General features: G+C 61.2%; 54 protein-coding genes and 1 pseudogene (2 of these 55 running past the window's edge). 23 read left to right on the plus strand and 32 right to left on the minus strand.

Going from position 1 to position 57671, the window contains the following annotated elements:
- On the plus strand, positions 1–734 hold the 3' portion of the coding sequence (locus HBJ59_RS19085; protein ID WP_167664431.1) for a DUF58 domain-containing protein. 598 nt of this gene lie to the left of the window's left edge; 734 of the gene's 1332 nt are visible here — the last part of the coding sequence; its start codon lies beyond the left edge, outside the window; it ends in the stop codon at positions 732–734.
- A gap of 17 nt (positions 735–751) precedes the next feature.
- Here the strand turns inward: HBJ59_RS19085 and HBJ59_RS19090 are convergent, their stop codons facing one another.
- Complete coding sequence (locus HBJ59_RS19090; protein ID WP_076017732.1) at positions 752–1111, minus strand: PilZ domain-containing protein; 360 nt, start codon at positions 1109–1111, stop codon at positions 752–754.
- Between the two features lie 225 nt (positions 1112–1336).
- Positions 1337–1711 carry a tol-pal system YbgF family protein gene (locus HBJ59_RS19095; RefSeq protein ID WP_076017447.1) on the minus strand — a complete coding sequence of 125 codons (375 nt, stop codon included), beginning with the start codon at positions 1709–1711 and terminating at the stop codon, positions 1337–1339.
- A gap of 175 nt (positions 1712–1886) precedes the next feature.
- On the opposite strand from HBJ59_RS19095, the gene pyk reads away from it, so the two are divergent.
- The gene (pyk, locus tag HBJ59_RS19100; protein WP_076017448.1) at positions 1887–3338 is read left to right on the plus strand and encodes a pyruvate kinase; all 1452 of its coding nucleotides are present in this window, start codon (positions 1887–1889) and stop codon (positions 3336–3338) included.
- A 196-nt stretch (positions 3339–3534) separates the two neighbouring features.
- On the opposite strand, the gene HBJ59_RS19105 is transcribed toward pyk, so the two are convergent.
- A complete protein-coding gene (locus HBJ59_RS19105) occupies positions 3535–4284 on the minus strand; it encodes an enoyl-CoA hydratase-related protein (RefSeq protein WP_167664432.1) in 750 nt (249 codons plus the stop codon).
- A gap of 30 nt (positions 4285–4314) precedes the next feature.
- Positions 4315–5247 (minus strand): iron-sulfur-binding ferredoxin reductase, encoded by a 933-nt coding sequence (locus tag HBJ59_RS19110; RefSeq protein ID WP_167664433.1) that lies wholly within the window; start codon positions 5245–5247, stop codon positions 4315–4317.
- Positions 5248–5546: 299 nt separating this feature from the next.
- Here HBJ59_RS19110 and HBJ59_RS19115 point away from each other — a divergent pair, with 299 nt between their 5' ends.
- The 4 genes from HBJ59_RS19115 (at position 5547) to HBJ59_RS19135 (ending at position 11967) form a co-directional block, all read left to right on the plus strand.
- A complete protein-coding gene (locus HBJ59_RS19115) occupies positions 5547–7070 on the plus strand; it encodes a fumarate hydratase (protein WP_167664434.1) in 1524 nt (507 codons plus the stop codon).
- A gap of 202 nt (positions 7071–7272) precedes the next feature.
- Positions 7273–9039: an ATP-binding protein gene (locus HBJ59_RS19120; RefSeq protein WP_076017452.1), complete on the plus strand. Its 1767-nt coding sequence runs from the start codon at positions 7273–7275 to the stop codon at positions 9037–9039.
- On the plus strand, positions 9033–10358 hold the full coding sequence (locus HBJ59_RS19125; protein ID WP_167664435.1) for a sigma-54 dependent transcriptional regulator: 1326 nt from the start codon (positions 9033–9035) through the stop codon (positions 10356–10358). The genes HBJ59_RS19120 and HBJ59_RS19125 overlap by 7 nt, the downstream gene beginning before the upstream one ends.
- Positions 10359–10647: 289 nt before the next feature.
- Entirely contained in the window at positions 10648–11967 is a 1320-nt protein-coding gene (locus HBJ59_RS19135) for an MFS transporter (protein ID WP_076017454.1), read from the plus strand.
- A 62-nt stretch (positions 11968–12029) separates the two neighbouring features.
- On the opposite strand, the gene HBJ59_RS19140 is transcribed toward HBJ59_RS19135, so the two are convergent.
- Positions 12030–12785 (minus strand): hypothetical protein, encoded by a 756-nt coding sequence (locus tag HBJ59_RS19140; protein ID WP_167664436.1) that lies wholly within the window; start codon positions 12783–12785, stop codon positions 12030–12032.
- A 193-nt stretch (positions 12786–12978) separates the two neighbouring features.
- Here HBJ59_RS19140 and HBJ59_RS19145 point away from each other — a divergent pair, with 193 nt between their 5' ends.
- On the plus strand, positions 12979–13611 hold the full coding sequence (locus tag HBJ59_RS19145; protein WP_167664437.1) for a flavin reductase family protein: 633 nt from the start codon (positions 12979–12981) through the stop codon (positions 13609–13611).
- A gap of 125 nt (positions 13612–13736) precedes the next feature.
- Here HBJ59_RS19145 and HBJ59_RS19150 read toward each other — a convergent pair whose 3' ends face one another.
- Together HBJ59_RS19150 and HBJ59_RS19155 are read right to left on the minus strand one after the other, a co-directional pair.
- Positions 13737–13985 (minus strand): hypothetical protein, encoded by a 249-nt coding sequence (locus HBJ59_RS19150; protein WP_167664438.1) that lies wholly within the window; start codon positions 13983–13985, stop codon positions 13737–13739.
- 43 nt (positions 13986–14028) lie between these two features.
- A complete protein-coding gene (locus HBJ59_RS19155; RefSeq protein WP_003214130.1) occupies positions 14029–14370 on the minus strand; it encodes an antibiotic biosynthesis monooxygenase family protein in 342 nt (113 codons plus the stop codon).
- Positions 14371–14697: 327 nt separating this feature from the next.
- Here HBJ59_RS19155 and HBJ59_RS19160 point away from each other — a divergent pair, with 327 nt between their 5' ends.
- On the plus strand, positions 14698–15627 hold the full coding sequence (locus HBJ59_RS19160; RefSeq protein WP_076017457.1) for an AraC family transcriptional regulator: 930 nt from the start codon (positions 14698–14700) through the stop codon (positions 15625–15627).
- A 152-nt stretch (positions 15628–15779) separates the two neighbouring features.
- Here the strand turns inward: HBJ59_RS19160 and HBJ59_RS19165 are convergent, their stop codons facing one another.
- The 4 genes from HBJ59_RS19165 to edd all read right to left on the minus strand — a co-directional run bounded on the left by HBJ59_RS19165 (position 15780) and on the right by edd (position 20905).
- The gene (locus tag HBJ59_RS19165) at positions 15780–17249 is read right to left on the minus strand and encodes an ATP-binding protein (protein WP_167664439.1); all 1470 of its coding nucleotides are present in this window, start codon (positions 17247–17249) and stop codon (positions 15780–15782) included.
- Entirely contained in the window at positions 17239–17970 is a 732-nt protein-coding gene (locus tag HBJ59_RS19170) for a response regulator (protein ID WP_003214124.1), read from the minus strand. The genes HBJ59_RS19165 and HBJ59_RS19170 overlap by 11 nt, the downstream gene beginning before the upstream one ends.
- Positions 17971–18125: 155 nt before the next feature.
- The gene (locus HBJ59_RS19175) at positions 18126–19082 is read right to left on the minus strand and encodes a glucokinase (protein WP_167664440.1); all 957 of its coding nucleotides are present in this window, start codon (positions 19080–19082) and stop codon (positions 18126–18128) included.
- A complete protein-coding gene (gene edd / locus HBJ59_RS19180) occupies positions 19079–20905 on the minus strand; it encodes a phosphogluconate dehydratase (RefSeq protein ID WP_167664441.1) in 1827 nt (608 codons plus the stop codon). The genes HBJ59_RS19175 and edd overlap by 4 nt, the downstream gene beginning before the upstream one ends.
- A gap of 221 nt (positions 20906–21126) precedes the next feature.
- On the opposite strand from edd, the gene gap reads away from it, so the two are divergent.
- The 8 genes and pseudogenes from gap (at position 21127) to HBJ59_RS32080 (ending at position 30147) form a co-directional block, all read left to right on the plus strand.
- Positions 21127–22128, plus strand: a complete 1002-nt coding sequence (gap, locus tag HBJ59_RS19185) for a type I glyceraldehyde-3-phosphate dehydrogenase (protein ID WP_003214117.1) — start codon at positions 21127–21129, stop codon at positions 22126–22128.
- Between the two features lie 184 nt (positions 22129–22312).
- Positions 22313–22831 carry a sigma-70 family RNA polymerase sigma factor gene (locus HBJ59_RS19190; protein WP_167664442.1) on the plus strand — a complete coding sequence of 173 codons (519 nt, stop codon included), beginning with the start codon at positions 22313–22315 and terminating at the stop codon, positions 22829–22831.
- A gap of 61 nt (positions 22832–22892) precedes the next feature.
- Entirely contained in the window at positions 22893–23861 is a 969-nt protein-coding gene (locus HBJ59_RS19195) for a FecR domain-containing protein (protein ID WP_167664443.1), read from the plus strand.
- 118 nt (positions 23862–23979) lie between these two features.
- A complete protein-coding gene (locus HBJ59_RS19200) occupies positions 23980–26559 on the plus strand; it encodes a TonB-dependent receptor (RefSeq protein ID WP_076017462.1) in 2580 nt (859 codons plus the stop codon).
- A gap of 131 nt (positions 26560–26690) precedes the next feature.
- On the plus strand, positions 26691–27299 hold the full coding sequence (locus HBJ59_RS19205; RefSeq protein WP_167664444.1) for a biliverdin-producing heme oxygenase: 609 nt from the start codon (positions 26691–26693) through the stop codon (positions 27297–27299).
- A 185-nt stretch (positions 27300–27484) separates the two neighbouring features.
- Complete coding sequence (locus HBJ59_RS19210) at positions 27485–27886, plus strand: YbaN family protein (protein ID WP_076017464.1); 402 nt, start codon at positions 27485–27487, stop codon at positions 27884–27886.
- 263 nt (positions 27887–28149) lie between these two features.
- Positions 28150–29289, plus strand: a pseudogene (locus HBJ59_RS32075) (HAMP domain-containing protein); the annotation flags it as partial.
- A gap of 102 nt (positions 29290–29391) precedes the next feature.
- Positions 29392–30147: a methyl-accepting chemotaxis protein gene (locus HBJ59_RS32080; protein ID WP_371132077.1), complete on the plus strand. Its 756-nt coding sequence runs from the start codon at positions 29392–29394 to the stop codon at positions 30145–30147.
- A 181-nt stretch (positions 30148–30328) separates the two neighbouring features.
- Here the strand turns inward: HBJ59_RS32080 and HBJ59_RS19220 are convergent, their stop codons facing one another.
- Positions 30329–30892: an NAD(P)H nitroreductase gene (locus HBJ59_RS19220; protein ID WP_076017466.1), complete on the minus strand. Its 564-nt coding sequence runs from the start codon at positions 30890–30892 to the stop codon at positions 30329–30331.
- Between the two features lie 139 nt (positions 30893–31031).
- On the opposite strand from HBJ59_RS19220, the gene HBJ59_RS19225 reads away from it, so the two are divergent.
- The 3 genes from HBJ59_RS19225 to HBJ59_RS19235 are packed head-to-tail and all read left to right on the plus strand — an operon-like array spanning position 31032 to position 34655.
- Positions 31032–32459: a di-heme oxidoredictase family protein gene (locus HBJ59_RS19225; RefSeq protein ID WP_076017467.1), complete on the plus strand. Its 1428-nt coding sequence runs from the start codon at positions 31032–31034 to the stop codon at positions 32457–32459.
- 31 nt (positions 32460–32490) lie between these two features.
- The gene (locus HBJ59_RS19230) at positions 32491–33555 is read left to right on the plus strand and encodes an imelysin family protein (RefSeq protein ID WP_076017468.1); all 1065 of its coding nucleotides are present in this window, start codon (positions 32491–32493) and stop codon (positions 33553–33555) included.
- 2 nt (positions 33556–33557) lie between these two features.
- A complete protein-coding gene (locus HBJ59_RS19235; RefSeq protein ID WP_167664467.1) occupies positions 33558–34655 on the plus strand; it encodes a DUF1513 domain-containing protein in 1098 nt (365 codons plus the stop codon).
- A gap of 51 nt (positions 34656–34706) precedes the next feature.
- Here HBJ59_RS19235 and HBJ59_RS19240 read toward each other — a convergent pair whose 3' ends face one another.
- Positions 34707–35489 (minus strand): class I SAM-dependent methyltransferase, encoded by a 783-nt coding sequence (locus HBJ59_RS19240; protein ID WP_167664446.1) that lies wholly within the window; start codon positions 35487–35489, stop codon positions 34707–34709.
- 96 nt (positions 35490–35585) lie between these two features.
- Here HBJ59_RS19240 and HBJ59_RS19245 point away from each other — a divergent pair, with 96 nt between their 5' ends.
- Positions 35586–36206 (plus strand): energy transducer TonB, encoded by a 621-nt coding sequence (locus tag HBJ59_RS19245; RefSeq protein WP_076017471.1) that lies wholly within the window; start codon positions 35586–35588, stop codon positions 36204–36206.
- Between the two features lie 3 nt (positions 36207–36209).
- Here the strand turns inward: HBJ59_RS19245 and HBJ59_RS19250 are convergent, their stop codons facing one another.
- The 7 genes from HBJ59_RS19250 to ppc all read right to left on the minus strand — a co-directional run bounded on the left by HBJ59_RS19250 (position 36210) and on the right by ppc (position 43439).
- Entirely contained in the window at positions 36210–36908 is a 699-nt protein-coding gene (locus HBJ59_RS19250; protein ID WP_167664447.1) for an extensin family protein, read from the minus strand.
- A 6-nt stretch (positions 36909–36914) separates the two neighbouring features.
- Positions 36915–37742 (minus strand): oxaloacetate decarboxylase, encoded by an 828-nt coding sequence (locus tag HBJ59_RS19255; protein ID WP_076017473.1) that lies wholly within the window; start codon positions 37740–37742, stop codon positions 36915–36917.
- A gap of 27 nt (positions 37743–37769) precedes the next feature.
- On the minus strand, positions 37770–38630 hold the full coding sequence (locus HBJ59_RS19260; RefSeq protein ID WP_167664448.1) for a DUF72 domain-containing protein: 861 nt from the start codon (positions 38628–38630) through the stop codon (positions 37770–37772).
- Positions 38630–38941, minus strand: a complete 312-nt coding sequence (locus tag HBJ59_RS19265) for a hypothetical protein (RefSeq protein ID WP_167664449.1) — start codon at positions 38939–38941, stop codon at positions 38630–38632. The genes HBJ59_RS19260 and HBJ59_RS19265 overlap by 1 nt, the downstream gene beginning before the upstream one ends.
- A gap of 160 nt (positions 38942–39101) precedes the next feature.
- Positions 39102–39788 (minus strand): tRNA (adenosine(37)-N6)-threonylcarbamoyltransferase complex dimerization subunit type 1 TsaB, encoded by a 687-nt coding sequence (tsaB, locus tag HBJ59_RS19270; RefSeq protein ID WP_076017476.1) that lies wholly within the window; start codon positions 39786–39788, stop codon positions 39102–39104.
- Positions 39789–39877: 89 nt separating this feature from the next.
- Positions 39878–40525, minus strand: a complete 648-nt coding sequence (gene adk / locus HBJ59_RS19275; RefSeq protein WP_076017477.1) for an adenylate kinase — start codon at positions 40523–40525, stop codon at positions 39878–39880.
- Positions 40526–40793: 268 nt separating this feature from the next.
- The gene (gene ppc / locus HBJ59_RS19280) at positions 40794–43439 is read right to left on the minus strand and encodes a phosphoenolpyruvate carboxylase (protein WP_167664450.1); all 2646 of its coding nucleotides are present in this window, start codon (positions 43437–43439) and stop codon (positions 40794–40796) included.
- Positions 43440–43626: 187 nt separating this feature from the next.
- Between ppc and HBJ59_RS19285 the strand changes: the two genes are divergently transcribed.
- From HBJ59_RS19285 to HBJ59_RS19295, 3 genes are all read left to right on the plus strand, one after another.
- On the plus strand, positions 43627–43971 hold the full coding sequence (locus HBJ59_RS19285) for a pilin assembly protein (RefSeq protein WP_167664451.1): 345 nt from the start codon (positions 43627–43629) through the stop codon (positions 43969–43971).
- A 301-nt stretch (positions 43972–44272) separates the two neighbouring features.
- A complete protein-coding gene (locus HBJ59_RS19290; protein WP_173860415.1) occupies positions 44273–44686 on the plus strand; it encodes a DUF4398 domain-containing protein in 414 nt (137 codons plus the stop codon).
- Positions 44687–44741: 55 nt separating this feature from the next.
- The gene (locus tag HBJ59_RS19295; protein WP_076017480.1) at positions 44742–45527 is read left to right on the plus strand and encodes an OmpA family protein; all 786 of its coding nucleotides are present in this window, start codon (positions 44742–44744) and stop codon (positions 45525–45527) included.
- A 29-nt stretch (positions 45528–45556) separates the two neighbouring features.
- On the opposite strand, the gene HBJ59_RS19300 is transcribed toward HBJ59_RS19295, so the two are convergent.
- The 12 genes from HBJ59_RS19300 to HBJ59_RS19355 form a co-directional block, all read right to left on the minus strand.
- Entirely contained in the window at positions 45557–45724 is a 168-nt protein-coding gene (locus tag HBJ59_RS19300; protein ID WP_167664205.1) for a hypothetical protein, read from the minus strand.
- A gap of 220 nt (positions 45725–45944) precedes the next feature.
- On the minus strand, positions 45945–46244 hold the full coding sequence (locus tag HBJ59_RS19305; protein WP_178124278.1) for a hypothetical protein: 300 nt from the start codon (positions 46242–46244) through the stop codon (positions 45945–45947).
- A gap of 112 nt (positions 46245–46356) precedes the next feature.
- Positions 46357–46683, minus strand: a complete 327-nt coding sequence (locus tag HBJ59_RS19310) for a hypothetical protein (protein WP_076017482.1) — start codon at positions 46681–46683, stop codon at positions 46357–46359.
- Positions 46680–47585 (minus strand): alpha/beta hydrolase, encoded by a 906-nt coding sequence (locus tag HBJ59_RS19315; RefSeq protein WP_076017483.1) that lies wholly within the window; start codon positions 47583–47585, stop codon positions 46680–46682. The genes HBJ59_RS19310 and HBJ59_RS19315 overlap by 4 nt, the downstream gene beginning before the upstream one ends.
- Before the next feature lie 160 nt (positions 47586–47745).
- Positions 47746–49023 carry a flavohemoglobin expression-modulating QEGLA motif protein gene (locus HBJ59_RS19320; protein WP_076017484.1) on the minus strand — a complete coding sequence of 426 codons (1278 nt, stop codon included), beginning with the start codon at positions 49021–49023 and terminating at the stop codon, positions 47746–47748.
- Positions 49024–49044: 21 nt separating this feature from the next.
- Positions 49045–49593: a hypothetical protein gene (locus tag HBJ59_RS19325; protein ID WP_167664452.1), complete on the minus strand. Its 549-nt coding sequence runs from the start codon at positions 49591–49593 to the stop codon at positions 49045–49047.
- A 16-nt stretch (positions 49594–49609) separates the two neighbouring features.
- On the minus strand, positions 49610–50326 hold the full coding sequence (locus HBJ59_RS19330; RefSeq protein ID WP_076017486.1) for a TetR/AcrR family transcriptional regulator: 717 nt from the start codon (positions 50324–50326) through the stop codon (positions 49610–49612).
- Positions 50327–50477: 151 nt separating this feature from the next.
- On the minus strand, positions 50478–51980 hold the full coding sequence (gene lysS / locus HBJ59_RS19335; protein WP_167664453.1) for a lysine--tRNA ligase: 1503 nt from the start codon (positions 51978–51980) through the stop codon (positions 50478–50480).
- Between the two features lie 79 nt (positions 51981–52059).
- A protein-coding gene (gene prfB / locus HBJ59_RS19340; RefSeq protein ID WP_141099662.1) for a peptide chain release factor 2 occupies positions 52060–53155 on the minus strand; the annotation gives its coding sequence in 2 pieces (ribosomal slippage) (positions 52060–53082 and positions 53084–53155; 1095 coding nt in all).
- Between the two features lie 309 nt (positions 53156–53464).
- The gene (locus tag HBJ59_RS19345) at positions 53465–54466 is read right to left on the minus strand and encodes a diguanylate cyclase domain-containing protein (protein ID WP_167664454.1); all 1002 of its coding nucleotides are present in this window, start codon (positions 54464–54466) and stop codon (positions 53465–53467) included.
- A 51-nt stretch (positions 54467–54517) separates the two neighbouring features.
- Positions 54518–55528 carry a chemotaxis response regulator protein-glutamate methylesterase gene (locus HBJ59_RS19350; protein ID WP_076017489.1) on the minus strand — a complete coding sequence of 337 codons (1011 nt, stop codon included), beginning with the start codon at positions 55526–55528 and terminating at the stop codon, positions 54518–54520.
- Positions 55525–57671, minus strand: partial view of a hybrid sensor histidine kinase/response regulator gene (locus HBJ59_RS19355; RefSeq protein ID WP_167664455.1) — the 3' portion only. The gene runs 151 nt beyond the window's last position; 2147 of the gene's 2298 nt are visible here — the last part of the coding sequence; its start codon lies beyond the right edge, outside the window — the gene reads right to left on this strand; its stop codon occupies positions 55525–55527. The genes HBJ59_RS19350 and HBJ59_RS19355 overlap by 4 nt, the downstream gene beginning before the upstream one ends.

A 57671-nucleotide genomic window follows, 5' to 3' on the forward strand; every position in this document is an offset into this window, starting at 1 on the left:
TGGAGTTTCATCAACTGCGTGAATTTCGCGAGGGCGACAGCCTGCGCCAGATCGACTGGAAAGCCACCGCTCGGCAACGCACGCCCATTGCCCGGGAGTACCAGGACGAGCGCGACCAGCAGATCATGTTCATGCTCGATTGTGGCCGGCGCATGCGCAGCCAGGACGCCGAACTGTCGCACTTCGACCACGCCCTCAATGCATGCCTGCTGCTCAGCTATGTCGCCCTGCGCCAAGGCGATGCCGTCGGGCTCTGCACGTTTGCCTGCGACCAGCCGCGCTACCTGGCGCCGGTCAAGGGCAGCGGCCAGCTCAACCTGCTGCTGAATGCGGTGTATGACCTGGACACTTCCCGGCGTACGGCCGATTACCAGGCAGCCGCCAGCCAACTGCTGGCCCAGCAGAAACGTCGTTCGCTGGTGATCGTAGTAACCAATTTGCGCGATGAGGATGATGAAGAGCTGCTGGGCGCCGTTAAACGCATCAGTCGCCAGCACCGGGTGCTGGTTGCCAGCCAGCGGGAGGAAGTCCTTGACCAGTTGCGCCAGGCCCCCGTGCAAACCCTGCCCGAAGCCCTGGCCTATTGCGGGAATGTCGACTATCTCAATACCCGGGACGAACTCCATGACCGCTTGAACGCCCACGGGCTTTCGGTACTGGACACGCTGCCTTCGGAAATGGGAGCCGCCCTGGTGACCCGCTACCTGGGCTGGAAAAAAGCCGGCGTACTATGAATGCTGGTGCACTGTCTCTAGGCAGAGGCCTGCAAGGGATCAAAGCTGAAGTAACTCAACAGTGCGTTGATCACCTCCCCATATTCGGCAGGCGCCTGGGAAATACGAAACCCGGAGTCGTAATGCTTGGGGTTTATATCCTCATGGCACCACAGGCAGGTAGCCGTGAGGTCCACCGCATGTACCTCGCCCTCAGGCCCCGGGATCTTCAAGCGCAACTCGAACTCCACGTCGACCATCATGGGTAATTGGCTGATCAACATCAGGCCCTGCTCGGAGAGATTGCCCAAATAGCCAATAGGTTTGTCTGTGAGGCGATTGAACACTTGAAGGAAGCAAGGTAACTGATGCCGCTTGATCCGTCGGGGAGTAAACATGATGAGGTCGCCATCCAATGGCCATGATTGTGGCCGCTCCAGTGATTCGAAACGAGCCCAAAGGCCCGCTCTCCCCGGATATCGGTGCGACAACGGCAAAAGCGTTGCCACTTTACGGCTGCCAAATCCGGGTATTCCATCCGTTCGAATAGAAACCTATACAAACTGACACTCAAAGATTAGCCCAAGACTGGCAACGAGCCAGCTATGGCATGACAAATATCATTACAACGACGCCGGACGCGGCCGGGCGGCACTCGCGCCGGGGTAATGCCCCAGTTGTTGCAGGGTATCCAGCCGCGCGCGTGCCCGGAAAGCATATTCGCTCGCCGGGTACTGGCTGATGATGAACTGATAAGTCTGCGCCGCATCGACAAACAATTTCTCGCGCTCCAGGCACTGCCCGCGCAACATCGAGACTTCCGGTTGCACGTAGCGCCGGGAACGGCTTTCACGGTCGACCTGGGACAACTCAAGGGTGACCCGCTGGCAATCGCCCACACCGTAGGCGCGGTACGCATTGTTCAAATGATGGTCCATCGACCAACGGGTGCAGCCGACAACACTGACGGCCAGGGCAGCAATGATCACGATTCGCATGGGGGTTCTCCTGTCTTGTGCAGTGTATCGACCCTTCATCGAAAATCTTCAAGGTTGTTCATCTGTTCATGCAGAGTGAAAACAAGCGAATCATCGATAAGTAGTGCAAACGAACAATGACTACAACTAAAGAGCATAGTAGCCTTCCTCAGCGCTTGAACTCAGGAGTCCGTGCATGTCCGTCCGTCGTACCAAAATCGTCGCCACCCTTGGCCCGGCCAGTAACTCGCCGGAAGTCCTCGAACAGCTGATTCTGGCTGGCCTGGACGTTGCCCGTCTGAACTTCTCCCACGGCACCCCGGACGAGCACAAGGCTCGCGCCAAGCTGGTGCGTGAACTGGCCGCCAAACATGGCCGCTTCGTTGCACTGTTGGGTGACCTGCAAGGCCCGAAAATCCGTATCGCCAAATTCACCAACAAGCGAATCGAGCTGAAGATCGGTGACCAGTTCACTTTCTCCACCAGCCATCCGCTGACCGAGGGCAACCAGCAAGTCGTGGGTATCGACTACCCGGACCTGGTGAAAGACTGCGGCGTCGGCGACGAGCTGCTGCTGGACGACGGTCGCGTGGTGATGCGCGTCGACACCGCAACCCCGACCGAACTGAACTGCACCGTGATCATCGGCGGCCCGCTGTCGGATCACAAAGGCATCAACCGTCGCGGCGGTGGCCTCACCGCTCCAGCCCTGACTGAAAAAGACAAGGCCGACATCAAGCTCGCCGCCGAAATGGAAGTGGACTACCTCGCGGTCTCCTTCCCGCGCGACGCCGCCGACATGGAATACGCCCGTAAACTGCGCGACGAAGCCGGCGGTACTGCCTGGCTGGTGGCGAAGATCGAACGCGCCGAAGCCGTGGCCGATGACGAAACCCTCGACGGCCTGATCAAGGCTTCCGACGCAGTGATGGTTGCCCGTGGCGACCTCGGCGTGGAAATCGGTGACGCCGAGCTGATCGGTATCCAGAAGAAAATCATCCTGCACGCACGTCGCCACAATAAAGCGGTGATCGTTGCGACCCAGATGATGGAGTCGATGATCCAGAACCCGATGCCGACCCGTGCCGAAGTGTCCGACGTGGCCAACGCCGTGCTCGACTACACCGACGCCGTGATGCTCTCGGCTGAAAGTGCGGCGGGCCCGTACCCGCTGGAAGCCGTGCAGGCCATGGCGCGCATCTGCGTCGGCGCTGAAAAGCACCCGACCAGCAAGACCTCCAGCCACCGTATCGGCAAGGTCTTCGAAAGCTGCGACCAGAGCATCGCGCTCGCCGCCATGTACACCGCCAACCACTTCCCGGGCGTGAAAGCGATCATCGCCTTGACCGAAAGTGGCTACACGCCGTTGATCATGTCGCGCATCCGTTCCTCGATCCCGATCTACGCGTTCTCCCCGCACCGCGAAACCCAGGCCCGCGCGGCCATGTTCCGTGGTGTCTACACCGTACCGTTCGACCCGGCATCGCTGCCGCCTGAGCAAGTCAGCCAGGCCGCGATCGACGAGTTGCTCAAGCGCGGTGTTGTGGAGAAAGGCGACTGGGTCATCCTGACCAAGGGCGACAGCTACCACACCATCGGCGGCACCAACGGCATGAAGATCCTGCACGTTGGCGACCCAATGGTCTGAGTGACACGCTGAAAAACAAAAGCCCCGCCATGTGAATGGCGTGGCTTTTTGCATTCCAGGTTGGCTTTTGTATTGGCTTCACTGGCCTCTTCGCGAGCAAGCCCGCTCCCACTTTCGACCGTATTTCTTCAGGATGTACTCGGTTAAATGTGGGAGCGGGCTTGCTCGCGAAGACGTCCGACCAGTCAACACACATTCATCGCCGAGTGATAAAAGCCGACAACGCCGCAATCGCTTCCGGCGACTTCAACCGCTGGGTAAACAACGCGCCCTCCTCCTCGATCACCCTGCGCAACTGCTCGCGATCGACGCTTTTCATCAGATGCTTGCTGACCTGCACCGCACCCGGCGCCAGGGTTTCAAAGCGTGCGGCGACTTCCCGCGCCTTGGCCAACGCCGATTCGCCGCTGCCCAATGCCTCAGTTGCAATGCCCCAAGCGGCAGCCTGCTCACCGGTAAAACCTTCACCCAACAGCAACAACTCCGCCGCCTTGGCATGCCCCAGCAAACGCGGCAGGATCAAGCTGGAGCCAAACTCCGGGCACAGCCCCAGGTTGACGAACGGCATGCGCAACCGCGCGTCCCGGCTGATATACACCAGGTCACAATGCAGCAGCAGCGTCGTACCAATCCCCACCGCCACGCCTGCCACCGCCGCAATCACCGGCTTGCGGCAATTGAGCAAGCTGCGCATGAAGTGAAACACCGGGCTGTCGAGATCAGCCGGCGGTTGTTCAAGGAAGTCGCCAATATCGTTACCGGCGGTGAAGCACTCACTGCTGCCCTGGATCAACACAGCGTTGACGCTGGTATCGGCATCCGCCTGCTCCAGTGCTTCGGCCAGTTGGCTGTACATGGCGCGGGTCAGGGCGTTTTTTTTGTCCGGGCGGTTGAGCTGCAGGATCAGCAACCCGCGCTCGCGTTGCTGCAGGATGGCATCGGTCATGGTAAATCTCGCGGCTGGAAAATTCAGCGCTCAACCACGGGGCAGGAACACATCGGCCAGCAGTTGATTGCGCGGCAGTCCGGCCAGGAACAGGCGCTTGGAAAAGGCCTCGACGCTGGCAGGGTGCCCGCAGAGTAAGGCCAGAGTTTGCCGGGAAACAAGCCGCAGTTGCGCCAAAGCGTCAGTCGACCCGGCCGCCGTCCATAACTCGACCGTCACGTTCGGATGCGCCGCAGCCAGCTGCGCCAACGGCTCGGCCAGATAATGACCGCCAGCGTCATGGGCCAGGTGAATGACCCGGATGGCGCCTTGATGATCCTGGCGCAAGGCCTCACGTAACACGCCCCACAGCGGGCCTAGTCCGGTGCCCGAGGCCAGCAGCCAGAGCGGCCGGGATTGCCAGTCGGGGTCGTACTGCAACGCCCCGCCCCGCAGTTCGCCCAGGCGCAGGCTGTCACCGGCCTTGAACTGGCGGGCGGCGTCGCTGAACTCGCCGGGCAGGCGGCAATCGATATGAAACTCGAGAAACGGATCTTCCTGGGGCAGGCTGGCCAGAGAGTAAGGCCGCGCAGTGCTGCCCGCCCACAGCACCAGATGCTGCCCCGCCCGGTAGCGCAAGCCGCGCTCGGGTTGCAGCCGCAGGCGTAGCACCGTCGGGTTCATCCAATCGACGCTCAGCACCGTCGCGGGCAGCCCGTCACGCAGCGGGTCAAACGCCTCGACTTGCAAATCACCTGTGACCTGGCACTGACAGGCCAGGCGCCAGCCGTCCTGGCGTTGCGCCGGGCTCAGGGCATCTGGTTGATTGTCCAGAAGGTCACCCTGGCAGCGCACCAGGCAGGCATGGCAACTGCCGGCGCGGCAGCTGTAAGGCACAGCCACACCCGCCTGGTTCAGGGCATCCAGCAGGTTGCTGCCGGCGGCTACCGACCAGTGGCGTTCGCCGACGTGAAGTTCAGGCATAAAACTCTTCAACTGTAGGAGCGAGCTTGCTCGCGAAGGTCGCTAACGATAACGCGGGGAGGCTGGCGAAACCCATCAGATTCACGTTTTTCGCGAGCAAGCTCGCTCCTACAGTGAATCGGGACCGGCACTCATGACCATAGTCGGGTGTATCAGCCACCGTGGCGGGTTATACTGCCGCGCCTTTTTAGCGTCGCGCCAGCACCATACGGCGTGCCTTGGAAAGGTGCCTTCAGCCGACCGATTCACCCTACTGAAGACACCTTTATTGAATGTTCCCTTATAGAGGAGCGCGACTCATGACCGTGATCAAGCAAGACGACCTGATTCAGAGCGTTGCCGACGCCCTGCAATTCATTTCCTACTACCATCCCGTTGACTTCATCCAGGCGATGCACGAAGCCTACCTGCGCGAAGAATCGCCAGCGGCCCGTGACTCCATGGCTCAGATCCTGATCAACTCGCGCATGTGTGCCACCGGCCACCGCCCGATCTGCCAGGACACCGGCATCGTCACCGTATTCGTACGTGTAGGCATGGACGTGCGCTGGGATGGCGCCACCATGAGCCTGGACGACATGATCAACCAAGGCGTGCGCCAGGCCTACAACCTGCCGGAAAACGTCCTGCGGGCTTCGATCCTCGCCGACCCGGCCGGTGCGCGTAAAAATACCAAGGACAACACCCCTGCCGTGATCCACTACTCCATCGTCCCGGGTAACACCGTGGAAGTGGACGTGGCCGCCAAGGGCGGTGGTTCCGAGAACAAGTCGAAAATGGCCATGCTCAACCCGTCCGACTCGATCGTCGACTGGGTACTGAAGACCGTTCCGACCATGGGCGCCGGCTGGTGCCCACCGGGCATGCTCGGCATCGGCATCGGCGGCACCGCCGAGAAGGCCGCCGTAATGGCCAAGGAAGTGTTGATGGAATCCATCGACATCCACGAGCTGAAGAAGCGCGGCCCGTCCAACCGTATCGAAGAGATGCGCCTGGAGCTGTTCGAGAAGGTCAACCAACTGGGCATCGGCGCCCAGGGCCTGGGTGGCCTGACCACCGTGCTCGACGTGAAAATCATGGACTACCCGACCCACGCGGCCTCGCTGCCGGTGTGCATGATCCCCAACTGCGCCGCCACCCGTCATGCGCACTTCGTGCTCGACGGTTCGGGCCCCGCGTCGCTGGAAGCGCCACCGCTGGACGCCTACCCGGAAATCGTCTGGGAAGCCGGCCCGTCGGCCCGTCGCGTCAACCTCGACACCCTGACCCCGGAAGACGTGCAGAGCTGGAAGCCGGGCGAAACCGTACTGCTCAACGGCAAGATGCTCACCGGTCGCGACGCGGCGCACAAGCGCATGGTCGAGATGCTGAACAAGGGCGAAACCCTGCCGGTGGACCTCAAGGGTCGCTTTATCTACTACGTCGGCCCGGTTGATCCGGTGCGCGAAGAAGTCGTTGGGCCTGCCGGTCCGACCACCGCCACGCGGATGGACAAGTTCACCCGCCAGATCCTCGAGCAAACCGGCCTGTTGGGCATGATCGGCAAATCCGAGCGCGGCCCGACCGCTATCGAAGCGATCAAGGACCACAAGGCGGTTTACCTGATGGCAGTGGGTGGCGCGGCTTACCTGGTGGCCCAGGCCATCAAGAAATCCCGCGTCGTGGCGTTCGCCGAACTGGGCATGGAAGCGATCTACGAGTTCGACGTGAAAGACATGCCGGTCACCGTTGCAGTGGACAGCAAGGGCGAGTCGGTACACATCACCGGTCCTGCCATCTGGCAGAAAAGGATCAGTGAAAGCCTGGCGGTAGAAGTGCAGTAAGCATTTCCCCTGCGGGATAAATGACCTTGTGGCGAGGGGGCTTGCCCCCCGTTGGGCTGCGCAGCGGCCCCGAAAAAAAGAGGGAGCGCTGCGCACTCCAACGGGGGACAAGCCCCCTCGCCACAGGACAAGCCCTCCCCTCGCAACAAGCCATGCGCTGCGTGCTATGGTGCTCGCCCCTAATTGCACTGTTCATCTTCGTATGATCGCGATTCCCCGCCCGTTGCGTTTGACCTTCTACTCCCTGCTGATCATCGCCGGCGCGATGCTGGCTGCCGCACTGGCCACCCGCCACGCCGAACGCCTGGCCCTGGTGGATGACGCTGCCCGCGCCAATCAGCAACTCGCGCTGTACGCCAACTCCCTGCACACCCTGATCGAACGTTACCGCGCCCTGCCCGCCGTACTGGCACTGGACTCGGAAATGATCAGCGCCTTGAAGGGCCCGCTGGACACTGCCACCCAGGATTTGCTCAACCGCAAACTGGAGCGCATCAACGGCGCCGCCCAGTCTTCCACACTGGAACTGATGGACCGCAACGGCCTGGCCGTGGCCGCCAGCAACTGGAATTTGCCCAGCAGTTATGTGGGGCATAACTATGCGTTTCGCCCGTACTTCAGCCAAACCCTGAGCCAAGGCACCGGACGCTTTTATGCGGTGGGGGTGACTACCGGGATTCCGGGGTATTTCCTCTCCAATGCGGTGGTTGGCGAAAACGAACAGTTCCTCGGTGCCATGGTGGTCAAGCTGGAGTTCCCGGAACTGGAACGCGAGTGGGCTCAGGGCAACGACCTGCTGCTGGTCAGCGATGCCCGGGGCATTGTGTTTATCGCCAATCAACCGGGCTGGCGCTACCGCGCACTGCGTGCGTTGTCGGACAGCGACCATGCCGAACTCAAGGCCACTCGCCAATACGACAAGAAACAGCTGCTGCCGCTGGACGCCGAAGTCCTGCAGCGATTTGATGAAAACAGCCACCTGATGCGCGTCGACGGCCCCGACGGCAAGGCCAACTACATCTGGGAATCCCTGCCGCTGAAAGCCGAAGGCTGGACCTTGCACCTGTTGCGCAAGCCACAGGTTGCCTTTGAGGACCAACGCAATGCCGGCCTCGCCGCCGCCGGTTCGTGGCTGGCGCTGGTGTTCCTGGTGCTGTTCCTGACCCAACGCTGGCGCCTGGCCCGCCTGCGCCAGCGCAGCCGCGAAGAACTCGAACAATTGGTGGAAGAACGCACCCGCGCCCTGCGTACCGCCCAGGATGGTTTGGTGCAGTCCGCCAAACTGGCGGCGCTGGGGCAAATGTCAGCGGCCCTGGCCCACGAAATCAACCAGCCACTGACCGCCCAGCGCATGCAGCTGGCGACCCTGCGGCTGCTGCTGGATCACGGCCGGGTGGATGACGCCTACCAGGCCCTGACGCCTCTGGACGATATGCTCACGCGCATGGCCGCGCTCACCGGCCACCTCAAGACCTTCGCCCGCAAGAGCCCCAGCGGCCTGCGCGAACGCCTCGACCTGGCCACGGTGGTGGACCAGTCCCTGCATTTGCTCGACGCGCGCCTGCGTGACGAAGCCATCGGTACCGTCCTGGATTTGACCCGCCCGGCCTGGGTACGTGGCGACGCGATCCGCCTGGAACAGGTGCTGATCAACCTGCTGCGCAACGCCCTCGACGCCATGGCCGACAAACCCCGCAAACGCCTCGAAATCCGCCTGCACGCCGATCAACAGCTGTGGTGCCTGACCGTCAGCGATAGCGGTGGCGGGATTGCCGAAGAAAATCTCAACAGCGTGTTCGACCCGTTCTTCACCACCAAGCCGGTGGGCGACGGGCTCGGTTTGGGGCTCGCAGTGTCGTACGCTATCGTCCACGAACTCGGCGGCCGCCTGAACGCCGGTAATCACGGTGACGGGGCGATCTTTACCCTGACCTTGCCCATCGCCCTGGAGACACCTGACCTATGTTGAACGCGGTGATTGTGGTCGATGACGAAGCCAGCATTCGCACGGCCGTCGAGCAATGGCTGAGCCTGTCGGGCTTTGACGTGCAGTTGTTCAGCCGCGCCGAGGAATGCCTGGCGCAATTGCCCAGGGACTTTCCCGGGGTGATCCTGAGCGACGTGCGCATGCCCGGCCTCAGCGGCCTGGAGTTGCTGGCCGAAGTGCAGCGGCGCGACGCCGACCTGCCGGTGATTCTGCTCACCGGCCACGGCGATGTGCCGATGGCCGTCGAAGCCATGCGCGACGGCGCCTACGACTTCCTCGAAAAACCCTTCAGCCCCGAAGCCCTGCTCAGCAGCCTGCGCCGGGCGCTGGACAAGCGCGGGCTGGTCTTGGAAAACCGCCGCTTGCATCAACAGGCCGATCACCGGGCCCAGCTGGAATCGAGCCTGCTGGGGGTGTCGCGAGGTTTGCAGAACCTGCGCCGGCAAGTGCTGGACCTGGCGGGCCTGCCGGTCAATGTGTTGATTCGCGGCGAAACCGGCAGCGGCAAGGAACTGGTCGCCCGTTGCCTGCATGATTTCGGCCCCCGGGCGAAGAAACCATTTGTGGCGCTGAACTGCGCGGCGATTCCCGAGCAGCTGTTTGAAGCCGAGTTGTTCGGCCATGAAAGTGGCGCGTTTACCGGTGCCCAAGGCAAGCGCATCGGCAAGCTGGAGTATGCCGACGGTGGCACGCTGTTTCTCGATGAGATTGAAAGCATGCCCCTGGCCCAGCAGGTGAAATTGCTGCGGGTGTTGCAGGAGCAAAAACTCGAACGGCTCGGCTCCAATCAAAGCATCAAGGTGGACTTGCGGATCATCGCCGCCACCAAGCCCGACCTGTTGGACGAAGCCCGCGCCGGGCGTTTTCGTGAGGATTTGGCCTACCGCCTGACCGTCGCGCAACTGCGCCTGCCACCGCTGCGGGAACGCCGGGAAGACATTCCGCTGCTGTTCGAACACTTTGCGCAAAGCGCCGCCGAACGCCTGGGCCGCAGCTTCACTCCATTGAGCGGGCCGGCGCTGGGCCGCCTGCTCAGCCATGACTGGCCGGGCAACGTACGAGAGTTGGCCAACGTCGCTGAACGCCAGGTGCTGGGGCTGGGTGAACCGGAGCCGGAAGGCATCGAAGCCGGGCAATCTTTGGCGGCGCAGCAGGAAGCGTTTGAAGCCCATTGCCTGAAAGCCGCGTTGACCCGGCACAAGGGCGATATCAAGGCGGTGCTGGCCGAGCTGCAGCTGCCTCGGCGCACCTTCAATGAAAAAATGCAGCGCCATGGCTTGGCGCGGGACACGTTCCTCTAATCCGATCGTTCCCACGCTCTGCATGGGAATGCAGCTCTGGACGCTCCGCGTCCGCCCTTAAAATCGTGACGCGGAGCGTCACAGGATGCGCTCCCACGCAGAGCGTGGGAGCGATCTTCGTCGGCGGATTTCCGCTCATCACCCATCAATCATCAGCGACTTTCCGCTCAAAAAAATCCTGTAACCCTTCTAGACCGGGCCCTAACCTCTTTGGCACAGCTTCTGCTATAGCCCAGCCAGGCTGCGCTTGCGCGCGCTCCACAAAAACAATTAGATGAAGGATCCTTAAATGGATAACTCCAACTCCCTGCCTCTGGGGTCGGCGGCTGCGCCGGCAAAAGTTCGCACCACTTCCAGCCGCATCAAGTCGATCTTCAGCGGATCGGTCGGCAACATGGTCGAGTGGTACGACTGGTACGTCTACGCTGCATTCTCCCTGTACTTCGCCAAGGCCTTTTTCCCGAAAGGCGACACCACCGCCCAACTGTTGAACACCGCCGCGATCTTCGCCGTGGGTTTCCTGATGCGTCCGATCGGTGGCTGGCTGATGGGCCTGTACGCCGATAAAGTCGGGCGTAAAAAGGCCTTGATGGCCTCGGTGTACCTGATGTGCTTCGGCTCGTTGCTGATTGCCCTGAGCCCGGGTTATGAAGCCATTGGTATCGGTGCGCCGATCCTGCTGGTCTTTGCCCGTTTGCTGCAGGGCCTGTCGGTCGGGGGTGAATACGGTACCTCCGCCACTTACCTCAGCGAGATGGCGACCAAGGAACGTCGGGGTTTCTACTCCAGCTTCCAGTACGTGACCCTGATCTCCGGCCAGCTCATCGCCCTCGGCGTGCTGATCGTGCTGCAACAGACACTGACTACCGAGCAGTTGTACGACTGGGGCTGGCGTATCCCGTTCGCCATCGGCGCCCTGTGTGCGGTAGTGGCGCTGTACCTGCGTCGTGGCATGGAAGAAACCGAGTCGTTCACCAAGAAAGAAAAAGCCAAGGAAAGCGCGATGCGCACCTTGATGCGTCACCCCAAGGAACTGATGACTGTGGTCGGCCTGACCATGGGCGGCACCCTGGCGTTCTACACCTACACCACCTACATGCAGAAATACCTGGTGAACACCGTCGGTATGAGCATCTCCGACTCCACCACCATTTCGGCGGCCACGCTGTTCCTGTTCATGTGCCTGCAACCTATCGTGGGCGGGCTGTCGGACAAGGTCGGCCGCCGGCCGATCCTGATCGCCTTCGGCATCCTCGGCACGCTGTTCACCGTGCCGATCCTCACCACCCTGCACACCATCCAAAGCTGGTGGGGCGCGTTCTTCCTGATCATGGCGGCGCTGATCATCGTCAGTGGCTACACCTCGATCAACGCGGTGGTGAAGGCCGAACTGTTCCCGACTGAAATCCGCGCCCTGGGCGTTGGCTTGCCGTATGCACTGACCGTGTCGATCTTCGGTGGTACCGCCGAATACATCGCGCTGTGGTTCAAGAGCATCGGCATGGAAACCGGTTACTACTGGTACGTGACGGCCTGTATTGCGGTGTCGCTGGTGGTGTACGTGACCATGAAGGACACCCGCAAGCATTCGCGGATTACCACGGACTAAGGGTTCGGCAGGTGTAAAAAAGGGGCCATGTCATTGACTGACATAGCCCCTTTTCATTTGCCTCAAGACAGCTCGGCAGCCTCCTGGCGCCCATACCGGCGCTGGGCATACGCCGCTCCGGCAATCATCACCACCAGCACTGCCGCCAACACCGCCGACGAGCCGATGGTGCCAAAGTCCAGCCCGCCCTTTTCATGGGGCTTAGTCAGGAAGTCCCCCAGAGTTGCGCCGAACGGCCGGGTCAGCACGAACGCTACCCAGAACAGCAGCACTGATGAAATCCGCGTGAAGTATTTAAGCAATACCACCACCGCGATACTCGCGCCGATCAGTAAGGCGCCACCGGCAAACCCCAAACCGGAATCGTCTGCCAGGAAATCCCCCAGCGCCGTGCCCAGGGTGTTGGAGAACAGAATCGCCATCCAGTAGAACAGCTCACCGCGAAAGGTCTGGACCTTGTTCACGTTCAGCGAATCGCCGCTGATACGCCACAGGGCAAAGATCGCCACCAGGATCGACACCAGAATCATCGACCCCGTGGCATAACCCAACCCGAGCGTGCGGTCCATAAAGTCGGACATGGTGGTGCCGGCGGTGCTGGTGGACAGGATCACGATCCAGTACAGCACCGGGTTGTAGGTTTTCGACCAGAGTTGCGTCACCAGGGTGACCAGGAACACGCTGATCAGGATCATCGAACTGATGGCGTAACCGACATTCAGGGTCATCGACAGCAAGTCCCCGGCAGTTTCGCCCAGGGTCGTGGCGCAGATTTTCATGACCCAGAACGCCAGGGTGATCTGAGGAAGTTTGTTCATTGTGCAGAAGGCTCCAAAGGCTCAGTCATTCAATCGGTCGACTTATCGGGGGTGTCGACCTGGCGCGCAGACTGCACCGGGAGCTGTGAAAAATAGGTGGGGGATGCATGAAAATTCCATCCCATGATAGAAATACGCGGCGCTGGGTTGCACTATGGTGCCCTCCCCAGAACCACCAGCAGGAACCCCGGCCATGTCCGACGATATCCATTTCTACGAACCCGCCAACGGCCACGGCCTGCCCCATGACCCGTTCAATGCGATCGTCGGCCCGCGCCCGATTGGCTGGATTTCGTCCCAGGACCGCGAGGGCCGCCTGAACCTGGCGCCCTACAGTTTCTTCAACGCCTTCAACTACATTCCGCCGATCATTGGATTCTCCAGCGTCGGGCGTAAAGACAGCCTGAACAACATCGAACAGACTGGCGAATTCGTGTGGAACCTGGCCACCCGCCCGCTGGCCGAGCAGATGAACCAGAGTTGCGCACCGGTCTCGCCCGAGGTCAACGAGTTTGAATTGTCCGGCCTGACGCCGGTGGCTTCAAAGGTGATCGCCGTGCCTCGCGTCGGTGAGAGCCCGGTGTCGTTCGAGTGCAAGGTGACGCAGATCATTCAGCTGCAGCGCGCCGACCAGGAACTGGTGCCAAGCTGGCTGGTACTTGGCGAAGTGGTCGCGGTGCATATTGCCAAGTGGCTGTTGAAAGACGGGGTGTACGACACGGCTGCCGCCGAACCGATCCTGCGTGGAGGCGGCCCGGCGGATTATTTTCAGTTGGGGCCGGAAGCGCTGTTCAAAATGTACCGCCCAGGCGCCGCGCAACGCTGATTGGAATGCGATAAAAATGTGGGAGCGGGCTTGCTCGCGAAGGGGGCGTGTCAGTCAATGCATATGCCAACTGATCCACCGCATTCGCGAGCAAGCCCGCTCCCACATTTGGATCAGCGGTGTTTTTAGTTGGCGGAAGTTGCCCAAGAGAGCTGACCGTCTTCATCTACATTGACCAAGCGCTCCAGTTGCAGAGCAGCGGCATCATCAGCGTCATCAGCGGTCTTGAATTTCTGTCCATCGAGGATCTTGTGAAAGCGCGGTGCGCCCATGCCATCCAGTGCCTTGACGGCGATGGCGGCGCTGTAGCCACCCTCACCTTCACGCACCAAGGCGGAAACGGCTTCGTGGTGGGCAAACTCTTTACGTGCCATGTTGCAGGTCCTGGCCAATGGGAAAGGCGGCCATTCTAAAGCACTAACCCGCCAGTTGCAGGTACTCGCCGTAGGCGTTGGCTGCCGAGGCGTCGGTGAAGGTCTGGAAGTCCATGCTGCGAACCACCATGTCGTTCAACAACTCGGTGAAGACCATCAGCGCCGGCGAGCTGAAGTAGGCACTCATCGCCTGCTCGCTGCTCCAGAAGCCCGACACCAACCACACATCCGGGTCGGCCAGGGAGTGCTGCAACGAGAATTGCAGGCAACCCTGAGCCTGGCGGCCCGGTTCGATCAAACTGCTCAAGCGTGCACCCAGTTCGGTGCTGTACCCGGTACGGGCACGGATAAAGGCCATATGGCTCGCGGGAATGGGGGTGGACATGTTCGACTCTCCCGTTGAGAAGTGATGCTCGGCAAGCACTGTGAGGGCGTGTTGCCACAGGATCAAAGATACGGGCGCGGGTGTGGATGCGGTTAGTCGATTCCTGCCAGCTTATTGCACAATCCTGCGAGAAGCGTGGATATAGCAATCGGCCTGCGGGTTTTATTCCCGGCATGACTGCCGTATTTCAGGAGCATGACAGCCATCTGCTTGCCTGATTCACGATTTATCGCAGGATCAGGCAAGGATTGTGCAGAATCGAAGTACCGCTTTTTGCAAAGCCGCCTTTAAGCTGTGCCCATCGTCAAAAGCACCAGAGGATGTCCGATGCCGTCGCCCGATCTTCGCTCCACGCCCCTCGACGCCGACATGGAAAAGCAGCGCGCAGAACTCGCCGGCATCGTACGTCGGCACACTTGGGAGGACGGTTCCTACGGCACGGCGATCACGTCGCTGTACCTCAACCGCCATAACACCCCACGGGAATTCACGCCTGTGCTGGTGGAACCCGCGCTGTGCATCCTGGCCCAGGGCAGCAAGGAAGTGCGCCTGGCGGATGAAGTCTTCGCCTACGACCCGCTCAATTACCTGGTGTTTTCGGTAGCGATGCCGGTGGCCGGGCGCATCCTTGATGCCACGCCGGAAGACCCCAACCTGTCGATTCGAGTGAATATCGATCCGGCACACATCACCGCACTGATTGCCGAAGCCGGGCCGATGGGCGTGCCCCCGCGCCCGACCTCCCGAGGGATGTATGTCGACCGCCTGGACAACCAGCTACTCGACGCCGTGCTGCGCCTGACCCGATTGCTGGACACGCCGAAAGACATCGCGATGCTGGCGCCGTTGATCAATCGCGAAATTCTTTATCGTTTGTTGCGTGGCCCGCAGGGATATCGGCTGTATGAAATCGCCGTCGCCAACAGTCAGAGCCATCGGGTGAGCCAGGCGATCACCTGGTTGAACGGCAACTACGAACAGCCCCTGCGTATTGATGACCTGGCCAAGGAAGTAAACCTCAGCGTTTCGACCTTGCACCACCGCTTCAAGGCGATGACCGCCATGAGCCCGTTGCAGTATCAGAAGCAGTTGCGCTTGCAGGAAGCCCGACGGTTGATGATCGCCGAGGGCCTGGAAGCCTCGGCGGCGGGTTATCGGGTGGGCTATGAGAGCGCCTCGCAGTTCAGCCGCGAATACAGCCGGCTGTTTGGTGCGCCGCCATTGCGGGATCTGGCCCGGTTGCGCCAGAGCGTCTAACCGCAGTTATAACGCCGGATACTACTAATGTGGCGAGGGAGCTTGCTCCCGTTGGGGCGCGAAGCGGCCCCAAAAGATGGGACTGCTGCGCAGTCCAACGGGAGCAAGCTCCCTCGCCACAAGTACTCAATCAGCTGCGGTATGGGTGGCGTTTAATCCAGGCCGCGGGGCAGCTGCAAGGTCACCCGCAAACCGCCCTCGCGCAGATTCTGCAAACTCACTTCACCGCCATGGCTGTGGGCGATATTGCGAGCGATGCCCAGGCCCAGGCCGTAACCCTGTTGCTGCCCGGCCAGGCGGAAGTGCGGTTCAAAGACCTGCTCCAGGCGCTGCTCCGGCACGCCCGGGCCTTCGTCGTCGACGTGGAGGATGAACTCTGCGCCATCGTCTTCAATATGCAAATGGGCGTTCTGCCCGTACTTCAACGCGTTGTCGATCAGGTTGCCGATGCAGCGCTTGAGCGCCAGCGGCTTGCCCGGGTAAGTCGTGAATGCCCGGCCAGTTTGGGTCACGCGGCCATTGCCGTTGGGTGCCAGGTACGGTTCCACCAGGCAGTCGAGTACGTGGTTGAGGTCCACCGGTTCGATGTTTTCGTGGATGTCGGTGTCTTTCACACACTGCAGCGCGCCTTTGACCAGCAATTCCAGTTCATCCAGGTCGCGGCCGAATTTGACTTGCAGGTTTTCGTCTTCCAGCAATTCCACCCGCAACCGCAGGCGTGTGATAGGTGTGCGCAAGTCGTGGGAAATTGCGCTGAACAGTTGGCTGCGTTCGGTCAGGTAACGGCTGATGCGTTCGCGCATCGCATTAAACGCGCGGCCCACTTCCACCACTTCGCTGCCGCCGCCTTCGGCCACTGGCTCCACGTCGGCGCCCAGGGACATGTCCCGCGCCGCCCTTGCCAGGCGCTTGAGCGGACGGCTTTGCCAGTGCACCAACAGGCCGATGAACAGCAGCAGGAAGCCGCTGGTGAGCACGATAAACCACACCTGCTGGTACGGCAGGCCTTGCTCTTCGAGGCTGGTGTAGGGTTCGGGCAGCAAGGAGGCGATGTACAGCCATTCGCCCTGGGCCAATTGGATCTGGGTCACCAACACCGGCGGATTCACCGGTTCCAGTGTCAACGCGTAATGCGCCCAGGAGCGCGGCAGTTCATCGAGTTTCAAACCGGCGTTGAAGATACGAAGGTCTTCGGCACTGACGAATTCCACCGACACATGCACGTCGCTGCCCAGGGTCTGGCGCAATACTTCTTCGACGGCACCGAGTACCGCTTGCTTACGTGGGGTTTGCGGCAACACGGCCATGTCCAGCGGCTTGTCGTTGAGGGTCACCACAAACCGCGTGCCGCCCATGCTGCGCAATTGGTCGAGCACCAGGGGCCGAAAGGCCACCGGCAAGGAACGGAAATAACTGACGCTGGCGGTCATCGAATGCGCCAGGCTGCGGGCAGCGGTCACCAGGCCTTCGAGCTGGGTAGCGCGCAGTTGCGACACCCAGATCACGCTGGATAATGCCTGGGCAAACAGCACCGCCAACAGGGTCAGCAGTAACATCCGCCCCAGCAGCGAACGCGGTACCGGGATTCGCCGGCGTAGTTCACGCAGGCGTTCAGTGGGCATTGCCGGCAACCACGCTGGCTGCCAATTGATAGCCACTGCCGCGTACGGTGCGGATCAGCCGGGGTGGTTTTTCGGTATCGCGCAGGCGTTGGCGCAAGCGGCTGACGGCCATGTCGACAATCCGGTCGAGGGGCATCAGGTCGCGGCCACGGGTGGCGTTGCCAATGGTGTCGCGGTCGAGGATTTGCTGGGGATGATCGAGGAACAGCTTCAGCAGGGCGAAGTCGGCGCCGGAGAGAATCACTTCCTCACCGTCAACGTGGAACAGCCGGTGGCTGACCATGTCCAGGCGCCACTCGCCAAACACCAGCACCTCGCCGCCGCTGCGCTCCTGGCCAAACTGGCAACGCCGCAACAGCGCCTTGATTCGCGCCTGCAACTCGCGGGGACTGAAGGGCTTGCCGATGTAATCGTCGGCGCCCAATTCCAGGCCGATCACGCGGTCGGCTTCGTCGGAACTGGCGGTGAGCATGATGATCGGCACCTGCGCCTGGCGCGGGTGCTGGCGGATCCAGCGGCAGAGGCTGAAGCCATCTTCGTCCGGCAGCATCACATCAAGGATCACCAGGTCGCACGGCGCTTCGTTCATCGCCTGGCGGAACCCCGCGCCATCCGGCACGCCACGCACCTGGAAACCGGCGCGGCTGAGGTAGGTTTGCAGCAACTCGCGGATTTCCTGGTCGTCGTCGACCAGGAGAATGGATTTACTGATTACGCTCACGGGGCCCCTCCTTGTTGTTATGGCCAAGCTTAAGTCATTTGTTGCCCTTGAGGCCGCCTTCGCGAGCAAGCCCGCTCCCACATTCGACCTCATTCATCCAGTTGGAATGGGATTGAATGTGGGAGCGGGCTTGCTCGCGAAGAGGCCATCACTGCCTACGCAAATGCCTGCTCAAGCGCCACACCAGCACCTGTCAACCCTGAATACGGTGCCGTCACCAGCCACACCGGAATGCCTTTGAAGTAGTCGCTCATGCAGCCTTTGTCGCAAAAACTCTTGGCAAAACCACTCTTGATAAAGAAATCGGCAAAGCGCGGGATCACGCCGCCAACGATATAAACCCCTCCACGGCCGCCGGTGGTCAGCACGTTGTTACCGGCGACGCGACCCAGCCAGATACTGAACTGGTCCAGCACTTCCAAAGCAATCGGGTCGCCAGCCAGGCCAGCGGCAGTGATGGCCTCGGGGGTTTCCAGCACGGCTTCATGGCCGTCCACCGCGCAGATCGCCCGGTACAACCTCGGCAGGCCGCCACCGCTCAAGGCGGTTTCAGCGCTGACATGGCCGATCTCGTTGTGGATGTGCTGCCACAGCTGGGCTTCCCGCGGGCTGCTCACCGGCAGGTCGACATGGCCGCCCTCCCCCGGCAATGCGGCCCAACGGCCGTTGCCGAGGTCGAGCAAAGTACCGACACCCAGGCCGGTGCCCGGGCCAATCACCACCGCAGGCCGCAACGGTTCCGGCGTGCCTTCGCAAACCACGCGGAATTCGTCCGGTTTCAGGCGGGTCATGCCCAGGGCCATGGCCGAGAAATCATTCACCAGCAGCAGTTCGTCCACCTGCAAGGTCTTGCAGAACGCAGTCTTGCTCAGGCGCCAGTGATTGTTGGTGAATTTAAATTCATCTCCGCTCACCGGCCCGGCGACCGACAGGCACACCGCACCGATCGAGCCGACGGCCAGGCCTTCTTCCTTCAGATAGACCTGGATCGCCTCTTCGGGGCTGGCATGATCCGCCGTCGCGTGGACGCGGATCGAATGCAGTTCCTGATCACGCCACAATGCAAAACGGGCGTTGGTACCCCCAATATCACCGACCAGCGCAAGCTTCACTTAAGTGTCTCCAGGGCAGAGGTAAAGGCGCTGGCGCCCTGCTCTGCGGAGCTTGCGGCCAAACGCATAAACGCAAACAGCTCGCGACCGGCCCCCACGTTATTGCCCAGAAGGCCCGTGGCAGGCACGCGCGCTGCAAATTCTTCGGCGTCCACCTTAAGCTCCAAGGTGCCTTTGACGCCATCCACGCGAATAATATCGCCATCGCGCACACGTGCCAGTGGCCCGCCGCTCTGGGCTTCGGGGTTGACATGAATCGCGGCGGGAATCTTACCCGACGCGCCGGACATGCGCCCGTCTGTTACCAACGCCACTTTGAAACCACGGTCCTGCAGTACGCCGAGGAACGGCGTCATCTTGTGCAATTCCGGCATGCCGTTGGAGCGCGGGCCCTGGAAGCGCATTACCGCGACGAAGTCTTTTTCCAGCTGGCCAGCCTTGAAGGCATCGGCCAGGTCTTGTTGGTCCTGGAACACCACGGCCGGGGCTTCGACGATTTGATGCTCAAGGGCCACGGCGGAGACTTTCATCACCCCACGACCGAGGTTGCCTTCCATTACGCGCAAGCCGCCTTCCGGGGAAAACGCACGGGCCACAGGGCGCAGGATCGTTTCGTCGAGGCTTTCGATCGGTCCTTCGCGCCACACCAGTTCGCCGTCCACCAGGAACGGTTCCTGGGTGTAGCGGCTCAGGCCATGACCGGCCACCGTATTGACATCGTTGTGGAGCAAGCCGGCTTCCAGCAGTTCGCGGATCAGGAACGACATACCGCCCGCCGCCTGGAAGTGGTTGATGTCGGCCTTGCCGTTTGGATAGACGTGGGACAGGGTCGGCACGACTTCGGAGAGGTCAGCCATGTCCTGCCAGGTGAGGATGATACCGGCCGACATGGCAATGGCCGGCATGTGCAGGGTGTGGTTGGTGGAACCGCCGGTGGCGTTGAGTGCGACGATGGAGTTGACGATGGATTTCTCGTCGACGATCTCGCCGATCGGCGTGAAGTTACCGTTGGCCTTGGTCAGGCGCGTGACCTGATGCGCAGCTTCGCGGGTCAGGGCATCACGCAGCGGCGTGTACGGGTTGACGAACGAGGCGCCCGGCAGGTGCAGGCCCATCACTTCCATCAGCAACTGGTTGGTGTTGGCGGTGCCATAGAAGGTGCAGGTGCCAGGGCTGTGGTAGGACTTCATCTCCGATTCCAGCAGCTCTTCGCGGGTGGCCTTGCCTTCGGCGTAGCGCTGGCGCACGTCGGCTTTCTGTTTGTTGGAGATCCCCGACGGCATCGGCCCGCCCGGCACGAAGATCATCGGCAGGTGGCCGTAGCGCAGGGCGCCCATCATCAGGCCCGGGACGATCTTGTCGCAGATGCCGAGCATCAGCGCGGCGTCGAACATGTTGTGGGACAGCGCTACCGCCGTGGACATCGCGATCACTTCGCGGCTCAGCAAGCTGAGCTCCATGCCCGGCTCGCCCTGGGTCACGCCGTCGCACATGGCGGGGGTGCCGCCGGCGAACTGGCCCACGGAGCCGACTTCACGCAGGGCTGTCTTGATTTGCTCGGGGAAATGTTCGTACGGCTGGTGGGCCGAAAGCATGTCGTTATATGACGAAACAATTGCCACGTTAGCGGCGTTCATCATGCGCAGGCTGTTTTTGTCTTCGGTGCCGCACCCGGCCACGCCATGGGCAAAGTTGGCGCATTGCAGCTTGCCGCGCATCGGGCCGTCGCTGGCAGCGCCGCGAATGAGCGCAAGGTATGCCTCACGGGTTGCACGGCTGCGGGCGATAAGCCGTTCGGTGACCTCAAGTACGCGGGGATGCATGTATAGAACTCCAGGCTAACGGATGTGGCGACCTGAGTGTCTATGCTGGTCAAACGCCCGCCGCGAAGAGGTTGGCAGGGTGTTGCTTGACCAATCGGACCAGTTGATTCAGGTCACTCGTTGTAGATTGAACAAAATATTGCCACTAAAAAGGCTTGTTTTCTATTTTTATGCGAATAATCTTGTAATTCTTACAACAAATCGACGACAGGCACCTTCCAATGACTCTACGTATCGCTATCAATGGTTTTGGCCGTATTGGCCGAAATGTCCTGCGCGCACTTTATACCCAAGGCTACCGCCAGGATTTGCAGATCGTCGCCATCAACGATCTCGGCGACAGCTCGATCAATGCCCACCTGCTTAAATACGACACCGTACACGGTACTTTCGATGCAGAGGTCGCCCACGATCAGGAAAGCCTGACCGTCAATGGTGACCGGATTGCCGTGAGTGCCATTCGCAACCCGGCCGACCTGCCGTGGGCTGCCCACAAGGTGGACGTGGTGTTCGAATGCACCGGCCTGTTCACCGACCGTGACAAGGCTGCCGCCCATATTACCGCCGGGGCGCGCAAGGTAATCATCTCGGCTCCGGCCAAGGGCGCCGACGCCACCGTGGTGTATGGCGTGAACCATGACATTTTGCGTCAATCCCACCAGATCATCTCCAACGCCTCCTGCACCACCAACTGCCTGGCACCGGTGGCCCAGGTGCTGCACCGCGAGCTGGGCATCGAAAGCGGCTTGATGACCACCATCCACGCCTACACCAACGACCAGAACCTGACCGACGTCTACCACACCGACCCTTACCGCGCGCGTTCGGCCACCCAGAACATGATCCCGAGCAAGACCGGCGCCGCCGAAGCCGTGGGCCTGGTGCTGCCGGAACTGGCAGGCAAGCTGACCGGCATGGCCGTGCGTGTACCGGTGATCAACGTGTCGCTGGTAGACCTCACCGTGCAGCTGAAAAAAGAAGCCAGCGCCGAGCAGGTCAACGCACTGCTTAAAGAAGCCAGCCAGCACTCGAAAATCCTCGGCTACAACACCCTGCCGCTGGTTTCCAGTGACTTCAACCATAACCCGCTGTCGTCGATCTTCGACGCCAATCACACCAAGGTCAGCGGCAAACTGCTGAAAGTGCTGGCCTGGTATGACAACGAGTGGGGTTTCTCGAACCGCATGCTGGATAACTGCCTGGCGCTGTGCAACGCCGAGTAATGCTCGGCCTGTAGGAGGGAGCTTGCTCGCGAAAAACGCAAAGACACCGCGTTTATTCAGGACGCCAGCGCTATCGTTGACGCCCTTCGCGAGCAAGCTCGCTCCTACAGTATTGCCAAGTGCCACTTGCCATTTGCGTTGATGATAAGCATTATCATTTGCTGCAAACCGGTCTGGTATCACTGTGAGCCAATCTCGCTTCAATCAAGTCTTCCTCACCCAGCGGGTGATTCTGCTGCGCACCTTGCAGCGGATGGTGAATAACCACAGCACCGCCGAGGACCTGCTGCAGGAAACCTACCTGCGCGTTACCCGGGCCTTGAGCGAACGGCCGATCGATCACCTCGAACCCTTCGTCTACCAGACGGCGCGCAACCTGGCGCTGGATCACCTGCGCGCCCGCAGGATTCAGGCGCGCACCCTGCAGGAAGATGTCCCACTGGACGTCCTGCAAAGCGTCGCCTCCCCCGTCAGCACGCCCGAAGACGCGACACAGGCCGAGCAATTGCTCGAGCACCTGAGTGTCAGCCTCGGCCAGTTGAGCGCCCGCCAGCAGCAGATCTTTATCCTCAGCCGCCTGCACGGTTGCACCTATCAAGAGATCGCCGACAAGCTCGACGTGTCCCTGAGCACCGTGCAAAAGGAACTGAAATTGATCATGGCCATCTGCATAGGTGTGGCCGAAAGACTGGATCGCCCTTAAGCTTTGTCGGAACAGTCTGTAGGACTATTGATTAAAACGTGGCGAAGACCCGAGGAACACCGTGACGGATCCGAATAAACTGCACCCCCATGAGCTGGCTCATGAGGTGTTGCAAGACACGGCTATGGACCAAGCCCTCGACTGGCTGATCGCCTTGCAGTGCCCGCAGCCCGGGCAGCAAGACGCGTTTGAAGCCTGGCTCGCCCGCGACCCTTTGAACGCCGAAGCCTTCATCAAGGCCCAGGCCGCCTGGGCCGGCGCGCCGGTGCACAGCGCTGCCGTCGCCCTGAATGCGCCGCGCAAACCCAGCGCCTGGCGCCGTATCAAACCTCACTGGAAACCCCTGGCCACCGCCGCCGTGTTGCTGCTGGGCCTGTTCAGCTTCAGCAACCTGCCGATGCGCCTGCAGGCCGACCACCTGACCGTGGTGGGCGAACGCCAGCGCCTGCAACTGGACGATGGCTCGAAAGTACTGCTTAACACCAATTCCGCCTTCTCCAGCAGCATCAAGGATCACCATCGCATCGCCCGCCTGTACCAGGGCGAGGCGTTTTTCGAAGTACTGCCCAGCCGTGGCCTGCCCCTGGAGATCGACGCCGGCCCGGTGCGCGCCAGCGTGCGCGATACGTCCTTCGCGGTGCGCTACTTGAACGGTGAAGCCCAGGTTCAGGTACAGCGCGGCGACGTCGACCTGAGCAACACCTTTGACGATGCCCGGGTACGCCTGAGCGCCGGTGAAAGTATCCGCATCGGGCCCAAGGGCTTCAGCCAACCCGCCAAGCTGGACACCACCAAGGACCTGGCCTGGGTCGACGGTCGGTTGATCTTCGAAAACTGCCCGATGGGCGAAGTGCTGGCCGAATTGCGGCGCTACTACCCGGGCTGGATCGTCAACAACAACGACAAGCTCGCCAGCGTGGCGGTCACCGGCAATTACCGTCTCGACCAGCCTCTCGACGTCGTGCGCTCACTGGCGCACATCACTTCAGCCAAACTCTCGGAATACCCGGCGCTGGTGATCCTGAACTAAATGAGAATTATTTTTACTCGATAGCCATCGGCGGTTCGTCTCGTTATAGCCAATGCAACTGATTCCTATTTGATTCAGTGTCGCAACTATAAGATTCGTACCTTCCGGAGCGCTCTCGATGTCCTCTCGTTTCAACCGCCGGCCCTCTTCGCCCGTTCGCCGTCACGGCTTGTCCCTGCTGACGGCTGCCATCCTGTTGGCCGGGGCGCCCGTCGTCGCCGCCACCGCTGCCGAGCCTGCCACCCGCAGCCAGGGCAATTACAGCTTCAGCATCGAGCAACAATCCCTGGTCTCGGCGCTGAACGCCTTCACCGCGGTGACCGGCTGGCAAGTCGGCCTGCCCGCCGAGCTGGGCCAGGGTGTGTCGTCCCCTGGCGTGCGCGGCGCGTTGCCAGCAGATAAAGCCCTGGACCGGCTGTTGGTGGGGACCAACCTCGGCTATCGCAAACTGAGTAACAACAACATCGTGCTGGAAAAACGCGCCGCTGGCAGCGCTATCACCCTGCAACAAATGACCATCAGCGCCACCCGCCAGGAACAGGCCGTGGACAGCGTGCCCAGCACCGTGACCGTGCATGACCGCGAAGAACTGGACCGCCAGAACGTCAACACCATCCGCGAACTGGTGCGTTATGAGCCAGGTGTGTCGGTAGGTGGTGCCGGTACCCGCTCCGGGAACGCCGGCTACAACATTCGTGGCATCGATGGCGACCGCATCCTGACCCAGGTGGACGGCGTCGAAGTCCCCGACAACTTCTTCAACGGCCCCTACGCCAAGACTCGCCGCAACTACGTCGACCCGGAAATCGTCAAGCGCGTGGAAATCCTGCGCGGCCCGGCCTCGGCGTTGTACGGCAGCAGCGCCATCGGCGGCGCCGTGAGCTATTTCACCCTCGACCCCGACGACATCATCAAGCCCGGCCAGGACTTCGGCGCGCGCCTGAAGACCGGCTACAGCTCCGCCGACGAAAGCTGGCTGACCTCCGGCACCGTCGCCGGTCGCGTACAGGACTTTGATGGCTTGCTGCACCTGAGCCAGCGCAACGGCCACGAAATGGAATCCTACGACGGTAATAACGCCACCGGCCTGGCCCGCACCGGCGCCAACCCGGAAGATGCGCGCACCACTAACATCCTGGCCAAGCTCGGCTGGAATTATGGTGAAGAGAATCGCCTGGGCCTGACCTACGAGAAGTTCAAGGATGATCGCGACACCAACCTGAAAAATGCGGTGGGTGGCCCGTTCGTCGGTGGCCAGGGCTTTAACTTCTACCGCGGCCGTACGGGCAACGACACCATCACCCGCGAGCGTTTCGGCATAGAAAACACGTTCGCCCTCGACTCGCCGATTGCCGATCACATCAAGACCAGCCTCAACTACCAGATCGCCAAGACCGACCAGACCACCGCAGAGATCTACCAGCCATCGCGCAAGGTGTTGCGCACCCGTGACACCCTGTACGAAGAGAAACAGTGGGTATTCGACGCGCAGCTGGACAAGGCTTTCAGCATCGGCGAAACCGACCACGTAGTGACCTACGGCACCACCCTCAAACAGCAGAAAGTCACGGGTTCCCGTGAAGGCTCCGCGACCTGCCTGGCTGTCGGCAGCGGTTGTACGGCCATCGGCGCACCGAGCCCGTCGGCCGCCGACAGCGTGAAAAAGGCCAGCGACTTCCCGGATCCGACCATCAACTCCTACGCGCTGTTTGCCCAGGACCAGATTGCCTGGGACAAGTGGACCTTCCTGCCCAGCGTGCGTTACGACTACATCCAGCTCAAACCCAAGCTGACTCAGGAATTCCTCAACACCGTTGACCCGACACGCATCTACGACCACAGCAATTCGGAAAAGAACTGGCACCGTGTAACGCCAAAATTCGGCGTGACTTACGCGCTGACCGAGCAATACACCTGGTTCGGCCAATACGCCGAAGGCTATCGCACGCCGTCGGCCAAGGCTTTGTATGGCCGCTTTGAAAACCTGCAACAGGGCTACACCGTCGAACCCAACCCGGACCTCAAGCCGGAAAGCAGCCGGGGTGTCGAAACCGGAATTCGCGGCAACTTCGACTCGGGCTCGTTTGACGTGGCGGTGTACTACAACAAGTACCGTGATTTCATCAACGAAGATGCCTCGGTCGCCGGTGGCACGGTCCAGCAGTTCGAAGCCAACAACATCAAGCACGCCACCATCAAGGGTGTGGAAGCCAAGGGCCGCTTGAACCTCGATGCGTTTGGCGCGCCGCAGGGCCTGTACACCAAAGGCTCGATTGCCTACACCTACGGGCGCAACGACGACAACGGCGAACCGCTGAACAGCGTCAACCCGCTCAAAGGCGTATTTGGCCTGGGTTACGACCAGCAGAACTACGGTGCCCTGGTCAGCTGGACTCTGGTCAAGAAACAGAATCGCGTCGACAGCACCACCTTCTTCGCCCCCGACGGCAACAGCGCCAACGGCCCGTTCAAGACCCCGGGCTTCGGCATCGTGGACCTGACCGGCTTCTACAAGGTCACCAACGACGTGACCATCAACGGTGGCCTGTACAACCTGACCGACAAGAAATACTGGGACTGGGACGACGTTCGCAGCTACGACAGCGTCGGCGAAGCCGGTGTGACCGGGCCGGCCAACCTGGACCGCCTGACCCAGCCGGGCCGCAACTTTGCGATCAACCTGATCTGGGACATCTGATCAATGGAGCCTCGCCCCGCCGGAATTTCTTCTTCCGCGGGGTGAGGATTTTTTACTGTGACGCGTCTTCTGGTTCGTCTAGTTCATAACAGCCTGGCAACCAGACGCATCCTCTTCTCAAGGACATCTTCATGACCGCTTCTCCTACTGCTGAACGCCCAAGCCTGCGCTCTCAACGCCTGAACCAGATCACCAACGAACCGCACACCAAGCTCGACGCGCTGGTAAAGGCCCATGCACCGTTTGAAACCCAGGCCAACTTCGCCCGCTTCGTGGTCGCGCAGTACCTGTTCCAGTCGGAGCTGGTGGCGCTGTACAACGATGCAGAACTGATCAAGATCGTCCCCGACCTGGCCGAACGCTGCCGTGCCGAAGCGGCCAAGCTGGACCTGGGCGACCTGGACACCGAAGTACCGGCACCGGTCGCCGGCGCGGTAAAAAACCCGAGCAAGGCCGAAGCCCTGGGCTGGCTGTTCGTGTCCGAAGGCTCCAAGCTGGGCGCCGCGTTCCTGATCAAGCGCGCCGTGGGCCTGGGCTTGAGCGAAACCTTCGGCGCCCGTCACCTGGGCGAGCCGGCGGGTGGTCGCGCTGAAGGCTGGAAGCGCTTCACCCGCACCCTCGACGCACTGGAATTCACCGCTGAAGAAGAAGCCGAAGTGGAGAAAGCCGCGGTTGATGCGTTCGTACGCTTCACCGTGTTGCTGGAACAGGCGTACGCTAGCGCCCCTGAACTGGCCTGATTCCCTGATTGGAATGCAATCAAATGTGGGAGCGGGCTTGCTCGCGAATGCGGTGGATCAGTCGGTACATGTATTGACTGACACACCGCATTCGCGAGCAAGTCGAATCGTCGCACCGCCGCTCCCACATTTTGACCCGGTTTCAATTTGAATCCTTCGTAAATCCATCCATGCAAACCGCACCCATGACCGGCAAAACCCAATCCTCATCCAAAATCGCCCGTGTCCTGTTCGGCCTGCTGGCCTACGTCAGCCTGGGCATCGGTTTGATTGCGATTGTGGTACCGGGCTTGCCCACCACCGAATTCATCCTGCTGGCCGCCTGGGCCGCCACCAAAAGCTCCCCGCGCCTGAGTGCATGGCTGGAAAACCACCGCCTGTTCGGGCCGATCCTGTTCAATTGGCGCAACGGCAAGATCATCGCCCGCCGGGCCAAAGTCAGCGCTACCGTGAGCATGTTGCTGTGCGCCGGCTTGATGTTGGTGATGCTCGACCATGGCTGGCCGATCTACCTGGCCATCGCCGGAATGAGCATGGGCAACCTGTGGATCTGGTCTCGGCCGGAACGCCTCCCGCACCCTGCCTGACCCCCGCCTACCGCTCATCGGCTTACGCTCATGAACTGCCGGCTCAAGCCGATGTTCCGGGCATAGCGCCGAATGGACTCGCCTGAGCTTGCATACTAATAAGTCCATTCGCGGGTAAAACTATGTTCGACACCCTCTCCATACGTTTGAAAATCGTGCTGCTGTCCGGGCTCTGCCTGCTGGGGGTGATCGCGTTGGTGGTCAGCATGAACCTGTACCAGACCAATCAGAACGACGAACTGATCAGCAATTCAAGCTCGCGAATGCTCACCGACAGCGTGCAGAACCTGCTGCAGGCCAAGGCTGCCGAACAAGCCTCGCAACTGCAAAAAACCTTCGGTGAAAGCCTGTTGGTGGTCACGGCCCTCGCCGACCAGATCAAGGACCTGCGCACCCTGGCCGGCAAGCGCTCGCTGGACGCCGCAGCGTTGCGTGAAGAGCTCAACCACAGCCTGAAAACCGCCTTCGACCGCAACAGCAAGGTGCTCGGTATCTGGCTGTCGTTCGAGCCCAATGCCCTCGACGGCAAGGACAGCGAATTCGTCAACGACGCCGCCCGTGTGTCCAACGAAAAAGGCCGTTTTTCCAGCTACTGGAGCCGCGCCGGCGGTGAAGGCCTGAACACGGTGATGGTCGAGGACGACCTGACCAAGACCACCCTCAACCTCAGCGGTACGCCTTACAACATCTGGTACACCTGCCCGCGGGACACCAAAAACACCTGCCTGCTGGACCCGTATGAAGACACCGTGGCCGGCAAACCGGTGTTGATGACCACCATTTCCCTACCCCTGCTGGTCGACGGCAAGGTGATCGGCGTAGTGGGGATCGACCTCGCCCTCAACGCCCTTCAAGCGGCCACCGATGCGGCACAAAAAGAGCTGTTCAATGGTGCAGGGATTCTCGAAATACTGTCCGGTAACGGCCTGATTGCCGGTTACAGCGGCGAGCCGGCCAAGGTCGGCAAAAACCTGGTGGACACCCTCGGCGCCGAAGGCAAAGAGATCGTGCAATTGCTGGCCAGCGATACCCGCAAGATCCGCGAGGAAGATGGCACGATCCGCGCCGTGTACCCGGTGAAGCCGATTGCCGACGCCAAATCCTGGGGGGTGGTGATCAAGCTGCCTAAACAAGTGCTTCTGGCAGACTCATTGAAACTCCAGGCCGTGCTCGACAAGGCCCAGGCCAGTGGCACCGTCAAGGCGCTGCTGGTGGGCGCAGCCGCCGGCCTGCTGGGCTTGTTGCTGATCTGGCTGACGGCCACCGGCGTGACCCGGCCGATCAACAGCGTGGCCGCCATGCTCAAGGAAATCGCCAGCGGCGACGGTGACCTCACCCAACGCCTGGCCTACGCTAAAAAGGATGAACTGGGGGAACTGGTGAACTGGTTCAACCGCTTCCTCGACAAGCTGCAGCCGACCATCGCGCAGATTAAGCAAAGCATCACCGAAGCCCGTGGCACCGCCGACCAGTCTTCGGCAATCGCGCGCCAGACCAGTGAAGGCATGCAGGTGCAGTTCCGTGAGATCGACCAGGTGGCCACGGCCTCGAATGAAATGAGCGCCACCGCCCACGACGTGGCCAACAGCGCCTCCAACGCCGCCAGCGCTGCCCGCGGTGCCGACCAGTCAGCCCGTGAAGGCATGCAGATCATTGAGCGCAGCACCCGCGACATCACCACCCTGGCCGAAGAAGTCAGCAAGGCAGTGACCGAAGTCGAAGCCCTGGCGGTGAACAGCGAACAGATCGGTTCGGTACTGGAAGTGATCCGCAGCATCGCCGAACAGACCAATCTGCTGGCCCTGAACGCCGCAATTGAAGCAGCACGGGCCGGGGAAAGCGGGCGAGGTTTTGCCGTGGTGGCCGACGAGGTGCGCAACCTGGCCAAGCGTACCCAGGATTCGGTGGAGGAGATTCGCCTGGTGATCGAACGCATCCAGACCGGCACCCGTGGGGTGGTGGCGACCATGCATTCGAGCCAGAGCCAGGCGCAGAACAATGCCGGGCAGATTCATCAGGCGGTGCAGGCCCTGGGCAAGATCAGCGATGCAGTGACGGTGATCAGCGACATGAACCTGCAAATCGCCAGCGCTGCCGAGCAGCAGAGTGCGGTGGCCGAAGAGGTCAACCGCAACGTTTCGGCGATCCGCACGGTGACCGAAACCCTGACCGGCCAGGCCACCGAGTCGGCAGCCATCAGCAGCCAACTCAATGCGTTGGCCAGCCAGCAGATGAAGCTGATGGATCAGTTTCGGGTTTGACCCGAGCTTGAAACCAGTGAGGTCTAAATGTGGGAGCGGGCTTGCTGTGGTGAGGGGGCTTGTCCCCCGTCGGGTTCACCACAGATTGATGGGGCTGCTTCGCAGCCCAACGCGGGGCAAGCCCGCTCACCACAGCAAGCCCGCTCCCACACAAGCCCGTCCACATTAGAGTTGCGGTGCCTTACTGACCCGTCCAGGCCGCCACAAACGGCGCCAGGTCTTCTTTCGGCGCGGTACGCGGCGGGTTTTGTGGCGTGCCCAGGTAGAGGAAGCCAATCACTTCCTCATCCCCGGTCAACCCCAGCCCCTTGGCAACGTGTGCCGAGTACGACAACTCACCGGTGCGCCACACCGCGCCAATGCCCTGGGCATACGCCGCCAGCAGAATCCCGTGGGCCGCACAGGCCGCCGCCAGCCGTTGCTCGGATTTTGGCACTTTGAAATGTTCTTGCAGGCGGGCAATCACTACCACCACCAACGGCGCACGCAGCGGGCCGTTCTGCGCCTTGTCGATCGCGGCCTGGGGCGCGTCGGCGTCTTGCAGGCGAGCGGCTTCGGCCAGCAGCGTGCCCATGCGCTCACGTGCCGCACCTTCCACCGTCAGGAAGCGCCAAGGCCGCAGCTGGCCGTGGTCGGGGGCGCGCATGGCGGCGGCGAACAGCAGGTCGCGCTGCTCCTGGGTCGGTGCCGGGTCCAGCAGTCGCGGCACGGAAACACGGTTGAGCAAAGCGTCGAGAGCCTGCATTGGCCACCTCCAGAGAAAAATGTGCGGTCATTCTAGCGGGAATGAATCGGATATCACCAAACGATAATTGCTCTTATTCAATCCGCCCTGCCCTGTTAGACTTTGCGGCCTTGTTTTCAGCCTCCGTTCAGGAAACCTGATGTCTCGTTCGCCCCTTCGCCTGTCTGCACTGTTGATGGCCTTGAGCCTGAGTGCCTGCGATGACGCCCCGCGATTCACCAAAGCGGAGCCGGGCGAAGCGCGCGCGGGTGGCGCGACAACGGTGAGAAAAACCGACCAGAACGCCTTCTCGCTGCCCTCGGCCAACCTGTCCCCGACCCGGCGCCTGGACTTCAGCGTGGGCAACAGTTTCTTCCGCAGCCCCTGGGTGATTGCCCCGTCGACCACCACTGCCCGCGATGGGCTGGGGCCGCTGTTCAACACCAACGCCTGCCAGAACTGCCATATCAAGGATGGCCGTGGTCATCCGCCGCTGCCCGATGCAGCCAACGCGGTGTCGATGCTGGTGCGCCTGTCGATCCCCGATGCGCCGCCCTATGCGAAGGTCATCGAGCAACTGGGTGTCGTCCCCGAGCCGGTCTACGGCGGGCAATTGCAGGACATGGCCGTGCCCGGCGTCGCCCCGGAAGGCAAGGTGCGGGTCGACTACACACCGGTCAACGTCAGCTTCAAGGACGGTACCGTCGTCGAGTTGCGCAAGCCGGCGCTGCAAATCACCCAGCTGGGCTACGGCCCGATGCACCCCGACACACGCTTCTCGGCCCGGGTCGCACCGCCGATGATCGGCCTGGGGCTGCTGGAAGCCATCCCCGACGCCGACATCCTGCGCAACACCGATCCGAAAACCGCCGACAAGGAAGCCATTGTCGGACGCGCGAATTGGGTCTGGGACGACGCGCAACACAAGACCGTGCTCGGTCGATTTGGCTGGAAAGCCGGGCAACCGAACCTCAATCAACAAAATGTTCACGCGTTCTCTGGTGATATGGGCCTCACCACGTCCCTGAGACCGTTCGATGACTGCACTGATGCACAAGTCGCCTGCAAACAGGCGCCCAACGGCAATGGCCCGGACGGCGAGCCTGAGGTCAGCGACAACATCCTGCGCCTGGTGCTGTTCTACACCCGCAACCTGGCCGTCCCCGCCCGCCGCGACGTCAATTCGCCGCAGGTGCTGGCCGGGAAAAACCTGTTCTACCAGGCTGGCTGCCAGGGCTGTCACACCCCGCAATTCACCACGGCGCCAACGGCTGCCGAACCTGAATTGGCCAAGCAGGTGATTCGCCCCTACAGCGACTTGCTGCTGCACGACATGGGCGACGGCCTCGCCGACAACCGTACCGAATTCAAGGCCAGTGGCCGCGACTGGCGCACCCCGCCGTTGTGGGGCATTGGCCTGACGCAAGCCGTCAGTGGCCACACCCAGTTTTTGCATGACGGCCGCGCCCGCAACCTGATGGAGGCCGTGCTGTGGCACGGCGGTGAAGCCCAGGCGGCGCAGCAGCATGTGCTGTCTTTTAATGCCGAACAGCGCGCCGCGTTGCTGGCATTCCTGAATTCTTTATAAGCTTTGTCCTAATTACAGAAGGGAGCTCGACATGTTCCGTCCCAAGTTGTTGTTCACCAGCCTGGCCGCCCTCGCCCTCGGTGCATGCTCGCCCCAGGACCCGCAAGCGGTGACCTCGGCGGCCATCGCCAAGCAAGTGATCCTGCCGACCTACAGCCGCTGGGTTGAAGCCGACCGCCAACTGGCCGTCAGTGCCCTGGCCTACTGCCAGGGCAAGGAAAGCCTGGAGACCGCCCGTGCGGACTTCCTGCACGCACAAAAAGCCTGGGCCGAGCTGCAACCGCTGCTGATCGGCCCACTGGCGGAGGGCAACCGCTCGTGGCAGGTGCAGTTCTGGCCGGACAAGAAAAACCTGGTGGGCCGTCAGGTCGAGCAACTGGTGACTGCCCAGCCGCAGATCGATGCCGCCGCACTGGCCAAATCCAGCGTCGTGGTGCAGGGCCTGTCGGCCTACGAATACATCCTCTACGACGCCAAAACCGACCTGGCGGACGAGACACAAAAAGCCCGCTACTGCCCGTTGCTGGTAGCCATCGGCGAACGCCAGAAACTGCTCGCCGAAGAAATCCTGTCGAGCTGGAACAGCACCGACGGCATGCTGGCGCAGATGACCAAGTTTCCTAACCAGCGCTACGCCGATTCCCACGAAGCCATCGCCGACCTGCTGCGAGTTCAAGTGACCGCACTGGACACCCTGAAGAAAAAACTCGGCACCCCGATGGGCCGCCAGACCAAGGGCATCCCGCAACCGTTCCAGGCAGATGCGTGGCGCAGCCAGTCGTCCCTGCAAAGCCTCGAGGCCAGCCTGGCTGCCGCCCAGACCGTATGGGTCGGCGTCGACAACAAAGGCCTGCGCGGCCTGTTGCCTGCCGATCAAAAGCCGTTGGCTGACAAGATTGACGCCGCGTATGCCGCGTCCCTGAAACTGTTCGCCAGCAACCAGCGCTCGCTGAACGAACTGCTGGGCGACGATGCCGGGCGCCAGCAACTCAACGACATCTACGACAGCCTTAACGTGGTCCACCGCCTGCACGAAGGCGAACTGGCCAAGGCGCTGGGTATCCAACTGGGCTTTAACGCCAACGACGGTGACTGATGATGCTCAGGCGACAGGCTTTGGCCCTCGGCAGCGTGCTGCTCAGCGCAATTACCCTGGGTGGCTGGACGCTGTTCAAGCAGAAGGGCAAAACCCCGCTGCTGCTCTCGGCGCGCGATGACAGTGATGGCAAGCACTACGCCGTCGGCTTCCACCTGGACGGCAAACAAGTGTTTGCGACCCAGGTTGGCCAGCGCTGCCACGACATCATCAACCACCCGACCCTGCCGATTGCGCTGTTTGTCGCCCGCCGGCCGGGCACCGAGAGCTATCTGATCGACTTGCGTGACGGGGCGCTGCTGCAGACCATTACGTCCAACGCCAATCGCCACTTTTATGGACATGCGGTGGTGCACAAGGATGGCGAGTGGTTGTATGCCACGGAAAACGACACGTCCGATCCGGGCCGTGGCTTGCTTGGGGTGTATCGGTTCGAGGGTGAGCGGTTGGTGCACACCGGGGAGATTTCTACCCATGGGATCGGGCCGCATCAGGTGTCGTGGATGCCTGACGGTGAGACGCTGGTGGTGGCTAACGGCGGGATTCGTACCGAGGCGGAGAGCCGGGTGGAGATGAACCTGAATGCCATGGAGCCGAGCCTGGTCCTGATGCAACGCGACGGTGCGCTGTTGAGCAAGGAAACCCTGAGCCAGCAGATGAACAGTGTGCGGCATATGGGGATTGCCAGCGACGGTACGATCCTCGCGGGGCAGCAGTTCATGGGAGCGTCTCATGAGCGGTCGGAGTTGCTGGCGATCAAGCGGCCAGGGCAGCCGTTTGTGGCGTTTCCGGTGGCGGATGAGCAGTTGCAGTCCATGGGGCATTACACGGCCAGCGTTGCGGTGCACAGTGAGTTGCGGCTGGTGGCGCTGACGGCGCCTCGGGGCAATCGGCTCTTTATCTGGAACATGGACAGCGCGCAGTTGCTGCTGGACGGGCCGTTGCCGGATTGTGCCGGGGTGGGTGCGGTGGCTGACGGGTTTGTAGTGACTTCCGGGCAGGGGCGTTGCCGGTTTTATGATTGTCGGCAGGTGCCGTTGGTGGCCAAGCCGCTGGAGTTGCCGGCGGGGCTTTGGGATAACCATTTGCATCTGGTTTGATCGGGGGCATATCCGTTATCCAGGTAACGGATATACACACCCATACCCGCCTCAGGACTTCAGCGCCTTCTTCGGATAAATGTCATACCGGCTGGACTTCCCATCCAACGCATGACTCGGCTTCGGACCATCAATACACGGCGCCTTACGCGGCCGCTTAACCACCACCCGATGGCTGGCCAAGGCCAACGCAGCAGCGAGCAACGCCGGCGCGTCCGGATCATCCCCCACCAAGGGCCGAAACAACCGCATCTCCTTCTTCACCAGCGCGGTCTTCTCCCGATGAGGAAACATCGGATCCAGGTAAATCACCTGAGGCGGCTCCCCCTCCCAACTGCGCATCACCTCAATCGAATTGCCCTTGAGCAACCTCATGCGCGCCACAATCGGCGCCACCTCAAAATCCTCAGCCCCGCGCGCCAGACCATCCTCCAGCAACGCCCCAATCAACGGCTGCCGCTCGATCAGGCTCATCTCGCACCCCAGGCTAGCCAGTACGAAAGCATCCTTGCCCAACCCCGCCGTAGCGTCCAGCACCCGCGGCCGCACACCCTGCGCCACGCCCACCGCCTTGGCAATCATCTGCCCGCTGCCACCACCGTACAAACGCCGGTGCGCCGCACCACCTTCCACAAAATCCACCCGCACCGGCCCAGGCGCATCAGGCCCCAGTTGTTGCAACTGCAGGCCCTGCTCGCTCACCTGCAAGGCAAAGTCCGCCTCATCCAGCTGCAAAGGCAACCCAAGCTGCTCGGCCCACTGCTGGGCACGGGCCTGAAAACCTTCGGCCAAGGCCTCGACCCGAATGCGGCTGGCCGCTGGTTGTTCGCTCATCGGTGACTACGCTCAAAAATATTAAGGATCGGCGAAAAGCGGCCGATAAAAAAAAGGATCAGGCATTTTGCCAGAGCTGAGCGACGATCGAGAGAAATGTCAGACATTCCTTCGCTATTTACCGGTGTACTGCCGACCCACAACCACTTCGGCCTGCGCAATACCCAAGCGCTGGCCGGGGTCAGTCATGTGTGGCAGGACTTCTTCGCCCAGGCGTTGGCCGAACAGCTCGGCGACACGCCGGGCGCGCTCGCCAAGTCCGTGGCAACGCCGGTAGATCCGTCGGTTGAACCGAGCGAAGGCAGTGACCTGCTGTCGCAGATCGTCACCCAACGCGCGTGTGACGTGAAAGAGACCGAGATCGCCCCGCCCGAGCCGCTGTTCCTGCCCATCGCCGAATTCGAACTGGAATTGCTGCCACCGTCCCCGCCACCGTACCCAGCGGAAGAAGTGGTCGCCCAGCAAAAACAGCAGAACTTCGAAAGCGGTTGGGTGCGCCCTATCGTCCTGACCGCCGGCCACCCGCTGCCCCTGCCTGGCCCGGCGCCTCAGCCACGCCCACTGCATTTGCCGATTGCCGAATTCGAACTGGACCTGCTGCCACCGCCACCGCCGCCATTCCCGGCAGAAGAGCTGGTTGAGCAACAAAAAGCCCTGGACTTCGACAGCCGCTGGGCTCGCCCGCTGATTATCCACAACCTGCGCCTCGCGGCCTGACTCTCAGCGACACACCCACCAACGCCCCATGTCGAGATGAAAGTGGTTTCGGTGGGCGGCGTTGTAATCCGGGCTCAACACCACGTTGAAATCCTTGCAGGCGCCATCGCGCACTTGCCGCAGAAACCTCGCGCCCTCGCCGCCGCCCGGCCAATCCTTGAGCACATTGATGGTGCGCCCGTCCGCCAGGCGAAAGCCGGCGATATCCAAAGCATTCGCCGACGCGTGCTGGCTGAGGCGCCCATCGGCCCGGTTGTAGATATTGCGACAGGCAAAGCTGCCGAGGTGATCGACCCGTGTCACCGCCTGGCCAAACACCGCCTGCGCCGCCGGTTGCAAGCTGTGGCGCTCGAACAGGGCGAACGCCACGGCCAGCGGGCAACTGGCGAGAAAGCTGCTGCTCAGACCGACCTCCGCCCCCTGGACGCGCAAGGTATTGCGCAGCGGGCAGGCGGCATCGGCAGGGCTGTCTGCCTGATGTGTGACCCGCAGCCCGGAGGTTTTCAGCACCTGGTCACACAGCGCAGGGTCATCCTGCAAACGCCCAAGCTTGAATCGGGTCAACAGGTTCGGGCTTGCGCGCACGTCCAACGGTGCCCACGGGTTCCAGTCATCGGGCAGCGGCACCCAGCCCCGCCACACGCCGACCAGCAGACCGCCCGCCAACACGAGCAACACACCCAGCACTTTGAAGAAGCGCACGCTCCCTCAACCCTTGAACAGTTGATTGGCCTGGCTGAACGGCATCGAGCGTTCGGTAAAGGTAAACGTGCCCAGTTCATGAACCTCCCGGGCCGCCCTGAAGAACTCTCCATAAGCCGCCAGGGCCATGGCCGAACCCACGCTGATGCGCTTGACGCCCAGCTCGCTCAACTGCGCCACGCTGAGTTTCAGGGCGCCTGACATCAAGATATTCACGGGCTTTGGCGCGACCGCCTTCACCACGGCCAACACTTCCTCGGCACTGCGCAGGGCCGGTGCATACAGCACGTCGGCACCGGCTTCGGCGTAGGCCTGGAGGCGGCGGATGGTGTCGGGCAAATCCAGCCGGCCATGCAGGAGGTTTTCTGCACGGGCGGTCAGCGTGAAGGGGAACGGCAGGCTGCGGGCAGCAGCGACCGCCGCTTCGACACGTTCGACGGACAAATCAAACGGATAGATCGGGTCGACAGCAATCCCGGTGGCGTCTTCGATGGAGCCACCGACAATGCCGGTAGCTGCGGCGCGCAGGATGGTCTCGGCGCAACCTTGGGGCGTATCGCTGAAGCCGTTTTCCAGGTCGGCGGCAACGGGCAGCGAGGTGGCCTGGACGATCGCCCCGGCATTGCCCAAGGTGTCTTCCAGGGACAACGCACCTTCGGCATCCGGGCGGCCGAGGCTGAAGGCGAAGCCGGCGCTGGTGGTGGCCAGGGCTTCGAAACCCAGGCTGGCGAGCATTTTTGCGGAACCGGCATCCCACGGATTGGGCATCACGAAGGCACGGTCACGCTCATGCAGGGCCTTGAAGGTTTCGGCGCGAAGGGTTTGGGCATCCATGACTGACTCCTGTCGGGAAAAGGAGCCTTAGAGTAACCCCAGTTGCTCCGCTTCGGGTTCTCGATGAATCTGCGGCAAGGCCGGCAAGCCGGGCAAACGCACCATCAGCTTTTCATGAAAGCGCAGGGCCAGTTGGGCGGCCAGGCGATTGTCAGAGGTGTGGAGAAAGACATAGGGCGTGCGACCCTCTTCGATCCAGCCGGCGACCTTTTCAACCCAGGGCACCAGGAACGGGTCATTGGCTTCCAGCTCCGGATGGCCAATAAAGCGCACTTGCGGAAACTGCGTCAGCGCCGCCGGGCGAGGTGGCACCTTGGGCTTTTTCGATTGGGCGTGCAGCACGGCTGCCGAGGTGGACGTGCAACTGAACAACGCACGCGGGTCCAGGCAGATGCGCTCGACACCCCGGTCGCGCAGCAAGCGGTTGAGACTGCGCTCGGCGTCGCCCTTGGCGAAGAACTCCAAGTGACGCACTTCCACCGCCAACGGTCGCTCCACCCCATCGATAAACCCGGCCAACTCACCCAGGCGCTGCGGGGTAAAGCTGGCCGGCAGTTGCAGCCACAACGGCGAAATGCGCTCACCCAACGGGCTCATCAAGCCAAGAAAACTTTCCGCCGCCGGCAACTGCTCAATCAGGTTGCCGCTGTGGCTGATGTCACCCGGAAACTTGGCAGTGAAGCGAAAATGTTCGGGCATGATTTCAGCCCAGCGCTGCACGGTAGCGACGGAAGGACGGGCATAGAACGTGGTGTTGCCCTCAACGGCGTTGAAGACGTGGGAATACAGGGCGAGGTAATCGCTGGAACGGGCGGCGGCGGGATACAGGTATTCGCGCCAGGCGTTTTCACTCCAGGACGGACAACCGAGGTAGTAAGGCAACAGCATCAGATGTGGATATCGAGGCCCAGCACTTCCATATCCCATTCGACAAAGCCGGCGGTGGTCAGGTAGCTGGCCAGGGCATTGGCGACGTTTTTGCTCATGGAGCGCGGGAAGACCATGTCTTGCTGGCGGGCGGGTACGCCGCTGATGCGTTCGCCGTTGGAGCCATGGGAACGAGCAGAAACAGCAGTAGAGTCAGACTGGATTTCAACAAAGTCGGGCGAGTCTTCGACGGAGTCGTCTACCGTCACGTTCGCCTTGCGAGGCTTACGCTTGAGGGGGTAGGACTGTGATGAAAAGCCGTCTATGCGCATACATGCGAACTCGGTATCGGTGATGGCATTTTAGTGGCGCTTTCCATGGCGCGCAAATGCTCTGGTGATAACTAGAACACATAATTGGTAAAAGGTTTAAAAGCGCGGGCAAATTCTGACGATTGGCGATTTTTGCCTGAAATTGCCCGCCTTTTTGACGTCAAATAATTCCGCGTTCAGCCTTGGTTTGCGCCACTTTATCCCGCAGGTACACAGGCGCTGCCTGGTCGGCCGCAATTGCCTCGCCCCGCTCCCAGGCAAAGCGTGCCAGGGTCAGCAGGTCTTCGGCATGGGGCAACATTGCGGCATCCTGGCCCGCAAGCGTCACGCCAATGCGCTCGCCGTAGCCCCAGCCGGTGCCGGCACCGAACCAGTCGCCGCTGGCATCAGCCGGCAAGGCCGCCGTTTCAGGCGGCAACACGGCTTCAGCACCCACCAGGCGCATCTCGCCAGCGGTTTCGCGGTAGCAACCCCAATACACTTCGTCCATGCGCGCATCGATGGCAGCGGCAACTTGGCTCACGCCGTGTTCGCGAAACGCCCGCTGCGCCAGTACCGCCAGGTTGGACACCGGCAACACCGGACGCTCGAGAGCAAATGCCAATCCCTGAACCACGCCAATAGCGATGCGCACACCGGTAAACGCACCCGGGCCACGGCCGAACGCGATGGCGTCCACCGCCGATAAGGTGGTGCCCGCGTCCAGCAACAGTTGCTTGATCATCGGCAACAGCTTCTGCGCGTGCAGGCGCGGGATCACCTCGTAGTGGCTCGTGACCTTGCCATCATGCAGCAGGGCAACGGAGCAAGCTTCAGTCGCGGTGTCCAGGGCCAGCAAGGTGCTCATCGGTGTATGCATCCACGTTGAAAAAAAGTGCGTCAGTATAAACAACAACGGCCCGCAAGCGGGCCGTTGTCAATCAAGCGGATGAACGATCAGCTCAGCGCTTGCAGTACTTTGCCAGTGATGGCTTCAACCGAACCCACACCTTCGATGTGGCTGTACTTCGGCTTGCCCTGGGCGGCCGAAAGTTTCTGGTAGAAGTCCACCAGCGGCTTGGTCTGGGAATGATAGACCGACAGACGATGGCGCACGGTTTCTTCAGTATCGTCTTTACGCTGCACCAGGTCGTCGCCGGTGACATCATCCTTGCCAGCCACTTTCGGCGGGTTGTAGACGATGTGGTAAACGCGGCCCGAGGCTTCGTGAACACGACGACCGGCAATACGCTGCACGATCTCTTCGTCTTCAACGGCGATTTCCACCACGTTGTCCAGCTCGACGCCGGCCTTCACCAGGGCTTCAGCCTGGGGAATGGTGCGCGGGAAACCGTCGAACAGGAAACCGTTCTTGCAGTCGTCCTGGCTGATGCGTTCCTTGACCAGGTTGATGATCAAGTCATCGGAGACCAGGCCGCCGCTGTCCATCACGCTCTTGGCGATCAGGCCCAGCTCGGTGCCCGCCTTGACGGCCGCGCGCAGCATGTCGCCGGTGGAGATTTGTGGAATGCCGAATTTTTCAGTGATGAACTTTGCCTGAGTACCTTTACCGGCCCCGGGAGCTCCCAGCAGAATGACGCGCATCGATGTGCTCCTCAATTTTTTATAAAGATGACGCTCGGATTCGCCGCATGGGGCCAATCTCGGAAATTTTGGGTCCAGGCCGCACAAACGGCCAAAGGCTGATCAAGATACACAGCAGGCCCAAACCACACAAGCCGCCGAAAGTAGGAGAAACCCGCGCCGCGCTGGCTTTATCGGCAGGTACAACCCGGACAGCAAAACGCCGGTCGACATTTTGACGGCGACCGGCGCGATGTATCTGCAAGCTATTGAGAACACGCCATAAATGTCAGCCGGTGTTGCGCAATCCGGCGGCAATACCGGCCACAGACACCAGCAGCGCCTGTTCCAGAGGGCTGTCCTGCGCCGCCTCCTGTTGCCGCGATCGGGCCAGTAACTCGGCCTGCAACAGGTGCAACGGGTCGAGGTAGGTGTTGCGCAGCCGGATGAACTCCAGGGTATCGGGGCTATGGGCCAGCAGCTGAGACTGGCCAGTCAGGCCAAGCACTACACTGCACGCCTGCGACAATAGGTCGCGTAAGTGCGCACCCAATGGCAGCAGATCAGGCTGTACCAGACGCTCGTCATACAGGCGGGCGATGTCGGCGTCGGCCTTGGCCAGCACCATTTCCAGCATATCGATGCGCGTACGGAAGAACGGCCACTGCTCGCGCATTTGCCCCAGCAACTCACCTTCGCCGCGCTCAAGGGCCTTGCTCAAGGCCGCTTCCCAACCGAGCCAGGCCGGCAGCATCAGGCGAGTTTGGGTCCAGCCGAAAATCCACGGGATTGCCCGCAGGCTTTCAATACCGCCGGCTCGACGCTTGGCCGGGCGACTGCCCAAAGGCAAGCGGCCCAACTCCTGCTCCGGCGTGGACTGGCGGAAATACTCGACAAATTGCGGATTTTCCCGCACCACGGCGCGGTAAGCGCTGACACCGTCGGCGGCCAATTCGTCCATCAAGTGGCGCCAGGCCGGCTCCGGTGGTGGCGGTGGCAACAACGTCGCCTCCAGCACTGCCGCCAGGTACAGGTTGAGGTTTTGCTCGGCGATGTCCGGCAGGCCGAACTTGAAGCGGATCATCTCGCCTTGTTCGGTGGTGCGGAAACGCCCCGCGACCGAACCCGGTGGCTGCGACAGAATCGCCGCGTGCGCCGGGCCGCCGCCGCGGCCTACGGTGCCGCCGCGACCGTGGAACAGCAGCAGTTCGACTTGTTGTTCGCGGCAGATTTCCACCAACTGTTCCTGGGCCCGGTATTGCGCCCAGGCGGCGGCGGTAGTGCCCGCATCCTTGGCCGAATCCGAATAGCCGATCATCACTTCCTGCGGGCCCTGCAGACGGGCGCGATAGCCCGGCAACAGCAGCAGTTTCTCGATCACCGGGCCTGCGTTGTCCAGGTCAGCCAGGGTCTCGAACAACGGCACCACCCGCATCGGTCGTTGTACGCCGGACTCTTTGAGCAGCAGTTGCACAGCCAGCACATCCGACGCGGCGCCGGCCATGGAAATGACGTAGGAACCCAGCGAAGCGGCAGGTGCGGCGGCGATTTCCTTGCAGGTGTTCAGCACTTCGGCAGTGTCTGCCGACGGTTTGAAGTAACCCGGCAACAAGGGGCGACGGTTGGCCAGTTCCTTCATCAGGAAACTGATGCGCGCCTCTTCGTCCCAATCCTCGTAACGGCCAAGGCCCAGGTAATCGGTGATTTCAGTCATGGCCGCGCAGTGGCGGGTCGAATCCTGACGGACGTCGAGGCGCACCAGGAACAGGCCAAACGTCACCGCCCGACGCAAGCAGTCCAGCAGCGGGCCGTCGGCAATCACGCCCATGCCGCAGGTATGCAACGACTCGTAGCACAGCTCCAGCGGCTCGAGCAGCTCGCGGTTGTTTTGCAGCACATCGGCAGGCGCCGGCGTGGTGGTAGTCAACGAGGTGTGGGCCCATTGGCGTGTGGCGCGCAGGCGCTCACGCAGTTGCTTAAGCAACGCCCGATAAGGTTCGACGCTGTCGCCGACCTTGGCCTGCAATGCCGGGCTGGCTTGTTGCATCGACAGCTCGGAGGCCAGGTGATCGATATCGCGCAGGTACAGGTCAGCTGCCATCCAGCGTGCCAGCAGCAACACTTCACGGGTGACCGGCGCGGTGACGTTGGGGTTGCCGTCGCGGTCGCCGCCCATCCAGGACGCAAAGCGAATCGGCGCGGCTTCCAGGGGCAGGCGCAAACCGGTCGCCGCATGCAAGGCATGATCAGCCTTGCGCAAATAATTCGGGATGGCGTGCCACAACGAATGCTCGATCACCGCAAAGCCCCACTTGGCTTCGTCTACAGGCGTGGGCCGGGTGCGGCGGATTTCTTCGGTGTGCCAGGCTTCGGCGATCAGGCGTTGCAGGCGATTGCGGATCTGCTCGCGCTCGGCGGTGGTGAGGTCGCGGTGATCCTGCAGGGCCAGTTGTGCGGCGATGGCATCGTATTTCTGGATCAGGGTGCGGCGGGCGACTTCGGTGGGGTGCGCGGTGAGCACCAGCTCGATTTCCAGCCGGCCCAACTGGCGCGCCAGGGATTCACTGCTGTGGCCTTCGCTCTGCAAGCGTGCCAGCAGTTCCGGCAGTACCCGTGACTCAAACGGCGCAGGCGTTGATTCATCACGGCGGTGGATCAACTGGTACTGCTCGGCGATGTTGGCCAGGTTGAGAAACTGGTTGAAGGCCCGCGCCACCGGCAGCAGTTCATCTTCTTTCAGTTGGTTGAGGCTGGCGCTCAGCTCTTCGCCAGCCGCCTGCTCCGAAGCCGCGCCACGGCGGTCGGCCTTGGCGCCTTTACGGATCTGCTCGATCTTGTCGAGGAATTCATCGCCGTACTGCTCTCGAATCGTGTTGCCCAACAGCTCACCCAGCAGGTGAACATCCTCACGCAAACGTGCATCGATATCGCTCATCAGCCAATCTCCAGCAGAAAATCCGGGACGCTTTGATCCTCAAGAGTGCCGCCCACGGCGAAGTCTTACAAGGAACTTTAAACCTTGTGAGTTGCAGCTAGTCTCAACAGTAAGCCGCAGCGTTATCCGCGCTGGCCGGCTGGTCACTCATCATCGCCCGCGTACCGTGGGCTCCATTGAGGTTGCCATGAAAATCCGAGAACTGGCCCAGCATTGGGAAGAAAACGCCAAGGGTCGCCTGACCAAAACCGAATACGCCATCCATCTGGACGTTGAAGCCGCTGCCAGGCTGGCGGCGATCTCCGAGATGTACCCCAAACGCCACACCGAAGAACTGCTCGGCGAGTTGATTGGCGCAGCCCTCGAAGAGCTGGAAGCGAGCTTTCCCTACATCAAGGGCATGCAGGTGATTGCTACCGATGAGGAAGGCGATCCGCTGTACGAAGACGTTGGCCCAACCCCACGCTTTCTCACGCTGTCACGGCGCTATCTGCACGATCTGTCGGCTCAGTCCGACAAGCAGAAACACTAGTCAACCTCCGCTAAAAAAACCGAAACCTCCAGTATTCAGGGCCTCCGACGGGCCCTGAATACCCCTGCGTATTGCAAAAGTTCCAACTTTTAAACGCTGACCGTTCAGTCAGATATTTTTTTAGGCAAATCGCCATCTTCGCTGAACTATTCAAAAAAGCCTCCGGTCACAGCCAGTAAGCCATCACTTGGAACAGCCGTTTGAATAGGCGTCCCGAGCTTTACCGCCGGGCCCCCGCAGACACTGCAAGCCGGAGATGGATTTGATGTTTTTCAGGAGTTACCTAATGGAGTTGAAGACGATGAAGACCAGCACTGCCAAAACCTCGTTTAACCACCTGCGCGGGCTTAAATTGGCCGCGCTGGCAATCGGCACCAGCTTCGTACTGGCTGGCTGCGCCGGCAACCCACCGACCGAGCAATACGCTGTTACCCAATCTGCGGTGAACAGCGCCGTCAGCGCCGGTGGTACCGAGTACGCAGCCGTGGAAATGAAGTCGGCTCAGGACAAACTGAAGCAAGCTGAAATTGCCATGCACGACAAGAATTATGACGAAGCCCGTCGCCTGGCCGAACAAGCCGAGTGGGACGCACGCGTCGCAGAGCGCAAAGCCCAGGCTGCCAAGGCCGACCAAGCTGTGAAGGATTCCCAGAAAGCTGTTCAGGAGCTGCGTCAGGAAGGCATGCGTCCGGCTGTTATCAAGCCGCAGCAATAAGCCGCTACCTCTGATTGCATTGCACCCGAAACCGAATTGAAAGGACGACACGACTATGCGTAAACAATTGATGATCCCTGCCCTGCTGGCAATGAGCGTTGCTCTGGCGGCGTGCTCTACCCCGCCGAACGCGAACCTGGAAAACGCTCGCACCAACTTCTCGGCCCTGCAAGCCAACCCGCAAGCCACCAAAGTAGCGGCGCTGGAAACCAAAGACGCCAGCGAGTGGCTGGACAAGGCTGACAAGGCCTACCGCGACAAGGAAGACCAGAAGAAGGTCGACCAACTGGCCTACCTGACCAACCAGCGCGTTGAAGTGGCCAAGGACACCATCGTCCTGCGTGAGTCCGAAGCCAAGCTGAAAAACGCTGGCGACGAACGTGCCCGCGCCCTGCTGGAAGCCCGTGACGCGCAGATCAAGCAACTGCAAGACAGCTTGAACGCCAAGCAAACCGATCGCGGCACCCTGGTGACGTTTGGTGACGTGCTGTTCGCCACCAACAAGTCGGACCTGAAGTCCAGCGGCCTGGTGAACATCACCAAGCTAGCGCAGTTCCTGCGTGATAACCCGGACCGTAAAGTGATTGTCGAAGGCTACACCGACAGCACCGGTTCCGACTCGTACAACCAGAGCCTGTCGGAGCGCCGTGCCGCTTCCGTACAGCGCGCACTGGCTAATCAGGGTGTGGATATCTCGCGCATCGTGACCCAGGGTTATGGCAAGGAATACCCGGTTGCCGACAACGGCAGCGTTTCGGGCCGTGCCATGAACCGCCGCGTTGAAGTGACCATCTCCAACGACAACCAGCCGGTCAAGCCACGTTCTTCGATGGCTAACTGATCGATTGATGCTGGATAAGAAAACCCACCTCACGGTGGGTTTTTTTTGGTCTTGTCGAATTGGACCGGGCGGTTTGTATCCTCGGCCGGCAGCTTGTCCATCAGTCGCTTGAGCTTTTGATCCTCAGCGTCTCGCATGTCCAGCTCTTTATGCGCCCAGACGATGGCCGCCATTCTGGTTATTAAAGGAATATCCACCTTCTCGCCCCACTCTGTGCACGTTACATCGCTTTCTGTGGTTTCTTAGGCAATACGGTTCCAGAGAGTCCTGTCACGAACTAGCCCGTAACAGCACGCTGCCCACACCGTCGCTGACTGATCGTTTCTAGCTGCATGAAGAATCCCGCCAGTTGGCGGGATTCTTTTATTGGCAGACCTAAGAATCACGAGGTCTTAGCGCGTTTCCAAAGCCTTGGGGTCAGAAGGTCGCTTGCGCCGGGTTGTTCTCCGACACTGCGTTTATCTTGTTATCACCGCCTTGGTCTGCGCCCTGCTCCTGAGCACCCTGCCCCGTGAGTTTTGACAGTTCTTCCATCAGCTTCTTGATCAGCTCCTGAATGTTTTCGCCGCCCTCCGCCCCCTGCGCGCCACCGCCCCCTTGGGAGGATTGGTTCTTCAGTTGCTGAATTTGTTGCTCCAATTGCTGAATGCGCGAATTATCTCCTCCCGCACCTGCGGTACTGGAAGAAGGTGTGTTGCCTGAGATGGGACTTGTCATATGACTGACTCCAAATTAAGTAGCAGAGATAACTGCACCAGCGCCGCTGGCCAGTGCAGAATCTGTGGTAACTCACTTAAAATGGTTCCAGACCCTTCCCACTTCATTCGTCCTACTGTTCCAATTGCGGCGTTTCCTGGCCCATGCATCGCACTGCCTGTTTCTTGCCGTTCACCAGGACGCCGGTCAGGCCTTTCTGTTCGGTATCAAACAGCACCAACACACCATCGACACACTGCGCTACCTGGGCGGCCGGGGTCAGGGAGATTTTGTAGTCTTCCCCTGGCACGGTCTTGAGCATGGTGAAGTCGCTGAGCAGCAATGCATCCTCAGGCTTGGCGAAGTGCAAATAGCCGTAGTACCACAGGCAGCCAACGGTGCCGATGATGGTGCCAATGCCGGTGAGGATCAGGGGGATCATGTTGCGTTCTTCGCTCATTGCGGGTTCTCTGCATTGGAATTCGGGGACGCCGGGTAATTGGGGATTTCCCCCAGGCGGCGCAGCCCGTTGAAATGCTGCGGGTCGTCGAGGTAGCGCAGCATCACGGTTTGCCAGGTCTTGTCGGCAAAGGTCTGCACGTGACCACCCCGGGTCAGTTGCAGCACCCTCGGTGGCGGCGCAGCTTGATACAGGCGGATGCCGTTGGACAGCGGCACGATCGGATCATCGAGGCTATGGAACAACAACTTCGGCACACCGGTCAGCCGGGGCATGGCGTTGATCGCACTGTCGGCGTCCGGTACCAGCCACGACAACGGTACCTGGAATGGCCATGTTAGCCAGGAGGTGCTGAGGGCGAATTGTCCTACGTCACGATAACTGGCCGGCACACCGTCCAGCACCAACGCCTTGAGCTGGGGCTGGCGCTCGGGATGTTCCGCCAGGTAGTGCACCACCAGCGCACCGCCCAGGCTTTGGCCCAGCACGATCAGCGGCTGGCCCTGGGTTTCGGGGGCGTCGTCGATCCACTTGAAGGCGGCGTCGATGTCCTGGTAAACCGCCGGCAGCGAAGCTTCACCTTCGGACAGGCCGTAACCGCGATAGTCCAGCAGCAGCACTTGATAGCCCTGCTCCGGCAGCCACCAACTGCCGCCGAGGTGCCAGGCGAGGTTACCTCCGTTGCCGTGAAGGTGCAGCACCGTGCCCTTGAGCGGCACACCGGCCTTGGCCGGAAGCCACCAGGCGTGCAGCTTGACGCCATCGGCGGTGGTCAGTGTCACGTCACGGTATTGCAGGTGGGCCTTTTCCGGGGTGAACGGCAAGCCGCGCTCCGGGTAAAACAGCAGCGAGCTGCAGCCGTTCAGGGTCAGTAGCAGGCAAAGAATGCCGAGGATTCTCATCCGTTGAAGCCTCGTGAATGGGTTGTGACCTATGGAGATCAAATGTGGGAGCGGGCTTGCTCGCGAATGCGGTGGGTCAGTAAACACACCTGTTGCTGATACACCGCATTCGCGAGCAAGCCCGCTCCCACATTTTGACCGAGTTCCTTCAGAGATATCGTTAAAGGATATTGGAGTAATCCGCCTCGATCCGATCCAGGCTCAAATGGTTGAGGAAGTTGGAGAAACACATCCACGCCGCCAACGCATTCATGTCACGGAACTGATCCGGCAGGTATTTGGGCGGTACCACCAGGCCTTCATCCACCAGTTGGCGCAGGGTACGCATGTCTTCCAGGGTGGTCTTGCCGCAGAACAGCAGCGGCACTTGCTCCAGTTTGCCTTTGCGCACGGCCAACTGAATGTAGTTGTAAACCATGATAAAGCCCTTGAGGTAGGACAAATCCTTGGTAAACGGCAGACCCGTAGGCGTCGACCCACGGAAAACCCGGCTGGCGTTGCCGTAGCTTTCCGCCATTTCAAAGCCCTGCTCGCGGAAGAATTCGAACACCTGCAGGAAATCAGCACCCTGCTCCACCATATGGATGGCGCGGGTGCGGTTGGTCAGCTTGCGCAGGCGGCTGGGATAGGAGGCGAAGGTGATGATTTCCATCAGGATCGCCAGGCCTTCCTGGGTCACCGTCGACGAGGGCGGGCCCTTGGACAGGAAGGTGCAGATCGGCTGGTTCTGGCCATTGAGGGTGGTGCCCACATGCACCAGGCCTTCATGGACCTCCAGGGCGCGCACGTCGCGGTCGTTGAACATCGCGTCGGCGCGGATCTTGATGTAGTCGGCGCCTGCCGCCGCATCCGCCACGATACCGTCAGACTCGAACACCCGAATGGTTTCCTCAGCCTCGCCGAATACCTTGTTCAGGCGGCTTTGCAGCAGGCCGACGGCGTCCTTGGCGGTGAGGGTCTTGGCTTCGTCCTTGAGGTCGCCACGGCCGTCGATATTGTTCAGGTAGTCCGACATCATCAGGCCGAGGTCGGCCAGGGTCGGGTCACCGGCGTGGAACGCATCGGAGGCGGCGCCGTACAGTTCCTGGGAAATCAGGCCGAAATCCTCGGTGCCGCGCGCTTCGAGCATGCGCACTACCATGCGGTATTCCTTGCACATGCGCCGCATGATCTGCCCGACCGGGTTGAACTGGCCAAGCTGGCGGGTGATGTCACGCTCGATGTTCTGGAACTCCAGCTTCACCGCGCTGGAATCGAACGACAGTGGCCGGTTCAGGTAGTAATCGCGGTCCACCGCCGGCATTTCCTTGCCCTTGGCCTTGAGAAATCCCTGGCGGATATTCTCGTCCCACTTCACGGCGTCGAGGACGCGAATCGGTGTTTGCGCCAGCACAATGCGATCGGACAAGGTGCGTATCGTCTGCTGGTAATCGTCCACCCGGTACTTCCTCTTTAAACGTTATTTGCTCGCGCGCTGGTAGCGCACGGCTTCGACGAACACGTCAGCATTGGCCGGGTCATCCAGGTAGGCAAACACCTGGGCCATGGGGCTGTTGATCAATACGCCGTCGCCTTCGACGGTTTCGACAGTGCTGCCGCCAAGGACTTTCTGGCCGACAGCCTGGTGGATCTGGTCCAGGTCGAGGTTGTAGACCACCAATTCGTGTTCATCGTTGAGCTCGAAGCCTGCCAGGATGAAATGCCCGCCAAACTTGGCCGGCAGCGGCGCCGACAAATACCAGCGGCTGCCATGGCGGGAAACCGTGAACAGGTATTCATCACGTTGGCCCGGCTGAGCTTTAGGGTAGCTCACGGCTTTGTAGCGATGTTCGCCCACGCGGCTGATCTGCAGGTTGAGCGGCTCGCCCCAGGCATTTTTGCTGGCCCATTTGCCCAACAGGGCCTCAGGCGCCGCCTCACTGGCCGGCAACGGATCCTTGAACGTCACCAGGCAACCGCTGAGCAACAGGAACGACAAGGCGATCACAACGACACGCCAGGCTTTCATTGAACACTCCCCTGTGTCAGACCGAAGCCAACACCAAATGCATGTAACGCTTGAGGATCTCAAGCATTTCTTCGCTGGTCAGAGGCTCTGCACCGCCCAGCAGGCCCTGATATTCCATCCGACCGATAATCGCCGTCAACACTTTGGCATCCTGTTGCGGCTCGCGCGAACCCAATACCTGGAAAAACTGGCAAGTACCCTGCAGCAGGATTTGTTGGTGAGAACGTACCAACTCGGCCAGGCGCGGGTTCAGCAGCGCTTCCTGGCGAAACGCCTGCTCGGCCATCAAGTGCTCGCGGCGATTGAGCAATTGGCGTTGCACGTAATCGGCGGTCAGGCGCGCGATGTCGTCGGCCAGTTGCGAGCGCGACTGCGGACTGCCGTCGCCGTAAGCGACCATCTCCCGCAGCAGCCCTTCATTACGCACCCATAACTTGCCCATGAACGCCGCGCTGCGCTCCACGTATTGAGCGAAGGTGTCGGTGAGCAGGTCGTCGATGTCCTTGAAGTAATAGGTAGTGGCCGATAATGGCACGCCGGCCTCTGCCGCCACCGCACGATGACGCACGGCGCGCACGCCTTCACGCACCACGATGCGCATCGCCGCATCGAGAATGTCCTGCCGGCGTTGCTCACTGCCCCGGCGACTGGCCTTGCGGCCCTGGTACTGAACACTTTCAGCCACGGCAGCGGCTATGCCGGCGGCACCCTTTTGAGCGATTACGCGGTTCACGACAGATCTTCCTTTCAGGGTGACGCGGAGCGTCACGGGCTGCGTTCCCACGCAGAGTGTGGGGACGATCATCTGGCGCTGTTAGCTTGACGCTTAAATACGCCACATAAAAAAGCCGCCTTATAAAAGGCGGCTTCGGATTTCGCTACGGTTACGCTTGTGGCCGCATGTGCGGGAACAAGATCACGTCACGGATCGACGGCGAGTTGGTCAACAACATCACCAACCGGTCGATGCCGATGCCTTCACCAGCGGTAGGCGGCATGCCGTATTCCAGAGCGCGAACGAAGTCGGCGTCGTAGTGCATCGCCTCGTCGTCGCCGGCGTCCTTGTCGGCCACTTGGGCCATGAAGCGCTCGGCCTGGTCTTCTGCGTCGTTCAGCTCGGAGTAGGCGTTGGCGATTTCACGGCCGCCGATGAACAGCTCGAAACGGTCGGTAACGTTCGGGTTGTCATCGTTGCGACGGGCCAGCGGCGACACTTCGAACGGGTACTGGGTAATGAAGTGCGGCTGTTCCAGCTTGTGCTCAACCAGCTCTTCGAAAATCATCACCTGCAATTTGCCCAGACCTTCAAAGCCCAGCACCTTGGCGCCGGCTTTCTTGGCGATGGCACGGGCCTTGTCGATGTCGGTCAGGTCGTCAGCGGTCAGCTCAGGGTTGTACTTGAGGATCGAATCGAACACCGACAGGCGCACGAACGGCTCGCCGAAGTGGAACACTTTGTCGCCGTACGGCACATCGGTGGAACCCAGGACCAACTGCGCCAGTTCGCGGAACAGTTCTTCGGTCAGGTCCATGTTGTCTTCGTAGTCGGCGTAAGCCTGGTAGAACTCCAACATGGTGAATTCAGGGTTGTGACGAGTCGAAACGCCTTCGTTACGGAAGTTGCGGTTGATCTCGAACACTTTCTCGAAGCCGCCAACCACCAGGCGCTTGAGGTACAGCTCCGGCGCGATACGCAGGAACATTTCCAGGTCCAGCGCATTGTGGTGGGTTTCGAAAGGCTTGGCTGCGGCACCACCGGGGATGGTTTGCAGCATCGGCGTTTCGACTTCCAGGAAGTCACGCGCCATCAGGAAGCTGCGGATGTGCGCGATCACTTGCGAGCGTACGCGGAACGTCTGGCGCACTTCTTCGTTGACGATCAGGTCAACGTAGCGCTGGCGGTAGCGCTGCTCGGTGTCGGTCAGGCCATGGTGCTTGTCCGGCAGCGGGCGCAGCGACTTGGTCAGCAGGCGCACGCTGGTCATTTCAACGTACAGGTCGCCCTTGCCGGAACGGGCCAGGGTGCCTTCGGCGGCAATGATGTCGCCCATGTCCCAGGTTTTCACCGAGGCCAGGGTTTCTTCAGACAGGGTTTTGCGGTTGACGTAGACCTGAATGCGACCGGTCATGTCCTGGATCACCATGAACGAGCCACGGTTAAGCATGATGCGACCTGCCACCTTGACCGGGATCGCAGCCTCTGCCAGCTCTTCCTTGGTCTTGTCCGCGTACTGTTTCTGCAAGGCATCGCAGTAGTTTTCGCGGCGGAAGTCGTTGGGGAAGGCATTGCCCTTGGCGCGCTCGGCAGCAAGCTTTTCCTTGCGCAGGGCGATCAGGGAGTTTTCTTCCTGTTGCAGGGCTTGCGGGTCGAGTTGTTGGTCGCTCATGTCTTTTGAAATTCCATCACGGGTACGTTTTCCCCAACCTTCGGTTGGGGATCGCGAGCAAGCTCGCTCCTACAGGGGGTTACAGGCCAGATTTCAAGCTGGCTTCCAGGTATTCGTCGATATCACCGTCGAGCACCTTGTCGCAGTCGCTGCGTTCGATGTTGGTACGCAGATCCTTGATCCGCGACGCATCGAGCACGTACGAGCGGATCTGGTGACCCCAGCCGATATCCGACTTGGTGTCTTCCAGCGCCTGGGACGCGGCGTTACGTTTCTGCATTTCCTGCTCGTACAACTTGGCCCGCAGCATTTTCATGGCGGTGTCCTTGTTCGCGTGCTGGGAACGTTCGTTCTGACAGCTGACCACGGTGTTGGTCGGTACGTGGGTAATACGTACGGCCGAGTCGGTGGTGTTTACGTGCTGACCACCGGCGCCGGAGGAACGGTAGGTGTCGATGCGCAGGTCTGCCGGGTTGATCTCGATTTCCACCTTGTCGTCGATCTCTGGCGAGACGAAAACAGCGGAGAACGAGGTGTGGCGACGGTTGCCGGAGTCGAACGGGCTCTTGCGCACCAGGCGGTGAACACCGATCTCGGTACGCAGCCAGCCAAAGGCGTATTCGCCCTTGATGTGCACGGTCGCGCCCTTGATGCCAGCCACTTCACCGGCCGACAGCTCCATGATGGTCGCGTCGAAACCGCGTTTGTCAGCCCAGCGCAGGTACATGCGCAACAGGATGTTGGCCCAGTCCTGGGCTTCGGTGCCGCCGGAACCGGCCTGGATATCCAGGTAGGCGTTGTTCGGGTCCATTTCATGGCTGAACATGCGGCGGAATTCGAGTTTGGCGAGGTTCTCTTCGAGACGGGCCAGCTCGGCGACGATATCGCCCACTGCACCTTCGTCGTCTTCTTCGACGGCCATGTCCAGCAGGTCGCGGCAATCGCCCAGACCGGTGTTCAGCTCGTCGAGGGTCTCGACGATCTGCGCCAGCGCAGCGCGCTCGCGGCCCAGTTCCTGGGCGTATTCAGGTTTGTTCCAGACAGCCGGATCTTCAAGCTCGCGATTGACTTCGGTCAGACGCTCATGCTTTTGATCGTAGTCAAAGATACCCCCGAATAGTTTCGGAGCGCTCGGACAGGTCCTTGATGGTGTTAAGGATCGGGTTGATTTCCATGGCGGGCAGCACTCGTTGGCGAACTTTTGAAAGCCGAAGAGTATAACGACAAACGGGCGGGAGCGGCAGCCCGCTTGGCCGAAAAGGCGGGGTTGCATCAGCAAATGCGAGTTCAAGAGAACCCTGTGGCGAGGGAGCTTGCTCCCGCTGGGCTGCGCAGCAGCCCCTTGCAATGTCACTGTGGTGTGTCAGGCGGTACGTGGTGATGGTCTGGGGCTGCTTCGCAGCCCAGCGGGAGCAAGCTCCCTCACCACAGCAAGCTACCTCTCCACAGCAAACGCTCTCCCGACAACCAGCATTTTGCCGTCGTTATTCGATCCCCACCTGATCACGCCCATTGTGCTTGGCCAGGTACAAGCCCTTGTCCGCCGCCGAGATCAACTGCCGGCAATCGGTGCCCTGTACCGGGGTCATGGTCGCCAAACCAATACTGATGGTCAGGCTCGAGCCTTCCGCCGGGGCAATGTGCGGGATTTTCAGGCCCGCCACCGCCTGGCGCAGTTTCTCGGCCACCAGCCGCGCACCGCCCGGCGAGGTGTTGGGCAGCACCAGGGCAAACTCTTCACCGCCGTAACGCGCCGGCAAATCCGAGGGACGGCTGCTGGCATCACGAATGGCCGCAGCCACCTTGCGCAACGCTTCATCGCCTTCCAGGTGCCCAAAGCTGTCGTTGTAAGTCTTGAAGAAGTCCACGTCGATCATCAACAGCGACAGCTGGGTCTGGTCACGCATGGCACGCCGCCACTCCAGCTCCAGGTATTCGTCGAAATGCCGGCGATTGGACAGCCCGGTCAGGCCGTCGGAGTTCATCAGCCGTTGCAGCACCAGGTTGGTGTCCAGCAACTGCTGCTGGCTGACCCGCAGCGCACGGTACGCCGCGTCCCGCTGCAGCAGGGTCATGTAGGAGCGCGAGTGGTAACGGATACGCGCCACCAGCTCGATGTTATCCGGCAGCTTGACCAGGTAATCGTTGGCACCGGCGGCAAACGCCGCGCTCTTGATCAGCGGGTCTTCCTTGGTGGAAAGCACGATGATCGGGATGTTCTGCGTCGCCGGATGATTACGGTATTCGCGCACGAGGGTCAGGCCGTCGAGCCCCGGCATCACCAGGTCCTGCAGGATCACCGTCGGTTTGATACGGATCGCCTGGGCAATGGCCTGGTGCGGGTCGGCGCAAAAATGGAAGTCGATGTTGTCTTCATGGGCCAGGCCCCGGCGTACGGCTTCGCCGATCATTGCCTGGTCGTCGACGAGCAACACCATGGCGGCGTTTTCGTCGGTCTTGAAGTCGTCGAGCTGTAAATCATTCATTTGCAATCACCTGAATTACTACCTGCAGGCCAGGACAGCGTGTGATATCGGTCATTTTGCGAATACCTCCAGCAATCGTGGCGCAATTCTGTCCAGTGGGCGAATTTCAACAGCCGCATCGATCGCCGCTGCCGCTTTGGGCATGCCGTAAACCGCACAGCTTTGCTGGTCCTGCGCGATGGTCAGGTAGCCTTGCTGACGCATCGTTTTAAGTCCCTGGGCGCCATCACGGCCCATCCCCGTCAGCAGCACGCCGACGGCATCACCGTTCCAGTAACTGGCAACGCTTTCGAAAAACACGTCGATGGACGGCCGATAAATCTCGTTCACCGGCTCTGCGGTGTAGGCCAGCGTGCCGTTCTTCAGCAGCCGAATATGATGATTGGTGCCCGCCAGCAACACCACGCCGCTTTGGGGCGGCTCGCCTTCCCGGGCCAGGCGCACCGGCAGGCCCGAGGCGCTGCTCAGCCATTCAGCCATGCCGGCGGCGAACACCTGGTCCACATGCTGCACCAACACAATGGCCGGCGAAAAGTCCCGGGGCAAGCCCTTGAGCAGGGATTCCAGGGCAGCCGGGCCACCGGCGGATGAACCGATGGCCACCAGGCTCTGGCGTTTGCCCATGGTCCGCTGGGGCGCAGGCTCGGCCCGTACGCGGCTGCCACGCTGGCCGATCAGCCAGCCGATGTTGAGGATCTTGCGCAGTAGCGGCGCCGCGGCGTCCTTCGGGTTACCCACACCCAGCGCGGGGGTGTCGACCACGTCCAGGGCGCCATGGCCCATGGCTTCAAACACGCGGCTGACGTTGGCCTGGCGATCAACGGTGACAATCAGGATCGCGCAGGGCGTCTCGGCCATGATCTGCCGGGTGGCTTCCACGCCGTCCATCAAAGGCATGATCAGGTCCATCAGAATCAGGTCGGGCGTCAGCTCGGCGCAGCGCTGCACCGCCTCCAGGCCATTGTTGGCAACCCACACCACCTCATGGGCCGGCTCAAGACTCAGCGCCCGGCGCAAGGCTTCCACAGCCATGGGCATGTCATTGACGATCGCAATCCTCATGCCCGGGCTCCTCCAATCAGCTCTACCACCGCGTCCAACAACGCGTCGTCATGGAAGCTGGCCTTGGCTAGATAATAGTCGGCGCCGGCGTCCAGTCCACGGCGGCGGTCTTCTTCCCGATCTTTGTAGGAAACAACCATCACCGGCAGGGATTGCAGGCGAGTATCACGGCGCAAGAGTGTGACCAATTCAATACCGTCCATGCGAGGCATATCAATGTCAGTGATCAACAGGTCAAAGTCTTCGGAGCGCAGCGCGTTCCAGCCATCCATGCCATCGACCGCCACGGCTACTTCGTAACCGCGATTAAGTAACAGTTTGCGTTGCAGCTCGCGCACGGTCAGTGAGTCATCCACCACCAGAATACGCTTGCGCGCTGCTTCCTGGGTTTGCTGGGTACGCCGGGCGATACGCTCCAGACGACCGGTATTGAGCAGCTTGTCCACTGAACGCAGCATGTCTTCAACGTCGACGATCAACACCACCGAGCCGTCATCGAGCAGGGCACCGGCGGAGATGTCCTGGACCTTGCCCAGCCGGTCATCCAGGGGCAGCACCACCAGCGTGCGCTCGCCGATAAAACGCTCCACGGCAATCCCGTAGACGGCATCGCGCTCGCGGATCACCACGACCTTGAGGGTTTCCTGATTGCCCTGCCCGGGTGGGCGCTGCAGCAACTGGCTGGCGGCGACCAGGCCGACATGCCGGCCTTCGTGCCAGAAATGCTGGCGACCTTCCAGTTGCACGATGTCGTCGGGGGCCAGGTCACACATACGTTCGATGTGAGCCAGCGGGAAGGCGTAGGCCTCTTCACCGACCTCCACCACCAGGCTGCGCACCACCGACAGGGTCAACGGCACTTCAAGATGGAAGCGACTGCCCTGCCCCGCCGTTTGCTCCAGCACCACCGCGCCGCGCAACTGGCGAACCATATGCTGTACCGCATCCAGACCGACACCGCGGCCCGAAACCTCGGTGACCTTGTCCCGCAGGCTGAAGCCCGGCAGGAACAGAAACGTCAGCAGCTCCTCTTCGCTCAAGCGCAGGGCGGTTTCCAGCGGCGACAAATGCCGGTCGACGATGGTGCCGCGCAGGCGTTCCAGGTCGACACCGTTGCCGTCGTCACTCAGTTCCAGCACCAGCAGGCCGGCCTGGTGGGACGCTCGCAGGCGGATCAAGCCTTCGGCGGGTTTGCCCGCCAGCAGGCGTTGCTCGGGCATTTCGATGCCGTGGTCGACGGCATTGCGTAATAAATGGGTGAGCGGCGCTTCGAGTTTTTCCAACACGTCGCGGTCGACCTGGGTCTTCTCGCCTTCGATTTCCAGGCGCACCTGTTTACCGAGGCTACGGCCGAGGTCACGAACCATGCGCACCTGCCCGGCCAGTACATCGGCAAACGGCCGCATGCGGCACGCCAGCGCGGTGTCGTACAAGACTTGGGCGCGCTGCCCGGCCTGCCAGCCGAACTCATCGATTTCGGCGGTTTTTTCCGCGAGCAACGCCTGGGCTTCGCTCAACAGGCGGCGGGTGTCGGCCAGGGCTTCCTGGGCTTCCAGGCTCAGGTCGACGGTCTTGAGGTGGCCGTCAAGGTTATCCAGGGCCCGGACACTGTTGCTCTGGATGCGCTTGAGGCGTTGCAAACTGGCGAGATATGGCTTGAGCCGCTGGGTTTCCACCAGGGATTTGCTGGACAGGTCCAACAGGCTGTTCAAGCGCTCGGCAGTGACCCGCAATACGCGCTCGCCGCCTTCGGTCATGCGTTTGTTCTGGCGTGGCTGTTCGGCACTGACGGGCGGCGCGGGTTCGGGCTCCGGCGGCAGGGTCAGCAGTGCTTCCATCGACAATTCAGGTTCTGGCGCAGGTGCCGGCGTTGGCGTTGGCGCAGCGGGCGGTGCGACTTTTTGCGACGGGTCGAGCAAACGCTCCATCAGCGCCACGTAGGACTCGATGTCCGCCGCGCCCACGGTGTTGCCCGGCGTGGCGATGCGCATCAGCAAATCGGTGCCTTGCAGCAGTGCGTCGATATGTTCCGGCAGCAGGTACAGCCGGCTTTCCTGGGCGCTGACCAGGCAATCTTCCATCACGTGGGCGACGCTGACACCGGCGTCCACCCCGACAATCCGCGCCGCGCCCTTCAAAGAAT

It is taken from the genome of Pseudomonas sp. AN3A02, from assembly GCF_011765255.1.
GTDB lineage: Bacteria > Pseudomonadota > Gammaproteobacteria > Pseudomonadales > Pseudomonadaceae > Aquipseudomonas.

Coding starts and splice junctions, on each gene's coding strand:
- HBJ59_RS19245 (WP_076017471.1), top strand. CDS start 35,586: ATGTCAGACATTCCTTCGCTATTTACCGGTGTACTGCCGACCCACAAC.
- HBJ59_RS19135 (WP_076017454.1), top strand. CDS start 10,648: ATGGATAACTCCAACTCCCTGCCTCTGGGGTCGGCGGCTGCGCCGGCA.
- pyk (WP_076017448.1), top strand. CDS start 1,887: ATGTCCGTCCGTCGTACCAAAATCGTCGCCACCCTTGGCCCGGCCAGT.
- HBJ59_RS19290 (WP_173860415.1), top strand. CDS start 44,273: ATGAAGACCAGCACTGCCAAAACCTCGTTTAACCACCTGCGCGGGCTT.
- HBJ59_RS19145 (WP_167664437.1), top strand. CDS start 12,979: ATGTCCGACGATATCCATTTCTACGAACCCGCCAACGGCCACGGCCTG.
- HBJ59_RS19155 (WP_003214130.1), bottom strand. CDS start 14,370: ATGTCCACCCCCATTCCCGCGAGCCATATGGCCTTTATCCGTGCCCGT.
- HBJ59_RS19220 (WP_076017466.1), bottom strand. CDS start 30,892: ATGCAGGCTCTCGACGCTTTGCTCAACCGTGTTTCCGTGCCGCGACTG.
- edd (WP_167664441.1), bottom strand. CDS start 20,905: ATGCATCCCCGCGTACTTGAGGTCACCGAACGGCTTATCGCCCGCAGC.
- HBJ59_RS19115 (WP_167664434.1), top strand. CDS start 5,547: ATGACCGTGATCAAGCAAGACGACCTGATTCAGAGCGTTGCCGACGCC.
- lysS (WP_167664453.1), bottom strand. CDS start 51,980: ATGAGCGACCAACAACTCGACCCGCAAGCCCTGCAACAGGAAGAAAAC.
- HBJ59_RS19225 (WP_076017467.1), top strand. CDS start 31,032: ATGTCTCGTTCGCCCCTTCGCCTGTCTGCACTGTTGATGGCCTTGAGC.
- HBJ59_RS19125 (WP_167664435.1), top strand. CDS start 9,033: ATGTTGAACGCGGTGATTGTGGTCGATGACGAAGCCAGCATTCGCACG.
- HBJ59_RS19260 (WP_167664448.1), bottom strand. CDS start 38,630: ATGCTGTTGCCTTACTACCTCGGTTGTCCGTCCTGGAGTGAAAACGCC.
- HBJ59_RS19200 (WP_076017462.1), top strand. CDS start 23,980: ATGTCCTCTCGTTTCAACCGCCGGCCCTCTTCGCCCGTTCGCCGTCAC.
- HBJ59_RS19285 (WP_167664451.1), top strand. CDS start 43,627: ATGAAAATCCGAGAACTGGCCCAGCATTGGGAAGAAAACGCCAAGGGT.
- HBJ59_RS19350 (WP_076017489.1), bottom strand. CDS start 55,528: ATGAGGATTGCGATCGTCAATGACATGCCCATGGCTGTGGAAGCCTTG.
- HBJ59_RS19240 (WP_167664446.1), bottom strand. CDS start 35,489: ATGAGCGAACAACCAGCGGCCAGCCGCATTCGGGTCGAGGCCTTGGCC.
- gap (WP_003214117.1), top strand. CDS start 21,127: ATGACTCTACGTATCGCTATCAATGGTTTTGGCCGTATTGGCCGAAAT.
- HBJ59_RS19255 (WP_076017473.1), bottom strand. CDS start 37,742: ATGGATGCCCAAACCCTTCGCGCCGAAACCTTCAAGGCCCTGCATGAG.
- HBJ59_RS19090 (WP_076017732.1), bottom strand. CDS start 1,111: ATGTTTACTCCCCGACGGATCAAGCGGCATCAGTTACCTTGCTTCCTT.
- HBJ59_RS19210 (WP_076017464.1), top strand. CDS start 27,485: ATGACCGGCAAAACCCAATCCTCATCCAAAATCGCCCGTGTCCTGTTC.
- HBJ59_RS19120 (WP_076017452.1), top strand. CDS start 7,273: ATGATCGCGATTCCCCGCCCGTTGCGTTTGACCTTCTACTCCCTGCTG.
- HBJ59_RS19205 (WP_167664444.1), top strand. CDS start 26,691: ATGACCGCTTCTCCTACTGCTGAACGCCCAAGCCTGCGCTCTCAACGC.
- adk (WP_076017477.1), bottom strand. CDS start 40,525: ATGCGCGTCATTCTGCTGGGAGCTCCCGGGGCCGGTAAAGGTACTCAG.
- HBJ59_RS19310 (WP_076017482.1), bottom strand. CDS start 46,683: ATGAGCGAAGAACGCAACATGATCCCCCTGATCCTCACCGGCATTGGC.
- HBJ59_RS19345 (WP_167664454.1), bottom strand. CDS start 54,466: ATGAATGATTTACAGCTCGACGACTTCAAGACCGACGAAAACGCCGCC.
- HBJ59_RS19165 (WP_167664439.1), bottom strand. CDS start 17,249: ATGCCCACTGAACGCCTGCGTGAACTACGCCGGCGAATCCCGGTACCG.
- HBJ59_RS19315 (WP_076017483.1), bottom strand. CDS start 47,585: ATGAGAATCCTCGGCATTCTTTGCCTGCTACTGACCCTGAACGGCTGC.
- HBJ59_RS19265 (WP_167664449.1), bottom strand. CDS start 38,941: ATGCGCATAGACGGCTTTTCATCACAGTCCTACCCCCTCAAGCGTAAG.
- ppc (WP_167664450.1), bottom strand. CDS start 43,439: ATGAGCGATATCGATGCACGTTTGCGTGAGGATGTTCACCTGCTGGGT.
- HBJ59_RS19305 (WP_178124278.1), bottom strand. CDS start 46,244: ATGACAAGTCCCATCTCAGGCAACACACCTTCTTCCAGTACCGCAGGT.
- HBJ59_RS19235 (WP_167664467.1), top strand. CDS start 33,558: ATGCTCAGGCGACAGGCTTTGGCCCTCGGCAGCGTGCTGCTCAGCGCA.
- HBJ59_RS19105 (WP_167664432.1), bottom strand. CDS start 4,284: ATGACCGATGCCATCCTGCAGCAACGCGAGCGCGGGTTGCTGATCCTG.
- HBJ59_RS32080 (WP_371132077.1), top strand. CDS start 29,392: ATGCAGGTGCAGTTCCGTGAGATCGACCAGGTGGCCACGGCCTCGAAT.
- HBJ59_RS19140 (WP_167664436.1), bottom strand. CDS start 12,785: ATGAACAAACTTCCTCAGATCACCCTGGCGTTCTGGGTCATGAAAATC.
- tsaB (WP_076017476.1), bottom strand. CDS start 39,788: ATGAGCACCTTGCTGGCCCTGGACACCGCGACTGAAGCTTGCTCCGTT.
- HBJ59_RS19160 (WP_076017457.1), top strand. CDS start 14,698: ATGCCGTCGCCCGATCTTCGCTCCACGCCCCTCGACGCCGACATGGAA.
- HBJ59_RS19150 (WP_167664438.1), bottom strand. CDS start 13,985: ATGGCACGTAAAGAGTTTGCCCACCACGAAGCCGTTTCCGCCTTGGTG.
- HBJ59_RS19110 (WP_167664433.1), bottom strand. CDS start 5,247: ATGCCTGAACTTCACGTCGGCGAACGCCACTGGTCGGTAGCCGCCGGC.
- HBJ59_RS19095 (WP_076017447.1), bottom strand. CDS start 1,711: ATGCGAATCGTGATCATTGCTGCCCTGGCCGTCAGTGTTGTCGGCTGC.
- HBJ59_RS19325 (WP_167664452.1), bottom strand. CDS start 49,593: ATGAAAGCCTGGCGTGTCGTTGTGATCGCCTTGTCGTTCCTGTTGCTC.
- HBJ59_RS19295 (WP_076017480.1), top strand. CDS start 44,742: ATGCGTAAACAATTGATGATCCCTGCCCTGCTGGCAATGAGCGTTGCT.
- HBJ59_RS19230 (WP_076017468.1), top strand. CDS start 32,491: ATGTTCCGTCCCAAGTTGTTGTTCACCAGCCTGGCCGCCCTCGCCCTC.